This window comes from Streptomyces sp. NPDC107581, assembly GCF_055657175.1.
On the sequence record NZ_JBVKBH010000014.1, the window covers coordinates 1 to 56,526 of the forward strand.

General features: G+C 71.3%; 48 protein-coding genes and 2 pseudogenes (1 of these 50 only partly in view). 17 read left to right on the forward strand and 33 right to left on the reverse strand.

Features of this window, described 5'->3' with window-relative positions:
* Positions 1-285 precede the first annotated feature (285 nt).
* Genes ACZ7P3_RS30440 through ACZ7P3_RS30460 form a run of 5 tightly spaced genes read right to left on the reverse strand, consistent with a single transcriptional unit; the run spans position 286 to position 5,254 of the window.
* Complete coding sequence (locus ACZ7P3_RS30440; protein ID WP_472086504.1) at positions 286-1,515, reverse strand: hypothetical protein; 1,230 nt, start codon at positions 1,513-1,515, stop codon at positions 286-288.
* 49 nt (positions 1,516-1,564) lie between these two features.
* Positions 1,565-1,831: a hypothetical protein gene (locus ACZ7P3_RS30445; protein WP_469602157.1), complete on the reverse strand. Its 267-nt coding sequence runs from the start codon at positions 1,829-1,831 to the stop codon at positions 1,565-1,567.
* Entirely contained in the window at positions 1,828-4,473 is a 2,646-nt protein-coding gene (locus ACZ7P3_RS30450) for an SUMF1/EgtB/PvdO family nonheme iron enzyme (protein ID WP_472086506.1), read from the reverse strand. Before ACZ7P3_RS30450 ends, ACZ7P3_RS30445 begins: the two co-directional genes overlap by 4 nt.
* Before the next feature lie 5 nt (positions 4,474-4,478).
* Positions 4,479-4,850 (reverse strand): hypothetical protein, encoded by a 372-nt coding sequence (locus ACZ7P3_RS30455; protein ID WP_472086508.1) that lies wholly within the window; start codon positions 4,848-4,850, stop codon positions 4,479-4,481.
* A complete protein-coding gene (locus ACZ7P3_RS30460) occupies positions 4,808-5,254 on the reverse strand; it encodes a class I SAM-dependent methyltransferase (protein ID WP_472086510.1) in 447 nt (148 codons plus the stop codon). Before ACZ7P3_RS30460 ends, ACZ7P3_RS30455 begins: the two co-directional genes overlap by 43 nt.
* 661 nt (positions 5,255-5,915) lie before the next feature.
* Between ACZ7P3_RS30460 and ACZ7P3_RS30465 the strand changes: the two genes are divergently transcribed.
* The 5 genes from ACZ7P3_RS30465 to ACZ7P3_RS30485 all read left to right on the forward strand — a co-directional run bounded on the left by ACZ7P3_RS30465 (position 5,916) and on the right by ACZ7P3_RS30485 (position 14,068).
* Positions 5,916-6,416, forward strand: a complete 501-nt coding sequence (locus ACZ7P3_RS30465; protein ID WP_472086512.1) for a hypothetical protein — start codon at positions 5,916-5,918, stop codon at positions 6,414-6,416.
* 1,739 nt (positions 6,417-8,155) lie between these two features.
* On the forward strand, positions 8,156-9,310 hold the full coding sequence (gene mycP, locus ACZ7P3_RS30470) for a type VII secretion-associated serine protease mycosin (RefSeq protein WP_472086514.1): 1,155 nt from the start codon (positions 8,156-8,158) through the stop codon (positions 9,308-9,310).
* Positions 9,311-10,166: 856 nt separating this feature from the next.
* Complete coding sequence (locus tag ACZ7P3_RS30475) at positions 10,167-10,652, forward strand: hypothetical protein (RefSeq protein ID WP_472086516.1); 486 nt, start codon at positions 10,167-10,169, stop codon at positions 10,650-10,652.
* Between the two features lie 67 nt (positions 10,653-10,719).
* Positions 10,720-12,933, forward strand: a complete 2,214-nt coding sequence (locus ACZ7P3_RS30480) for a hypothetical protein (protein ID WP_472086518.1) — start codon at positions 10,720-10,722, stop codon at positions 12,931-12,933.
* A 37-nt stretch (positions 12,934-12,970) separates the two neighbouring features.
* Positions 12,971-14,068: a hypothetical protein gene (locus tag ACZ7P3_RS30485; protein WP_472086520.1), complete on the forward strand. Its 1,098-nt coding sequence runs from the start codon at positions 12,971-12,973 to the stop codon at positions 14,066-14,068.
* Between the two features lie 691 nt (positions 14,069-14,759).
* Here ACZ7P3_RS30485 and ACZ7P3_RS30490 read toward each other — a convergent pair.
* Positions 14,760-14,981 carry a hypothetical protein gene (locus tag ACZ7P3_RS30490; protein WP_472086522.1) on the reverse strand — a complete coding sequence of 74 codons (222 nt, stop codon included), beginning with the start codon at positions 14,979-14,981 and terminating at the stop codon, positions 14,760-14,762.
* Between the two features lie 995 nt (positions 14,982-15,976).
* On the opposite strand from ACZ7P3_RS30490, the gene ACZ7P3_RS30495 reads away from it, so the two are divergent.
* The 4 genes and pseudogenes from ACZ7P3_RS30495 (at position 15,977) to ACZ7P3_RS30510 (ending at position 18,330) form a co-directional block, all read left to right on the forward strand.
* Positions 15,977-16,246: a helix-turn-helix transcriptional regulator gene (locus tag ACZ7P3_RS30495; RefSeq protein WP_472086524.1), complete on the forward strand. Its 270-nt coding sequence runs from the start codon at positions 15,977-15,979 to the stop codon at positions 16,244-16,246.
* 109 nt (positions 16,247-16,355) lie between these two features.
* Positions 16,356-17,690 carry a tyrosine-type recombinase/integrase gene (locus ACZ7P3_RS30500; protein ID WP_472086526.1) on the forward strand — a complete coding sequence of 445 codons (1,335 nt, stop codon included), beginning with the start codon at positions 16,356-16,358 and terminating at the stop codon, positions 17,688-17,690.
* A 32-nt stretch (positions 17,691-17,722) separates the two neighbouring features.
* Positions 17,723-17,842, forward strand: a pseudogene (locus tag ACZ7P3_RS30505) (3-hydroxyacyl-CoA dehydrogenase family protein); the annotation flags it as partial.
* Between the two features lie 230 nt (positions 17,843-18,072).
* Positions 18,073-18,330, forward strand: a complete 258-nt coding sequence (locus ACZ7P3_RS30510) for a hypothetical protein (RefSeq protein ID WP_472086528.1) — start codon at positions 18,073-18,075, stop codon at positions 18,328-18,330.
* Here ACZ7P3_RS30510 and ACZ7P3_RS30515 read toward each other — a convergent pair.
* From ACZ7P3_RS30515 to infC, 10 genes are all read right to left on the reverse strand, one after another.
* Positions 18,327-18,863, reverse strand: coding sequence for an NUDIX hydrolase (locus ACZ7P3_RS30515; protein ID WP_472086530.1), 537 nt, complete (start codon positions 18,861-18,863; stop codon positions 18,327-18,329). The genes ACZ7P3_RS30510 and ACZ7P3_RS30515 overlap by 4 nt on opposite strands.
* 65 nt (positions 18,864-18,928) lie before the next feature.
* Positions 18,929-20,269, reverse strand: coding sequence for a transcriptional regulator (locus ACZ7P3_RS30520; RefSeq protein ID WP_472086531.1), 1,341 nt, complete (start codon positions 20,267-20,269; stop codon positions 18,929-18,931).
* 209 nt (positions 20,270-20,478) lie between these two features.
* Positions 20,479-21,570, reverse strand: coding sequence for a PP2C family protein-serine/threonine phosphatase (locus ACZ7P3_RS30525; RefSeq protein ID WP_472086533.1), 1,092 nt, complete (start codon positions 21,568-21,570; stop codon positions 20,479-20,481).
* A 276-nt stretch (positions 21,571-21,846) separates the two neighbouring features.
* Positions 21,847-24,369, reverse strand: coding sequence for a phenylalanine--tRNA ligase subunit beta (gene pheT / locus ACZ7P3_RS30530; protein WP_472086535.1), 2,523 nt, complete (start codon positions 24,367-24,369; stop codon positions 21,847-21,849).
* Positions 24,369-25,490, reverse strand: a complete 1,122-nt coding sequence (gene pheS, locus ACZ7P3_RS30535; RefSeq protein WP_472086537.1) for a phenylalanine--tRNA ligase subunit alpha — start codon at positions 25,488-25,490, stop codon at positions 24,369-24,371. The genes pheT and pheS overlap by 1 nt, the downstream gene beginning before the upstream one ends.
* Positions 25,491-25,657: 167 nt before the next feature.
* Positions 25,658-26,803 (reverse strand): sensor histidine kinase, encoded by a 1,146-nt coding sequence (locus ACZ7P3_RS30540; protein ID WP_472086539.1) that lies wholly within the window; start codon positions 26,801-26,803, stop codon positions 25,658-25,660.
* A gap of 50 nt (positions 26,804-26,853) precedes the next feature.
* The gene (locus ACZ7P3_RS30545) at positions 26,854-27,714 is read right to left on the reverse strand and encodes a TrmH family RNA methyltransferase (RefSeq protein ID WP_472086541.1); all 861 of its coding nucleotides are present in this window, start codon (positions 27,712-27,714) and stop codon (positions 26,854-26,856) included.
* Positions 27,715-28,055: 341 nt separating this feature from the next.
* A complete protein-coding gene (rplT, locus tag ACZ7P3_RS30550; RefSeq protein ID WP_020938960.1) occupies positions 28,056-28,439 on the reverse strand; it encodes a 50S ribosomal protein L20 in 384 nt (127 codons plus the stop codon).
* A 103-nt stretch (positions 28,440-28,542) separates the two neighbouring features.
* Positions 28,543-28,737 carry a 50S ribosomal protein L35 gene (gene rpmI, locus ACZ7P3_RS30555; protein WP_003977225.1) on the reverse strand — a complete coding sequence of 65 codons (195 nt, stop codon included), beginning with the start codon at positions 28,735-28,737 and terminating at the stop codon, positions 28,543-28,545.
* 111 nt (positions 28,738-28,848) lie between these two features.
* Positions 28,849-29,529: a translation initiation factor IF-3 gene (infC, locus tag ACZ7P3_RS30560; protein ID WP_472086543.1), complete on the reverse strand. Its 681-nt coding sequence runs from the start codon at positions 29,527-29,529 to the stop codon at positions 28,849-28,851.
* Positions 29,530-29,890: 361 nt separating this feature from the next.
* On the opposite strand from infC, the gene ACZ7P3_RS30565 reads away from it, so the two are divergent.
* Positions 29,891-30,247 (forward strand): DUF1844 domain-containing protein, encoded by a 357-nt coding sequence (locus ACZ7P3_RS30565; RefSeq protein WP_472086545.1) that lies wholly within the window; start codon positions 29,891-29,893, stop codon positions 30,245-30,247.
* A gap of 43 nt (positions 30,248-30,290) precedes the next feature.
* Here the strand turns inward: ACZ7P3_RS30565 and ACZ7P3_RS30570 are convergent, their stop codons facing one another.
* The gene (locus ACZ7P3_RS30570) at positions 30,291-31,022 is read right to left on the reverse strand and encodes an SseB family protein (protein WP_472086547.1); all 732 of its coding nucleotides are present in this window, start codon (positions 31,020-31,022) and stop codon (positions 30,291-30,293) included.
* Between the two features lie 179 nt (positions 31,023-31,201).
* On the opposite strand from ACZ7P3_RS30570, the pseudogene ACZ7P3_RS30575 reads away from it, so the two are divergent.
* A pseudogene (locus ACZ7P3_RS30575) lies at positions 31,202-32,172 on the forward strand (serine hydrolase).
* A gap of 6 nt (positions 32,173-32,178) precedes the next feature.
* Here the strand turns inward: ACZ7P3_RS30575 and ACZ7P3_RS30580 are convergent.
* The 7 genes from ACZ7P3_RS30580 to ACZ7P3_RS30610 are packed head-to-tail and all read right to left on the reverse strand — an operon-like array spanning position 32,179 to position 40,285.
* Positions 32,179-33,060, reverse strand: a complete 882-nt coding sequence (locus tag ACZ7P3_RS30580) for a hypothetical protein (RefSeq protein ID WP_472086549.1) — start codon at positions 33,058-33,060, stop codon at positions 32,179-32,181.
* A complete protein-coding gene (locus ACZ7P3_RS30585; protein ID WP_472086551.1) occupies positions 33,054-34,331 on the reverse strand; it encodes a cytochrome P450 in 1,278 nt (425 codons plus the stop codon). The genes ACZ7P3_RS30580 and ACZ7P3_RS30585 overlap by 7 nt, the downstream gene beginning before the upstream one ends.
* Complete coding sequence (locus tag ACZ7P3_RS30590) at positions 34,331-34,753, reverse strand: nuclear transport factor 2 family protein (protein WP_472086553.1); 423 nt, start codon at positions 34,751-34,753, stop codon at positions 34,331-34,333. The genes ACZ7P3_RS30585 and ACZ7P3_RS30590 overlap by 1 nt, the downstream gene beginning before the upstream one ends.
* Positions 34,750-35,835, reverse strand: a complete 1,086-nt coding sequence (locus ACZ7P3_RS30595) for a ketoacyl-ACP synthase III family protein (protein ID WP_472086554.1) — start codon at positions 35,833-35,835, stop codon at positions 34,750-34,752. The genes ACZ7P3_RS30590 and ACZ7P3_RS30595 overlap by 4 nt, the downstream gene beginning before the upstream one ends.
* 2 nt (positions 35,836-35,837) lie before the next feature.
* Positions 35,838-38,750, reverse strand: a complete 2,913-nt coding sequence (locus ACZ7P3_RS30600; protein ID WP_472086555.1) for a PEP/pyruvate-binding domain-containing protein — start codon at positions 38,748-38,750, stop codon at positions 35,838-35,840.
* A 3-nt stretch (positions 38,751-38,753) separates the two neighbouring features.
* Positions 38,754-39,395, reverse strand: a complete 642-nt coding sequence (locus ACZ7P3_RS30605) for a methyltransferase family protein (protein WP_472086556.1) — start codon at positions 39,393-39,395, stop codon at positions 38,754-38,756.
* Positions 39,392-40,285, reverse strand: coding sequence for an AfsA-related hotdog domain-containing protein (locus ACZ7P3_RS30610; RefSeq protein WP_472086557.1), 894 nt, complete (start codon positions 40,283-40,285; stop codon positions 39,392-39,394). The genes ACZ7P3_RS30605 and ACZ7P3_RS30610 overlap by 4 nt, the downstream gene beginning before the upstream one ends.
* Before the next feature lie 389 nt (positions 40,286-40,674).
* On the opposite strand from ACZ7P3_RS30610, the gene ACZ7P3_RS30615 reads away from it, so the two are divergent.
* Positions 40,675-41,571 (forward strand): NAD(P)H-binding protein, encoded by an 897-nt coding sequence (locus ACZ7P3_RS30615; protein ID WP_472086558.1) that lies wholly within the window; start codon positions 40,675-40,677, stop codon positions 41,569-41,571.
* Between the two features lie 30 nt (positions 41,572-41,601).
* On the opposite strand, the gene mycP (ACZ7P3_RS30620) is transcribed toward ACZ7P3_RS30615, so the two are convergent.
* Positions 41,602-42,807 (reverse strand): type VII secretion-associated serine protease mycosin, encoded by a 1,206-nt coding sequence (mycP, locus tag ACZ7P3_RS30620; RefSeq protein WP_472086559.1) that lies wholly within the window; start codon positions 42,805-42,807, stop codon positions 41,602-41,604.
* The gene (locus ACZ7P3_RS30625) at positions 42,804-43,616 is read right to left on the reverse strand and encodes a hypothetical protein (RefSeq protein WP_472086561.1); all 813 of its coding nucleotides are present in this window, start codon (positions 43,614-43,616) and stop codon (positions 42,804-42,806) included. The genes mycP (ACZ7P3_RS30620) and ACZ7P3_RS30625 overlap by 4 nt, the downstream gene beginning before the upstream one ends.
* A 172-nt stretch (positions 43,617-43,788) precedes the next feature.
* Between ACZ7P3_RS30625 and ACZ7P3_RS30630 the strand changes: the two genes are divergently transcribed.
* Positions 43,789-44,232, forward strand: a complete 444-nt coding sequence (locus ACZ7P3_RS30630) for a hypothetical protein (protein ID WP_472086562.1) — start codon at positions 43,789-43,791, stop codon at positions 44,230-44,232.
* 1,219 nt (positions 44,233-45,451) lie between these two features.
* A complete protein-coding gene (locus ACZ7P3_RS30635) occupies positions 45,452-46,654 on the forward strand; it encodes an amino acid deaminase/aldolase (RefSeq protein ID WP_472086564.1) in 1,203 nt (400 codons plus the stop codon).
* Between the two features lie 163 nt (positions 46,655-46,817).
* Here the strand turns inward: ACZ7P3_RS30635 and ACZ7P3_RS30640 are convergent, their stop codons facing one another.
* The 3 genes from ACZ7P3_RS30640 to ACZ7P3_RS30650 are packed head-to-tail and all read right to left on the reverse strand — an operon-like array spanning position 46,818 to position 50,358.
* Positions 46,818-47,600, reverse strand: coding sequence for a 3-oxoacyl-ACP reductase (locus ACZ7P3_RS30640; RefSeq protein ID WP_472086566.1), 783 nt, complete (start codon positions 47,598-47,600; stop codon positions 46,818-46,820).
* Positions 47,597-48,970: an aldehyde dehydrogenase family protein gene (locus tag ACZ7P3_RS30645; RefSeq protein WP_472086567.1), complete on the reverse strand. Its 1,374-nt coding sequence runs from the start codon at positions 48,968-48,970 to the stop codon at positions 47,597-47,599. The genes ACZ7P3_RS30640 and ACZ7P3_RS30645 overlap by 4 nt, the downstream gene beginning before the upstream one ends.
* A gap of 23 nt (positions 48,971-48,993) precedes the next feature.
* Positions 48,994-50,358: a glutamine synthetase family protein gene (locus ACZ7P3_RS30650; protein ID WP_472086568.1), complete on the reverse strand. Its 1,365-nt coding sequence runs from the start codon at positions 50,356-50,358 to the stop codon at positions 48,994-48,996.
* A gap of 95 nt (positions 50,359-50,453) precedes the next feature.
* Here ACZ7P3_RS30650 and ACZ7P3_RS30655 point away from each other — a divergent pair, with 95 nt between their 5' ends.
* Both ACZ7P3_RS30655 and ACZ7P3_RS30660 read left to right on the forward strand, forming a co-directional pair.
* On the forward strand, positions 50,454-51,206 hold the full coding sequence (locus ACZ7P3_RS30655) for a FadR/GntR family transcriptional regulator (RefSeq protein ID WP_472086569.1): 753 nt from the start codon (positions 50,454-50,456) through the stop codon (positions 51,204-51,206).
* A gap of 52 nt (positions 51,207-51,258) precedes the next feature.
* Positions 51,259-51,954 carry a gamma-glutamyl-gamma-aminobutyrate hydrolase family protein gene (locus ACZ7P3_RS30660; RefSeq protein WP_472086571.1) on the forward strand — a complete coding sequence of 232 codons (696 nt, stop codon included), beginning with the start codon at positions 51,259-51,261 and terminating at the stop codon, positions 51,952-51,954.
* 257 nt (positions 51,955-52,211) lie between these two features.
* Here ACZ7P3_RS30660 and ACZ7P3_RS30665 read toward each other — a convergent pair whose 3' ends face one another.
* Positions 52,212-53,141: a LysR family transcriptional regulator gene (locus tag ACZ7P3_RS30665; protein WP_472086573.1), complete on the reverse strand. Its 930-nt coding sequence runs from the start codon at positions 53,139-53,141 to the stop codon at positions 52,212-52,214.
* A 70-nt stretch (positions 53,142-53,211) separates the two neighbouring features.
* Here ACZ7P3_RS30665 and ACZ7P3_RS30670 point away from each other — a divergent pair, with 70 nt between their 5' ends.
* Complete coding sequence (locus tag ACZ7P3_RS30670) at positions 53,212-54,354, forward strand: TDT family transporter (RefSeq protein WP_472086575.1); 1,143 nt, start codon at positions 53,212-53,214, stop codon at positions 54,352-54,354.
* On the opposite strand, the gene ACZ7P3_RS30675 is transcribed toward ACZ7P3_RS30670, so the two are convergent.
* The 3 genes from ACZ7P3_RS30675 to ACZ7P3_RS30685 form a co-directional block, all read right to left on the reverse strand.
* Positions 54,281-55,000, reverse strand: a complete 720-nt coding sequence (locus tag ACZ7P3_RS30675; protein WP_472086577.1) for a helical backbone metal receptor — start codon at positions 54,998-55,000, stop codon at positions 54,281-54,283. The genes ACZ7P3_RS30670 and ACZ7P3_RS30675 overlap by 74 nt on opposite strands.
* Positions 55,001-55,023: 23 nt before the next feature.
* Positions 55,024-55,602, reverse strand: coding sequence for a helix-turn-helix domain-containing protein (locus ACZ7P3_RS30680; protein WP_472086578.1), 579 nt, complete (start codon positions 55,600-55,602; stop codon positions 55,024-55,026).
* Between the two features lie 394 nt (positions 55,603-55,996).
* Positions 55,997-56,526 carry the final stretch of an ABC transporter permease/substrate binding protein gene (locus tag ACZ7P3_RS30685; protein WP_472086580.1) on the reverse strand. Its footprint extends 1,285 nt past the window's final position, so only the last 530 of its 1,815 coding nucleotides appear in the window; its start codon lies beyond the right edge, outside the window; the stop codon is at positions 55,997-55,999.

Consider the following 56,526-nt stretch of genomic DNA (forward strand, 5'->3'; position numbering starts at 1 on the left):
ACTCTTCCGGATAGGGCTTGGGCACAGCGACATCCTTCCCACCCGCCCCTCAGGGCAAGCCAGTTCAGATGTCACCCGATCGTGCAGCAGACCCGCCTGAAGAAGAAGCACGCCGCGGCGCGACAGAGCCGTCCCATAAGCCGTAGGGGGCCGATAGATCACGGAACCCACGTAGACGACGGCTGAGAGGAATGCGCAGAGGCAGGGCGATCACCGGTGCACGCGGTCGCCCGGCCATCAACTGGTCCGTCTACTCAACCAGGTCACCTGGCAGGTTGCAGCTTCCTACGCCCTGTCATCCCTGCCCCGCAGGGATGACAGGACCAGGCGCCCGTACCGTGTGGTGAGGGCCCCGGCTGCGGCGGCGACCGACAGTGTCAGTGCGATGAGCAGGTCTGCCACAGAGTTGTCGCCGAGGACTTGCAGGATGCTGAGGGCCGTGCCGAGTGGCAGGCCGAGAATGGTGAGGACGCCGAGGGCCCCACTGATCTGCTGGCTTTCCTGAGTTTGTACGAGTCTGCTGTGGTCGGCGGCTTCAGCGAGGATTTCATGGAAACGGGCTGGGAGCCGGTGCTGGTTCTGGAAGGCGAGCAGCAGGTCGTTTGCTGCTCCGTGTGCCGTGAGGTGCTGTCGCCAGTAGGTGCTGCGGAAGACAGCGATGTTCCTCTCCAGTGCGGCAACCCGGTGTGCCAGCTGTGAGGAGTTGAACACCTCGGAGAGTTCGTCGGTGAGCTCGTCGATGTGATCGCGCTGGAGCGCGCCGAGCAGCAGGGCGTCGAGATAGACGGTACGGGAGTGCAGTGCGGCGAATTCGAAGAAGTCGCCGGCGCCAGTGTCGGCCCGGTGGCCGAGGAAGGCGGCCCCTTGACGTAGTACGAGGGCACTCCAGTCTGCGGAGATCCTGACAACGTCCTTGAGCTGGTCGCCGGCAGTCTCTGGGGGCAGGGGAAAGTCGTCCGGGGTGGAGCGTGACGCCAGTTGCCACAGCCAGCGATCCGCGCTCGCAGGCAGCGCCCCTTCCAGGCCGGAGCGGAGGGCGGGGGTCTGCTGCGACGCAGGGGTCATGAAGGCGATGGTGTAGGGCCTGGCTATGGCGAAGGGTGCGTCTGGATTGCGGACGTCGGCAATGCCGGCGAGAAGCCCGGCTGGGTCAAGGGGACCTGCGAGCGGATCGTCGATGGGGCTCGGCCGTCGGCCAGCCAGAGAGCGCAGTACGGGCAGCAGCGGTCTTTCGACGCTCAAGTGCAAGAAGGCCAGGGCATGTTCTGGATTGCGAGCTGTGGCCGCGCGGAGAAGTTCCATGCCCAGCAGGTGGAGTCCGTCCTGCTTGACGTCCAGCGGCAGGTGCCAGCGGCGTGGTCGCCCGGGCGCCCCGTAGATCGCGCGGGCGGAGGCAGGGGCGAAGTAGGTGAACCGGGTGCGGGCGTCGGTGCGGCGACTGCCCAGCTCGAAGGGGAACGGACCCTCGGGCCAGTTGGGAACGTGTAACAGCCGCACGGGCAGGATGACGGTCAACTCCTGGCGTGCGCCGTGACATCCTCAAGCAGTGGAACCTCATGGAGGTTCACCGGTAGTACTCGGCTGGGTCGGGCTGGTCGAGGCGAATGACGAATTCGGCCCGGTCGGGGCTTTCGTTGCTGGCGTGAAAGCGGACGCGTTCGCCGGTGCGGATGGTTCGGAATCCTTCGGTCACGATCTGCCGGTAGTCGAAGCTGTAGTACCGCTCGTCCTCGTCGTCCCGGACGATGTAGGAGCCAAGCGCACCGCTTATCCCTCCGCCGCTTGGACGCCTGTCCACAATGGTTCCGTGACGCGGCCCGCCTCCGCTCATGCCGTCATCTCCTCTGCCTGGGATGCGTCGAGGTCTTGCACGCACCGGAAGCCCACTGCGTTGCTCGCACCACGCTTGCGGTAGATGCCCTTGCTGCTGCTCTGCACCGCCCGCATCGGGTTGTCGTAGCTGCCACCGCAGATGACCGCCTCGCCGGGGTCGTCCAAGCTGGTGGATGTCCATTCCCAGCAGTTACCCACCATGTCGACGACGCCGAACGGGGAGCGGTTGCCTGGTCGCTCGTCGACGGGGGTCGCCCCGGCTCGGCGTACAGCGTCACCGGCGAAGTCCCGGTACCACGCCTGGTACGTCACCACAGGTCGACCGACCCACGTGTCGGCGCAGTTGACACGGGTACCGTCGGGGGCGTCGCCCCAGGGGAACAGGCGCCCATCGGTGCCGCGCGCAGCGGCCTCCCACTCCAGGGAGGTCGGCAGACGTTTACCTTCGAACGCGGCGAAGGCGTATGCGCTCCACCAGCTGACGCAGATGGCCGGGTGGGCGTCGTAGCGCGGGTTTTCGTAGTAGTCGGGCTGCCGCAGTCGGTCGGTCCAAGGGCGGTGTGTGACACCCGCCGGCTGGTCGGGGTGGTCCCACTGCGAGGTGCCGTCCACGTCGAGGGCATTGAGGAAGCGGCGGTAGCGCGCGACGGTCACGGCGTAGCGGTCGAAGCGAACGGGATGCTCGACTCGGCGAATCAGCAGCCGTTCGGGCGGCCCGACCAAGTAAGTCCCCGCAGGCAGCATGCAGTCGTCAGTCCCTGGGCTGCTGGGCATGCCGGCGAGGAACGCGCGCACCTGTTCGGTGAGGAAGGCGCCGCCCGGAAGGCCGGCTGCAAGGTCCCGGTTCGCCGGCTCGGTCAGAAACCTGGCGGCCAGGAGTTCCTGGTAGGCCGTGTGCACGAACGCGACGTGATCCGGGCCGGCGGGCCGTAGCAGCGGAGCGAGGACACATGCGTCGAGATCGAGGCGTCCGTCCTTGAAGGCATTGGCCCCCAGCTTCCGGTGTATGTCGAGGACGGAGAACACGGCGCGGTCGGTGAGGAAGGCATGTCCGAACGCGGTGGGTAACCGCTCTTCCAGGTCGGGTTGACCACGCCCGGCCAACGTCCGCGTGATGTGAGCGCCAAGGATGTCCGCGAGCGGCTTCCCCGCCGGCAGGTTCAGCAACGTGGTGAGGCGCTTCTCAAGAGGGGTTGCGTCAGGTTCCGCCAGGCGCACGACATGGAAGTGGGGCACGCGGGAAGGGTCGAGGCCGTTCGCGTACATCTGCTCGACCAGTTGCTCGGAGCGTCCCGCGCCGCTGTCCAGCAGCTGACGTACCTGTGGCGAGTCCGCGAGGAAGGATACCCGGGAACTCATGACCACCGCCGATTCGGCGGACAGGACGGCCGCGAGATCGGTGAACAGGCGTAGAAAGCCGGCAGAGCTCGGTTCGTCGACGCCTTCGTCGACGGCGTCCAGCACGCACAGCGCGGTCCCGGAACGGATGAGGTAGAGGAAGAGGTCGTAAGCGCGCGAGCGGTCCGACATCATGGCCGGTGCGAGGAGGCGGGCCGCGTACTCGGAGAACGGCTCGTCCTTCGGTTTGAGACCGAGGTCGAAGTAGAAGCGGAAGCGACGGACCTCCGGGTTGGCAGCCAGCGAGCGCAGAAGCGTGCTCTTGCCGCTCCCCGGACGACCGGTGACCAGCACGTTCGCACTGCCGCACGCCAGGCGGGTCAGGAGCTTCGCCGCATCACCGGACTGCTCCATGCTCGACTCGCCGGTGCGCGGATCGATGGTCAGCGCTGCCGCGGCAACAGCAGACCGCGGCTCCCCCTGGTTGTCAGCGGAGGTGAGATGGGCGAGGTGCGTATCGAGATTCACGAGCGTGTCGACGAAGCCGTCGTAACGCACGATCCGGAAGTCCAGACCCAGCATCCGGTGGAGGGCGCCGGGCTCCGCACCGCCGTCGTCGTCCAGGACGACGAACCGCGTGAGCTTGGGCAATCGGGTACGCAGCAGTTCCCCGTCGCTGGAGGAAAGGACGGTACTCAGGTCGTCGGCGTCCCGGGAGAGCATGAGCTCCACGTACTCCAGGCGCATCCCCGACTCACGGCAGAACAGCTGGTACACGGTGTCGGGGCTGAGGACGGACCGCTTGGCCTGCCGGTAGCCGAGGGTGACGTACAGCCCGGCGAGGAACTCGCAGCGGCGGGCCACCTCGGGCGCCATGTCGGGCTCGCCGCCGAGGAGCGCCGCGCTCCCGGTGTCGGTGAACCAGAACAGCACGTCCACGAGCCTGCGAACCGCCAGCAGCCCGTCCTCGTCGCTGATGTCGTACCCGTCGTGCGTAGACCGGTTGCGGAGCCGTCGAATGTCGTCGAGCGCATCCAGAACGGTGCTGCTGCGAATGTACGGACGGCAGCGCTTGACCAGGTCGTTCAGCGCCTTCGTCGAAGGATCGCCCTCGACGTCGTGGTGGCGCCACAGCTCCTTGAGCAGCTTTTCGGTCAGTTTCCCGACCAGGGCGACCGCGTTCTCGGGATAGCCGTCGTTGAGGGACCGTAACGGCCGCTCCAGATCGAGCCCCAGTCGATCGGCGATCCGGGAGTGGTCGTCGAGTTCACTCCGCAGGCGTCGCAGCCGTTCGTCGACCATGGTGCTCACATGAACTCCCCAGGTCGCCGGCCGAGGACGAACGCGAACCGGTCGGGAAACGCCAGCACGGGCTCTGGGTGGGCGACGCGCATCTCTTCGATGCCCTTCTCGATCTCGCTGTCGCTGAAGCTGGAGAGCAGGGACATGTAGCGGGAGCGCACCATGCCGAGGTACTTGTCCCGGTCGATGCGCAGCTCATGCTCGACGTGGCTGAGACTGGCTTCCAGCCCAGCAGTGCGCAGATGTCCCTCGATGATGGCCGGGTCCGGCTGCAACTCCTCGAAGCGCACAAGTGCCGCCTTGAACAGCGGATACTGGATGGTGGCCGGGAGCATCACCACCAGCAGCCGGCCTCCGGGCGCCAGCCGGTCGGCCAACCGCGGAGCGTGTGTTCCGGATCGGCCACGTGGTGGACCGACTCTTTCAGCCACATTGCGTCGAGTTGGTCGTACGGCAGACGAGTACGTCGTTCGGCAATGTCCTCGGCGGAAGCAACGATCGGCGTCAGGCCAGTCGGAGGCGGCGTGCCGAGCTGACTGAGCATCGCCGCGGAAGGATCGACGCACAGAATGGAGTGGTGAGGCTGGACATGGTTGGCCACCTCTCTGGCGAACAGGCCCGTCCCGGAGCCGACGTCGGCGATCCGGTCCGTCGGGGCGAGCCGCAGCGCCTTGGTGATCTGGCCGGACATCCAGGGGATGTAGTGCGGACCGTAGACCCAGTGCTCGTCGTACTCGGCTGCCAGCTCCTCGTAGTGCCCTCGCACATCGCGCCGCTCCACGATCCCCCTCGGTGCCCCACGTGTGTCGCCGGTTGTACCGCACAAGGCACAGGGCAGGCTATCGCGAGTGCTGACGCCGCTACAGTCCGTAACTGGCCGAGCGGTGCAGTGCCGATCACGTCATCTGTGACGTTCGCGACCAACTGCGGTGAGGAGCCGTGGCCCATCTACTTTTTCACGGCTTCGCTGGCGTGCCGCAGCCGTGGCGCTGGGCTGATTGTGCCGCGAAGGCGACGAAAGCCTGGCGCTCGGAGACGCGGGCTCTGGAGTGGGAGGCGAGCGGCTCGAGTGTGTACAGCGCCGTGCCGGTGGGGCATGGGGCGGTCGTGCAGGACTTGCCATCGTTGGTGCCGTTGGCTCTGACGTAGTCGTACGGATCGCGCTGGGGTTGTGGCGCGGAGCGTTGGTGTAGGGGCCGTAATAGGCAGCGAGACGGAAGCTCGGTTTGCCCCGGCGGGGCCACCGACACGCGCTGGTATTGACCCTGATTCCGAGCCACACTGACCGATTTCGATCGCCTTTGATACGGGACGAGCCGGGAGTGTCACTGATCGTAGCTAGAGTTGTTGGTGAGGCCTTGGCCTTTTGACCACAGGGGGAGGACGTTGTGCTGCCGAGTGACGCGGGGGCGGGTGGGCAACCGGCATCGTGGGTGTCCCGCATGTTCGACGGGATGCAGGACGCTGTCGCCGACCTGGCCACTGAACTGTCGTCGTTCACGAAGTTCCAGAAGCGGGTCGATGACCTGATCCGCGATCTGAAGGGCTCGGCGGCGGGACAGGGCAAGGTCGGGCAGGAACAACTCGTACGCCACCAACTCGGTGGCGGGGGCACGGGGTGGGCGGAGGCGGCCGGCCTGTTCACCAAGTACGAGGCCGTGATCAGCGATCTGGAGACCCTGTCGAAGCTGCTCTCCGATTCGATGGAGGGTATGGGCATCGCGGTGCTGGCCTCGCACAAGGGCTACCAGAACATCGACCTGGACATCCGCGACCGCATGGCCGCGATCAGCACGGAGACGACGAAACATTACGGCGGGAGCTACGACCCCTCGGTCCCGCCGAAGACACACACGAGCGGCCAAGGCGGTGGCAGCGAGACCAAGGGAAGTCGGCCGCCGACGCAGACAAGCGGCGGCAGTGACGCGGGAGGCACCATCTGATGCGGCGCGGTGAGGGCACACCCTTCGAGGACATGAGCCACGAGCAGATGCTCGCCTGGCTGGACCAGGCGAACGCCGGCACGGTGCAGTCCGCGGCCGACCGGCTGACCGCGGCAGCCGAAGAGATCCACAAGATCGCCGAAGAGCTCAAAATCCGCCCGCAGTGGGTGGAGTGGAAGGGCGCGGGCGCTGACGCTTTCCGTACTTGGGCGGGCGACCTGGCCAACTCCACTCTCCGGCTCGGCGACTTCAGCAACGGCGCGGCGAAGTGGCTGCGGGAGGCATCCGCGGCTATCGGAACCGTACAGGCATCGATCCCCCGCGACACCCACAGCGCGCAGGCGAACCTGGACGCGGCAACGGCCGCGCACAACGACCCGGACGCCGCCACCGTCAGCGCCAAGTCCAAGGCCGAGTTGGAGGCACTGGCCGCGAGCAAGGAGAGGGTGCGTCTGGAAGCTGCGGCGCAGATGCGGAAGCTGGGCCAGTCGTACTCGCATTCGGCCACGCAGATGGATGCGCTGGAGAGGCCCAAGTTTCCGCCGCCGCCGAAGGTGCTTCAGCCGAATGAGGGGAAGTTCGTCGACGGAAACGAACGTGTGCGAAGCGGCAGCAGCAGCGCCGGGACGTCCGCATCTCAGGGACCGGCCGGGCTGACGGCCACGACGGGAACACACCGGCCGGTGCGCGAAGCGGCGCAAGATGGCGGAGCCGCCACAGCCAGCGTTTCCGAGGTGCGAAACCAGACCGGCCGAGGGGCGGTACACCAATCGTTACCTGAGGTCCCAGCCCACATAGGCACGAAGATCGACGAAACGGTGGTCTCGCCACCGGCACCGACTACGGCTCCGGCTCCGGCTCCGGCTCCAGGTCCAGTTGACGTGCCGACAGGGGGACGGGCTGGAGGCGGCACGCCGCCGCCTGTGGGCCCTCTTCCGCTGCCCTCAAGCCACGGTTCCGGCCTGCCAGTGAGCCCTGGAGGCACGGGGCGTGCGGTGACGAGTGGCCGTCCGATGCCCATGCCGCGACAGGAGATCGCGGAACCCACACCGACACGTGGACCAGCCACTGGCGGCGCGACCACGCCCAGAGGCCCCGTGGGTCCGGCGCAGCCGGTGACGGGAGGCCGTACCACTGCGATGCCCGGGCGAGCGGTCGCCGGTGAGGCACCCGGGCGTGCGCCGGCCAGCAAGGGCATCATCGGGGGTCGCCCAACCACACCCACTACGGGCCAGCCGGCCGACAGATTGCCGCGGGGTACCGTCGTGGGCGGCGAGACACCCGTGTCCGGCACGACCGGGCGTGGGCCTGCCGGACGGACCATGGGCGCTGGCCCCCGAGGGGCGAACCGCGTCCAGGGGTCAGCCCCGGCCGAACGGCGAGGCGGGTTCCCGCCTGCCGACAAGGGCATCGTAGGGGGTCGCCCACAACAGCAGACGCGTTCGGCCGACCGGCCGTTCAAGCGAACCGCGACCCAGTCGGGAGGTACTGAAGCGTCAGCGAACGGCTCCAGGCCGTCAGCCTCGCGCCGGAACAGCGAGCAGAGTCAATCGACCCGCAAGCGCGCCGAGCCACGGAAGAACGGGTGCCCGGAAGACCCCCGACCAGAGCCTCCCGCCACCGACTGACACTCTCCGATACAGCAGCCCAGAACCACGAGAATCACGAGATCCAAGAGGAAGCGGATGCCTGCCGACACGTTGAGGAACGGCTGTCTTGGGAGCGTTGTCTCCGGAGCCGTGGGCTTGCTGCTGGTGGCCGTGACCGCCGCACCAGCCCACGCAGAGACCATTCGCGAACAGCAGTGGTACCTCACGGACATGAAGGCCGACCAGATGTGGCGGACGAGCACGGGCAAAGGCATCACAGTCGCGGTCATCGACTCGGGCGTCGACGGCAGCATTCCTGACCTGAAGGGACAGGTGCTTCCCGGCCTGGACGAGGCACCGGGGTCCCCCGTGGACAAACAGGCGAGTCACTTCGGCCACGGGACTACGATGGGCCTCCTCATCGCGGGCACAGGCGAGGCGAACGGCGGTGACGGAACCTTCGGTCTCGCACCGGGCGCCAAGATCCTGCCTGTCCGCATACCGGACAACACCGTTGAGTTCAGCAAAGAAGTGAGCCGAGGAATCCGGTACGCCGTCGACTCCGGCGCCAAGGTCATCAACATTTCCATGGCCGCGCCCATGGGCTCTGACGAACTCACGACTGCCGTGAAGTACGCCCTGAACAAGGGAGCACTCATCTTCGCCGGATCCGGTAATGACGGCACCTCGGAAATCGAATACCCCGCCGGGACTCCAGGCGTGGTGGCGGTGGGCGCCGTGGGCCGTGATCTCCGCAAGACGAAGGAATCCCAGTACGGCGCACAGATCGACATGGCCGCCCCCGGCGACGAGATGTACCACGCCTGTCCGAACGGCAAGGACCTCTGCCGCTCCCACGGAACCAGCGACGCCACCGCCCTCGCCTCCGCCAGCGCCGCCCTCATCTGGTCCAAGCACCCGACCTGGACCAACAACCAGGTCCTCCGCGTCATGCTCAACACCGCCGGCGCCCCCACGAACGGCGCCAAGCGCAACGACTCCATCGGCTACGGCATCGTGCGGCCGCGCATCGCCCTGCAGAACCCCGGTGATCCCGGGCCGGCCAGCATCTACCCGCTTCCGGACTTCTCGGCCGTAGCTTCTTCCGCGTCACCCTCTGCGGCCACTGCCGATTCCAAGGACTCCGCCTCGCAGGGGACGGACGGCAAAGCGGCAGCCGAAGCTTCCTCCGACAAGGGCGGTAGCGACACCCTGCGGGTCGCACTGGGGGTCGGGGCTGTTGTACTCATTGGTGGAGTCGTCGCGGCTGTCGTCACGAGAAAGCGTCGGCGTGCAGCCGCATAGTGGGCTCATCGGTGTCACCACTGACCGGCGTCAGCCCACACCACGACACTCTGCCGCAGCGATTATCGTACGATGCGTCACTGTGGCGATACAGAATCCGTACCCGTGGAGACCACCGTACGGCGGCCCGCCGCCTCCGCCGCCGAACATCCCGGCGAAGGACCTGCGGCCCCGGCGCATCTGGTACCTCGTGGCCGCGGTGCTGGGTCTCGTACTGGTCGGTGTCGGTACCGCTTTCCTCGTAACGACGGTGAACAGCACTGTGCACTCTGTCGACACGGCCCGGAGCTTCTCCAGCGGTGACTCACGGACGTTCAGCTTCGTCGAGGGGAAGACCAAGGCGATCTACGTCTCGCAGTCCGGGCGGGGCAGGGTCAACTGCCGGATCCCGTCGATGCGGTCCGGGTCGATGACCCAGCCGAACAGCAGCTTCAGCATCACCGTCGGGTCCCGCAGCTGGGAGCGTGTCTTGGAGGTGAAGCCCGGCAGCAGCGGCGACTACACGCTCACCTGCACTTCAGAGTTGCCGGCCGAGTTCGCACTGGGAGACCAGCCCCGGGTGGGAGCCACGATCGGCAGCATCGCCGCGGGGATCGGCTGTTTCCTTGCCGCGTTTGCCGCGGCGGCGACCATCGTCGTCGTCACCGCTGTCCGACGCAGCCGTCACCGCCGTCGGCTTGCCGCTGCATGGGTCTCTCCGCAGCAGTGGGGCCCACTGCCCTCCGGTCCCGTCCCAGGGCCCCCGCCTGGCCCATTGTCTTAGTTGGTTAATGCGATGGGCTCGTCACAGATCAGTACCCGTCGCCCTGGAGGCAATGGGCGGATCGCTATCCTGGCAGGAGCACGCCAAGAACATGTGGACGGGGGCAAAGACTTCGTGGCTGGCACAGCAGGAGATCGGCACATAACCGGAAACGCGGCTGCCCAGCCGGTCGGCATGCGGCTGAACCAACTGGCCGATCCAGGAGGAGGGGGCGGTTCCTTCGGCGGTCAGTCAGGTCTGACGTCGTCGCCTGCTGAGAAGCAGGCCGCGGCGAATGCGATCGAGCAGCACATCGAGCCGGACACCCGCACGGCGGGGGCCTGGGCGGACCACGAAACGGGCGCCGTGGTCAAGGCGTTCGGGGCGAAGGACGGGCACGGTTGGCTGACGTCCGGAGCCGTTCAGGAGGCGCACAAGACGTGGGGCGAGCAGGTCCAGGACCTCATGAACCTGTTGTCGGCGGACAAGGGGTCACTGCGGGCCGCCAACACCACATTGCAGGGCACGGATATCGATGTCGCCGCAGGAGTGCGCAGGCCGTCGGCGCTCGACCAGTACTCACAGCCGCCGCAGAACTGACCTCTTCCTGATTCGACTCGTACGCCATCGCACTCAACGGGGACCCATGCCGACGTACCACGAGATCATGACGACCGACCTGTCCACGCTCACAACGGCCGCCGACCGCTGGGACGGGATGGCGAAGGAGTTCCACAAGCAGGAGACGGCGTACGGGAAGGATGTGCATGGCATCACCCTCGGTCCGTCGTGGACGGGGTTCAGCGGGGATGCCGCCCAGAAGCGCCTCGGCATCACTCTCAATGAGTTCAAGAAAGCCCAGGTCGAGGCCAAGGCGATCGCCTCACTCCTCCGCGATGCGCACACCCAGTTCGTGGATCTCCGCAAGAAGCTGGAGTCGGCCCGGGACGACGCCGTCGCCAAGGGGATGAGGGTGTCAGACCAGGGCCTGGTCTCGTACGACACCGGGAAGCTCAGCCGGGGGGACCGGCAGGCGCTCGCCCACGACCCCGACTATCAGGACAGCATCCGCAAGGACGTCGCCTCCTGGCAGGCCCGCATCGACCATTGCGTGAAGGACGTGGATGATGCCGACAAGGACGTCGAGGTCGCCTTCCAGGCCGTCGTGATCGACTCTGACCTCTTCGACGGCACGATGAACGGCTTCAACGGCAAGGCGCAGGGCGACATCGAGAAGTACGAGGCGGACGAGGCCAGCGATATCGCGCAGCGTATCGACTCAGGCAAGGCCTCCGCGGCCGACTACAAGGAACTGCAGCGGCTTCTCCAAGACCACTCCGGCGACAAGGCCTTCAGCCAGACCCTCCTGGACGATCTGGGCGCCAAGGGCACGCTGCAGCTCTCCAGCAGCCTCGACGGTCTCGCCTACCACGACGACAAGCAGCACAGCGGGCAGTACCTGGACATCCAGAAGGGGCTCGCCGCGACGCTGGCGACCGCGACCCAGGACCCGAACTCGGCGTTCTACAAGAACTTCCGCGCGGACATGCAGAAGGCCGGAACCGAACAGTTCAAGGTCGACGGCCTCAGTCCCATCCCGGACGAGAAGGTCCGCGGCTACCAGAGCCTCGTGACTCTGATGCAGCAGGGCAACGGCTACAACGGGAAGTTCCTGGAGGACACCGCCGACGACATCCGGCATGCGGAGGAGTCGTACATACCCAAGGGGGACAACCCGAGCGAGTCCATCTGGGCCCTGCGGGACAAGTTCAGCGGCAAGGACCGGGGCTGGTTCGCCAACGACCCACTCGACGGCGTACTCGGCATCATGTCCCACGATCCGAAGACCAGCACCGACTATCTGGACCCGGCCCACAACGACAACCTGCAGTACCTGCTCCACGGGCGGAACTGGAACACCGTCGTGGATCACTTCGCGACCCCGCCCGGCGGCACGACGGTCGGCATTCCCGTCATGGCGGAGGACGGTGACGTCCGCAAGGGCTTCGGTGCGGCTCTGGAGGCCGCGGCGACCGGCCAGGCGCCCGGTGGATACCACCCGATCGGCCAGCACAGCGAGCCGCAGGCTCGCATCCTGCAGCAGACGATCAACACGCTGTACACCGACAAGCACGCCCAGGACCTGCCGACGAACCTCGTCAAGCCGCTGGCTCACATCATGACGTCGTACACGGCCGACACCCACGAAACCTACGCGGAGTCGTCGTCGAAGTACGACATCGATTGGAAGAGCCCGGGGTCCGTCTGGAGCGACAAGGACGGCGCGCACATGGCCGTCGGGCACCAGCGACTCGCCGCCGTCATGCGCGGCATCGCCAACGACCCGGAGGCGTTCGGCCACCTCTACGGAGCCGAGCAGCAGTACTCGCACCATACCCTGGACACGATCCCCCAAGACGCCGGCGACAAGACGATCCGGGACCGCATCGTGGAGTCGTCCCGCGCCCTGGGTTCGTACGACGGCATCCGGTCGGACATCATCTACGACGAGCGATTCAAGAAGACGCAGTGGGCCGCCGACTTCAACCACGGCCTCGGCACATCCCTCAGCACGGCGCTGATGTTCAACCCCGACAAGGACCTCAGCCCCGTGGGAGACCTCAGCCAGAGGACCCTCGACGTGTGGGCGTACGAGTCGAACAAGGAGCACGTGGCCGAGGCGAACCTCGCCGCGACCGAGGACAACGCCAAGACCTACGACGCCGGCCAGCATGACGTCGAGAAACTGGTCAGGTCGTGGGCGGACAGCCGTGGTCACGCCGTCGACAGCGACTGGACGAAGTACTACGTCCACGCGGGCCAGGACGACTACGCCCACGGGCGTGACCGCACCCTGAGCACACTCCGCGCCGACCGCTGACCTGCGTACAACGGCGGCCTTCGACAGAATGAGCACGATGCAGACGAAATCCGAGTTCCGACGTATACACGCCGGGTGGTACGCAGGGGCGTTCCTGCTGGTCCTGGCGCTGGTGGGAGCCGTGCTCTACGGCGCCGGGACCTTCAGCTCCGCGGGTGACGACAGCTCACTGGACCGGGCCTGCGACGGCGTCCTGGCCCAGGGCGGGCTCAGCGCGGCACTGGACTCGTCGCACCTGAGTGCCGACGGCGAGGGCGATAGTGACTACCTGGCCGCCTGCCGCATCCACGACTCATCCGGTCCGCAGGGCAATTCCCTGGAGCTGAAGCTGCGCTGGAGCACTTCGAAAGTTCCTTCCTCCACCCTCACCTGGTACAACGCGGACTACAACGGAATGAAGGAACAGGCGTCCCCGCTCGGCCACGGCTGGTCCGGTCTTCTCAGGTACGAGGGCGGCACCTACCAGGTCATGGTCGCGCTCGACTGCGTGAACGAGAAGAGCAAAGCCCTGGTCGCCTACGGTGATCTGCTCGGCACGTCGAACAACACGACCCTGACCGGTCTGGGCCGGGTGACCACCGAGACCGCCGAGAAGGCGGCCGAGAAGCACGGCTGCCAGGTGAAGGCCGGCAAGCCGCTCACCGGCCTGTCCACAGCACGTCTCGGCACGCCTGACACGGCGAAGCCGCTGCAGCAGGCACAGGGCTCGTGCGTGGCACTGCGCGGCACGGCATCGGCGCAGAGCGACACCCCGCAGATCATGGAGTACCCGGCGGACCCAGATGCACCGCAGACCAACTGCTACCTGGTCACGAAGGCGAACAAGCCGGGCTACGGTCTCTACGCCTACTACGGTGCCGCCGCCAGGGACTTCCTGACCAGCGAGGGCGATCAACTCAAGGAAGGCTACGGCCCTACCCACAGCGACCGCGACTACGCGTGGGCCACCGCGACATGCCCGCAGTCCACGCAGCAGGCGGTGTTCGTGCTGTACCACCTGTACGACAGGGACACCGACACCTACCCGGTCCCGCACTACTCCGCCTCGTTCGCCCGCTCCGCCCTGCAGGCCTTCGCCGACCACGAAGCCAAGCAGCACGGCTGCAGCGACGTACGGATGGTGACCCAGTCGTGAAGCAACGGCGGCCGCGGTGGCTACATGCTCACCTGCACCTCGGCGTTGCCGTCCGCCGAGTTCGCGCCGGGGGACAAGCCTCGGGTGCGGCAAGAAGCTGCAGCCGTTCATCGACGAGCTCGCAGCAGGACCAGTTCACGCAGGAGCGACGATGGGTCCAGCTGTGCGAGTGAGACCGTGCGACCGTCCAGGAAGACGACCTGGCCGTTGTTTTGCGCGCACAGCGGGTTGCCCGTGACCTCGCGCCCACCGCTCTCGCTCCGCACCCGGATCGCCCTCGGATGTCGGGCCCCAGCTCACCGACCGCCTTGATCACGTCGCCCCCATCCGTCCCGGCTACCGCTCGAACTCCAGGAAACAGCGGCCGCCGATCCGAGTCCACCAGCCGGGGGCCTCGTGGGAGGGGTGCCAGGGCAGGGGCACGGATAGGGCGCCGTTGATCCCGCAGCGCACGACGACGGCGCGTCCGCGCGCGCCGAGGCGGCAGGCCGGGTTCTCGCCCCGGTGAGCCAACTCCCGGTCAGGGCGGCATGCGCGCCGACTACCCGATCCACGCGACTACGGAGGGGCACTTCAACCGCCGGGCACCTCATCGCACATGGCCGTGCCGGAGAAGGCTCTGGTACAGGTCCACGTCGAAGAGGGAACTTCATCCCGCCCTACGGCCAGGGCTGATTCAAAGTCCGGGTGATCATGCTGCGGTGCAGGTCAGGCGAGGCCGAGCAGCTCCAACGGGCGGGTGAAAGCCGCGTAGCCCGGCGGCGATGCTGTGGTGCCCGGCGTTCCGCAGCGTGTTGATGGCCAGGTTCCGCAGCGTCGCCATGTTCTCCGGTCCGGGCCCGGTATGGATCTTCGACGCGTCCTCGGCGAACGTCACATCCCGCACGTGGTGCAAGGTCTTGAACAACTGCACACGGGGTCAAAACTCACCGACCCCGAAGGGGACCAGGTTCAGAGACCGCCGACGAGGGCAGAGCCATAAAGCAGACGAGCCGGGCCATACGCCGGGTTCTGTTCTGCATGCGACACGGGACGTCAGGGCGAAGTCGTGTGCCGGTGGATGCACACAGGTTTGAAGAAGGCTCTGGCTCCCCAGCGGACGCACTAACTAACCGGTGTTCAAGCAGTCCACGACGTTGCAGCCGAGCCCGGTTACGGCTGCAGCCACCGTCGTATAGGCCCCTCTCATCGCGAAGCCAAGGGCCCAGCTTCGGCTGGGTCATCGGGTCGGCGGCGCTCGACACCTCCCAGTCCTCGGCGCAGCCGATGATGTGGCCTCCGACAGACGCGGTGGCGGTCAGCACGTCGTCCTCGCTTTGCCGCTCCGGAGAGCACGTGGCGAGCTTCATCTCGACAGCCGTCGTACGCCGAGCATGCCTTTCCCGCAGCCGTCGTGGACATACGCCGCCGAGACCGGTTCGCCGGAGTGATCCACCCGTATCAGTACGCCCGCCTGATCTAGTCGGATGAAATATTCGGCAGCTGCAGCCCGAGAGCTACCTCCCCGGCCTCCACCTCCGCGCCTCAATGATCTGGATCAACGACCTCTTTCAGGCAACTGGTTGATCGCAACATCACGCCGGCCACAGCTGGCGTTTGACGGAAGCGCCGCGGCTATCAGCCCCCCGTTGTTTCACCCGTCGCTAACGCTCACGGCAGTTCGCCTACGGCAGACGGCCATGACTTGAGACCTGCGCGAACACCATGTCAACGTACGGGTGCTGGCAAAACCGCAGCTCAGCGAGAGGAGGATCCAGCGCCATGGACTGCTAAGCCCGAAATCGACAGTCGCACCTCAGCACCCCTGATGCAGCCCAAAACACGCACTACCACAATTTCCCGGTTTCACCAATGCCGGACTTCTCCGGATCGTGAGTGCATCAACTCTTCTCACACTGGAGACCAGACATGCACAACCAGATCGCATCCACGCATGAAGCCGCGTTCTTGAACCTGAACAAGGCGGCAGAATACCTTGGCGTTTCACCGAACACCCTGTATGTCTGGCGTCACCGGCGGCAGGGTCCGCCCAGCTTCCGCATGGGCCACCGCGTCATGTACAGGATCTCAGCGCTGAATGAGTGGGTCATAGCGCAGGAGCAGGCGGATTCACGTTCCAACGCTGCTCTCAATCCTCTCACCCAGAAGCCGATGAAGCGCACGGTACGCACTCCTTGAAGGCTGTGCACGAGCCCTAAGACGGTGCGTCGAATTTCGGAGTCCCGGCGCCCAGCTTTCCACCATGCCATACGACCATACCCAACTGAGTTCATAGGAGAACGTTCCCTTGGCGGGGTACATAGAAGACCGCTGGCTCAAGAAGAAGCCCAACAAGGACACCGGTAAGCGGGAGCGCACTGCCCTGTGGGGCCAGGGCAAGCGCTATCGGGTGAAGGGCATCCCGGGCGTCCGGGACCGCTCGTTCGACACGAGCGAAGACGCGAAGCAGTGGCTCGCCAAGGCGCAGACCGACACCACACGTGGCGAATTCGTCGACCCCCGCGACGGGGCGATTCCTCTCGCCCAGTACATCGAGAAGCACTGGTGGCCAGGCCGATCGGACGAACCGTCGACCGCCGCCCCCATGCGCAGCAAGATCTGGAACCACATCATCCCGTTCCTGGGTACAACCGCGCTCCGGGACATCGACGCTGCCGTGCTGCGCGCCTGGAAGGCCCAACTGCTGGCACGGGTAGAGGCGTCCACGGCCCATGTGATCTGGATCCACCTTTCCACGATCCTCGAAGCCGCCGTCGACGACGGCCGCCTGGTCAAGAACCCCTGCAAGGCCCGCCGGACTGTCAAGGCGCCCAAACCCGCGAAGAGGAAGGCCAAGGCATGGGCCAGGCCCACCGTGGAGGCCGTCCGGGCGGGCCTCCAGGAGCGATACCGCATCGCGGTGGACCTCGGTGTCGGCCTCGGCCTGCGCCAAGGCGAGGCATTCGGCCTCGGCGAGGAGGATGTGGACTTCGATGCCGGTGTCGTACACGTCCGCCGCCAGCTGCGGTGGGACTCCAAGGGAAGGCCGTACTTCTGCCTGCCCAAGGGCGGCAAAACGCGAGACGTTCCCCTCTCCCCCAACCTCGCCAAGCGTGTCCGGGACCACCTGCGCCGCTTTCCTTCGGTCGCCTGCACGCTCCCGTGGCGCAACCCTGAGCCGCCGACGACCGAGTTGGAAGCGCGACAGCGCAAACCGATCACTGTCCGGCTGGTCCTGATCACCTCGCAGGGCAATCGAATCAACTACTCGATGTGGAACAGGCTGAGCTGGCGGCCCGCACTCGCAACGGCCGGTGTCCTGAAGAAGGTCGGCCAGAAGGTCAGGACGCACGGAGGCCGCAGCCGTCGGTACCCCATCTACGAACTCTCCAGGGAGGACATGTTCCACGTCCTCCGGCACACGTACGCCAGTACCCAGCTTGAGGCCGGCGAGTCGATCGTGAGCGTGTCGGTGTGGCTCGGGCATGCTTCGCCGCAGACCACACTGACGCACTACGTTCACTTCATGCCCGGGGCGGGCAAGCGGGGCCTCGCCGCCATGGACGAGTGGTTCGGTCAAGATCCACAACCGAATGTCCCTGAAAAGTCCCTGGGCGCCCCGCAGGCCCGCAACAGGCCATGAAACCGCAGGTGAGGGCAGTATTCGCACGCACTGACAACGTGTACGCCGAGTACAAGGAGCCGCTGTACGCCGCTCCCCCGCTGCTCCAGCGCATGGTCGAGGCGGGCCGGCTCGGCCGGAAGTCCGGCTCGGGCTTCTACACCTACGGCTGAACCCACGGCTGGATCCATGACTGGATCCACGGATAACTACGGAGAGCGACACTCCGCGGGCCCGGCACCGAACTCGGTGCCGGGCCCATCTGTTTCACACACCGTGTGCGCGCCGGGCACGCATATGCCCTTCGCGCACTCTCCCCACGCGCCCACCAGGCGAGTTCACTCTTGATGCGCATGCAAGGGATGCGGAACCACCACGTTCGACTACGGAAAGGAGTGGACCCGTGACCGCCGACCCGGAGCATCCCGTGGTCCATGGAGAACTCGCAGAGTTACGGCGCCGCCTCGACGTGGCGTACGCCCGAGTCGAGGGAGGACTCAACCTGCTCAGCCACCGCACCAAGGAGACCGCCAAGGAAGTGGACGAGCTGCACAGCCGCATGAGCTCGCTGGAACACGCACGCTGGCCACTGCCCTCGGTCGCCGCGCTCACGGCTCTGGGTGCGCTCGTCGTGACCGTCTGGCAGGCGCTGGCCCACTAGCCGTCGGTGAGCCTCAGATGGTGCAGCAGGAGTAACGCGGCCGCCATGTTGGCGGCCGGGACCTCCCCTCGGGCGATCAGGTCGGGGACGACTTTGAGCGGGACCCATTCGCGGCGGTCCGACTCGAAGTCGTCCACGGGATGTCCGACGTACTCACCCCGGTCGGACCAGTAGATGTGGTGCCGGGCGTCGGTGAGGCCGTTGGACGGCTCCACGCTCATCAGGTGGTGCAGGGGTCCCGGCCGCCAGCCGGTCTCCTCCTCCAGTTCCCTGGCGGCCGCACGCGCGATGTCCTCGCCGTCCTCCACCACACCCGCGGCCAGTTCCCAGCCCCAGCTGTCGGTGATGAACCGGTGGCGCCACAGGAGCAGGACTTCGTTGGCCTCGTTGACCACCGTGGCGACGGCGACCGGCCGCAGCCGGATCAGGAAGTGGTCGAGGTGCCGGCCGTCCGGCAGCTCGACATCTGCGAGGTTGACGCTGAACCAGCGGTTCTCATACACAGTTTGTTCGTTCTGTTTCGTCCACTGCACGGTTCTGCCACCTTCCGACGAGTAAGTGGCAATATCGCAGCAGGGACTGTGTACCTACAGTGCGCCTACAGCGGTACGCGCAGTGCGCCGTCGATGAGTTCGGCGGCTTCGGCGGTTCCGGCCGAGCCGCAGCGCACCAGATGCTCGCGCACCGCACGCAGCCTGTCGCGCAACCGCTGGGACTCCATCCCGCGGGCCTGCTCGGCCATCTGCACGGCGGTGGCCACCGCGTTGTCGGCGTTGCCCTGACGCAGCTCGATCGTGCTGAGCATGGCGAGCCGGTGCACCCGGCCCCGGTCGTGGGCGGGGTTGTCGACCGCGGCCGCCGCGTGCTCCCGGGCGGCGACGAGTTCACCGAGGCTGAGCAGCGCCTCGGCCACCTGGACGTTGACGAGGCCGGGCTGGACGTAGCCGGTCTCGTCGGGCTCGTACCCGCGCCGGATGCGGTCGGCGGCCGTCTCGGCCCGGCGGATGCAGGAGAGCGCGCTGCTGCCGTCGCCGAGGTGGGCGTACGCCTTGGCCTGCATCGCGTACAGGTCGGAGGCGAGAGCCGGGGTGATGTGCTTGCCGGCCGCCCGCAGCGCGGCCTCGGCGAAGGCGACGGCCTGGCGGTACTCCTTCATGAACAGCGCCTGGTTGACGAGGAGCGCGATGACGTAGGCGCCGAGTCCCCGGTCGCCGCTGGCCTTTGCCAGCCTGAGCGCCTGGTGGAAGTAGCGCTGGGCGAGGCCGTGCGCGTCGGAGTCGTACGCGCAGATGCCCGCGATCGCCACCAACCCGCCGGTCGCCCGGTGCAGTTGGCGGCCGGTCGCGTCGGTGTAGCTGCCGCGCAGCAACGGTGCCGCCTCGGCGTTCAGGAAGCCGACGATCCGGGCGCGGGTCGCGACGCCGCCGGCCTTGCGGTACATCTGCTCGTAGTGGGTGCGGGCGGCGCGCAGCGTCTCGATGTCGGCCGTGGTGACCCGGTGCCGGCCGCCCCGGGAGACGTCCACGTCCTCGGGCGGGTTCTCCCACTCCCACACCGGCATGACGGCAGGGGTGCCGGTGACGGCGGGAGCGCCGAGCACATGCGGCCGCTGCTGTTCGTCGGAGCGCCACAGGGCGGTGGCCCGCTCCACGAAGCCGGAGAGCGAACCGGTGTGCGGGGTGCTGGGCTCGCCCGGCACCCCGAGGCCGATGTCGTCCAGGGTGACGGGCCGGTGCAGCCGTCCCGCGAGCACCTCGCAGATCAGATCGGGCACTTGACCGCGTGGCCGCTGGCCCTTCAACCACCGCGCCACGGCGGTGTGTTCGTAGCGCAGCGCCAGGCCCCGTCTGCGGCCCGCCTGGTTGACGTGGGCGGCGAGACCGGCGTGCGAGATCCCCGCCTCGTCCAGGATCGCATCGAGCAGAGTGTTGGGCTGCATGGGATCGCCCCCCGAGTTGCCTGGTGCCGTCAGCGTAGTGGGTCCGCTTTCACACGGGGTGTGAACGGAGTGCTCGCATCCGCAGCGTGTGCACACTGTCGCGGAGAGTGTTCTGCCGGTTGACTGAAAGTCCTCGAAAGAGGCCGGCCGGGCCGCCGGCTCCCCCTCAGAAAGCGGCGGCCCGGCCGGACACGGCCACGGGGATGTCGCTAGCGGTGCGTCGTCGGCTGCGGGTCGGTGGGGGCCCCTCGCGCCCGCGCGACGGAGTCGCACGGGCCACCGTCCCGTGCCCCGGAGAGTCCGGCGCTTCTCCGGTTGTTCCGCAGGACCAGTACCGCCACGTCGTCCGACGGCCTGCCCGCCGTGTGCCGCAGCAGGGACCCGAAGACCGCCCGGAGGACCGTCTGGGCCGTCACCGGCTGATCGTGCACGGCCTCGCGCAGCGCCGCGGAGAGGGAGAAGAACCGGCCGCGGGCGTCTCTGGCGTCCTCCGCCCCGTCCGTGAAGAGGACCAGGGACTCGCCGGGCAGGAGACAGCCGTACAGCTGGGCCTCCAGCTCCGCCGGCAGCGGGAAGGGCCCCAGGGGCGGGAGCGGATCGGCCCGGGTGAGCGGCTCCACCCGGGTGCCGCTGAGCAGGTACGGCCAGGGATGACCGCAGTTGAGGGCGCGCAGTTCGCCCTGCCCGCTGATTTCCAGGAGCAGAAGGGTGACGAACTCCTCGGCCACCGGGTTGTCCGGGTCCTGGGCGCCGGTCGAGGGGTGTTCGGCACGGGACCGCTCGCGCAGGTGCCGGGCCAGGGCACGCTCCAGCCTCCGCAGGACGGAGCCCAGTTCGGGCTCGTCGTGGGCCGCCTCACGGAAGCTGCCGAGCACCGCGGCGACGGTGGAGAGGGCGCCGATGCCGTGGCCGCGTACGTCGCCCATCACCACCCGGACCCCGTGTTCGGTGGCGACGGCCTCGTACAGGTCACCCCCGATCACCGCGCCGCGGTCGGCGGACAGCTGGGCCGCGGCGATGTTCAGGCCGTCCAGGCGCGCCGGCAGGGGCCGCAGCACCACACTCTGGGCGGCGCCGGCGACCCGGCGGGCCTGCCGCAGTTCGCGCAGCAGGGCGCGGCGGACGTGGAATATCAGTCCGGTGCCGACGGCGAAGAAGACGGCGCTGGTGACGATGCGTGCACCGAGCCCGTCCTGCTGGGCGAGCGGGCAGCCGAACTTGTAGGTGACCGCCACGGCTCCCCAGACCGTGGGGAGTACGGCTCCCCGCGCGGTGGGTGCCCGTGCCTTGATGCGGATCATGCCTCTGGTCCCCCATGTGGGCCCTGACAGAGCAGACGGACCGACCCCGAAAGGCCGGTCCGATTCTGTCGACAGGCATGGTCCAGAAGGGCCAGATCCCCTCCGGTTCCCACCCGAATGAGTGACTCCCCGTCAGGTCGGCCCGCATTTATGCAGCCAGGAGCGCCGCAACCGGCTCGGGCGCGCGGGACCGTGTCCCCGCGCGGCTCCGCCGCACGGACGCGGCCGGCCACGGACAACCCGTGGCCGGCCGGCCCTCAGGACCCTCTGCGGCGGTCAGCCCCGGAGCACGGCCCCGGTGCGCTCGCCCGCCAGGGCGACGGCGGCATCCCGCGCGGCGGACGCCTCGTCCACGGTCAGCGTGCGGTCACCCGCACGGAACCGCAGCGCGTACGCCAGCGACTTCCTGCCCTCGCCCAGCTGCTCGGCGTTCTCGTACACGTCGAACAGCCGGATGGACTCGAGCAGCTCGCCCGCACCCTCGCGCAGGGCCGCCTCGACCTCGGCCGCGGGAACGGGCCTGTCGACCACGAGGGCGACGTCCTGCGTGGCGACCGGGAAGGAGGAGATGCCCGGCGCCTGCGGGACGCCGTCGCCCACCGCCTCCAGGGCGTCCAGGTCCAGCTCCATCGCGCAGGTGCGCTCGGGCAGACCCAGTGCCTTCAGGACACGCGGGTGCAGTTCTCCCGCATGGCCCACGACCTTCTCCGTGCCGTCGGCGACGATCACCAGCTCGGCGCAGCGGCCGGGGTGCCAGGGACCGTACTGCCCCTTGCGCACCACCAGCTCGGCACCGGCCTCGCGCGCGACGGCACGCGCCGCCTCGACCGCGTCGGCCCATCCGGCCGGACGGCCGCCGCCCCACCAGCCGGCCTGCTCGCGGGCGCCCGCGAGAACGACGGCCACGTGCCGCGGCTGCTGCGGCAGCACCGCGTCCAGCCCGGCCAGTTCCTCGTCGGTGGGGCGCCGGTCGACGGACAGGTGGACGCCGACGCGCCGCTCCTCGGCCGGCTGGAAGACCAGACCCGTCTCGAACAGGGCCAGGTCGTGCGAGCCCCGCCCGTCGTTGCGCCGCAGTGCACCCAGCAGGCCCGGCAGCAGCGTCGTACGGAGCGCGGGCTCCTCGTCGTTGAGCGGGTTGACCAGCTTCACCACACGGCGGGCCGGGTCGCCCGCGTCCAGACCGAGCTGGTCGAAGACCTGCTCGCTGACGAACGGGTAGTTCGGCGCCTCGACGTAGCCCGCGCCGGCCAGTGCCCGGCCGGCCCGGCGGTGCAGCCGCTGGCGGTGGGTCAGGCCGCGGCCCGAGGGGAGCTTGGGCAGCGTGGAGGGCAGGTTCTCGTAACCCTCCAGGCGGATGACCTCTTCGGCCAGGTCGTTGGCGTCGGTCAGGTCGGGCCGCCAGGACGGGACGGTGACGATCAGCTCGTCCTGCCCGTAGACGTCGCAGCCGACCTCCTGGAGGCGGCGTACGACGGTCTCGCGGCCGTAGTCGACGCCCGCGACCTTGTCCGGGTGGTTCGCCGGGACGGTGATCGTGTGCGGCGCGGAGGGGGCGATGATCTCGGTGACGCCGGCCTCGGCGGTACCGCCCGCGAGCAGCACGAGCAGGTCCACGGTCCGCTGCGCCGCGGCCGCGGCGGCCTGCGGGTCGACGCCCCGCTCGAAGCGGCGCGACGCCTCCGAGGACAGCTTGTGGCGCCGGGCCGTACGGGCGATCGAGACGGCGTCGAAGTGGGCCGCCTCGATGACCACGTCGGACGTGGCGTTCGCCCCGTTCTCGCCGGCGTCGTCGTCGGCGATCTCCGTGTTGGCGCCGCCCATGACACCCGCGAGGCCGATCGGGCCGCGCTCGTCGGTGATGACGAGGTCCTCGGCGTGCAGCTTGCGCTCGACACCGTCGAGGGTGACGAGCTTCTCGCCCTCCGCGGCGCGGCGCACGCCGATCGTGCCCTGGACCAGGCTGCGGTCGTAGGCGTGCAGCGGCTGGCCCAGCTCCATCATCACGTAGTTCGTGACGTCGACGGCGAGCGAGATCGGACGCATGCCGACCTTCTGCAGCCGGCGCTGGAGCCAGATCGGGGAGCGTGCCTCGGGGCTCAGACCGGTGACGGTGCGGGCCGTGAAGCGGTCGCAGCCCATCGGCTCGGTCACCTGGACCGGGTAGCCGAAGGCGTTCGGGGCCGGTACGTCGATCAGGGCCGGGTCGCGCAGCGGCAGGCCGTGGGCGATGGCGGTCTCGCGGGCGACACCGCGGATGGACAGGCAGTCGCCGCGGTTGGCGGTGACGGCGATGTCCAGGACCTCGTCGACCAGCTCCAGCAGCTCGATGGCGTCCTTGCCGACCTCGGTCTCCGGCGGCAGCACGATGATGCCGTGGTTGCCGTCGTCCCCCATGCCCAGCTCGTCGCTGGAGCAGATCATGCCGTGGGAGGTCCTGCCGTAGGTCTTGCGCGCGGCGATCGAGAAGCCGCCGGGCAGCTCGGCGCCGGGCAGGACCACGACGACCTTGTCGCCGACGGAGAAGTTGCGGGCGCCGCAGACGATCTCCTGGGGCTCGCCCGTGCCGTTGGCGGTGCCGACGTCGACGGTGCAGAAGCGGATGGGCTTCTTGAAGCCCTCCAGCTCCTCGATGGTCAGGACCTGGCCGACGACCAGCGGGCCCTTGAGGTCGGCGCCGAGCTGCTCGACGGTCTCGACCTCCAGGCCCGCCGAAATGAGCTTGGCCTGGACGTCACGGCCGGTTTCGGTCGCCGGCAGGTCGACGTACTCCCGCAGCCAAGAAAGCGGGACCCGCATCAGATCTCCATCCCGAACGGCCGGGTGAACCGGACGTCACCCTCGACCATGTCTCGCATGTCTTCGACGTTGTGGCGGAACATCAGCATCCGCTCGATGCCGAACCCGAAGGCGAATCCGCTGTACTTCTCCGGGTCCACGCCGCAGGCGGCCAGCACCTTGGGGTTGACCATGCCGCAGCCGCCCAGCTCGATCCAGCCCTCGCTGGAGCAGGTGCGGCAGGGGCGGTCGGGATTGCCGACGGACTCGCCCTTGCAGACGTAGCAGAGCATGTCCATCTCGGCGGACGGCTCGGTGAAGGGGAAGAAGTTCGGGCGCAGCCGGGTCTTCATGCCCTCGCCGAACAGCGACTGGACCATGTGGTCCAGCGTGCCCTTGAGGTCGGACATGGTCAGGCCCTCGTCCACGGCCAGCAGCTCGACCTGGTGGAAGACCGGTGTGTGCGTCGCGTCCAGCTCGTCGGTGCGGTACACACGGCCCGGGCAGATCACGTAGACCGGCAGGTCGCGGTTGAGCAGCGAGCGGATCTGGACGGGCGAGGTGTGGGTGCGCAGCACGACGCCGGAGTCGGCGGTGCCGGCCGGGCCTTCGATGAAGAAGGTGTCGGCCTCGCCGCGGGCGGGGTGGTCCGGGCCGATGTTGAGGGCGTCGAAGTTGAACCACTCGGCCTCGACCTCGGGGCCCTCGGCGACCTCGTAGCCCATGGCCACGAAGACGTCCTCGATGCGCTCCGAGAGCGTGGTCAGCGGGTGCCGGGCGCCGGCCGGGACGCGGTCGTGAGGCAGCGTGACGTCGACGTCCTCCTCGACCAGGACGCGGGCGTCACGCTCGGCCTCCAGCTCGCCCTGGCGGGCGGCGAGGGCCTTGTTCACGGCGCCTCGGGCCATGCCGACGCGCTTGCCGGCCTCGGCCTTGGCGTGCGGGGGCAGGGCGCCGATCTCGCGGTTGGCGAGGGCCAGCGGGGAGGCCGGGCCGGTGTGGGCGACCTTGGCCTCGTGGAGCGCGTCGAGGGAGCCCGCGGCGGCGAAGGCGGCGAGCGCCTCGTCCCGCATGCGCTCGATCTCTTCCGGTTTCAACGCCTCGACCTCGACAGGGTCGTACGACTTATTGGGTGCCGACATCTCTTCCCGTGCTTCCGATTGTCCCCCAGCTGACGCTGGGAGGTGCCCCCAGGCGGATGGTCCCCGTCACCGACTCGCACCGACGCGAGAGGGCCGCGTGCAGGACACAAAGGTGCCAAAGGCCGAGTCTAACGGGGTGAAGGAACGCGCATGCGCCCGCGGGCGCCTCAGGCCAGATAGGCCGGGGCCCCCACGGGCAACGTAAATCGGAACTCGGCGCCGCCGACGGGGGCGCGTCCGACCGTGATGGTGCCGCCGTGGGCCTCGACGATGCCCTTGACGATGTACAGCCCAAGGCCCGTGCCGCCGCGCTTGCTGCCCCGCCAGAAGCGGGTGAAGACGCGGTTCATGGATTCCTCCGGGATGCCGGGCCCTTCGTCGCTCACCGTGACCGACGTGCCGGTTTCCTCGCCTTCGCGCGGGGACGCCGAGGGCGTGATGTCAATGGTGACGGTTCCTTCGCCGTGGCGCACGGCATTTTCGATCAGGTTGCTCAGCACCTGGTCGACCTTGTCGGGGTCGGCCCACAGGTCGGGCAGCGGCTGCTCGGTGCGCAGCAGGAAGCGGTCGGCCGGCTGTCCCGCGGCGACGTAGGCCTGGATGTGCCGGCCGACGGCCGCGCCGATGTCCACGGGCTGGCGGCGCACCTCGAGGCGCCCGGAGTCGATGCGCGAGATGTCGAGCAGCTCGGCGATGAGCCGGGTGACGCGGTCGGCGTCGGCGTCGACGGTCTCCAGCATCAGCCGTTTCTGGTCGTCCGTGAAGCGCTCCCACTTGGCGAGGAGCGTGGCGGTGAAGCCCTTGACGGAGGTGAGCGGCGAACGCAGCTCGTGGGCGACGGTGGCGATCAGTTCGGCGTGGCTGCGCTCGGTGCGGCGGCGGGCCTCAGTGTCGCGCAGGGAGACGATGACGCGGTGGACGGGCCCGAGGGGCTCGGTGCGCACGTACCGCGCGGAGACCATCACCTCCCGCCCACCGGGGAGCAGCAGATTGCGCTCGGGCTGCCGGACCCGGATGGCGAGGCCGCCGTAGGGGTCGGTGAGCTGCCACCAGCGCCTGCCCTCCAGGTCCTCCAGCGGCAGCGCCTTCTCCAGGTACTGCCCGAGGGCGTCGGCGCGGCTCCGGGCGGTGATGCGTGCGGCGGCGGCGTTGAAGCAGATGACCCGGCCGTGCTCGTCGGCGACGACGAGACCGTCGGGCAGCTGGTCGGGGTCCATGCCGGGGGCGGTCCCGGTGCAGTCTCCGTGCCGGGGCGCGGGCGTGCGGTACGCGTCCCGCCCGTCCGGCGCAGTGCCCGTGCCGAACACACTCATCCCTGTACCCCACCTCTCAGCCGGCGCAGGGCCCCGAGCCGGCCACCCTACTAGCTCCCGGTGACGGAGCGGCACCCTTCGTGGGCGCGCTGTGCACGAGCCGATGCATACAGACATACGGCGGCGGCCGTGGCGAGGTTCAGGCTCTCGGCCTTCCCGTGGATGGGGACGCGCACGACGGCGTCCGCAAGGGCGCGGGTCTCCTCCGGGAGCCCCCAGGCCTCGTTCCCGAACACCCAGGCGGTCGGTCCGCCCATCGTCCCCTTGTCGAGTTCCTCGTCGAGGTCGTGGTCACCGGCCCCGTCCGCGGCGAGGATGCGCACACCCGCGTCCTGCAGCCCCTGCACGGCCCGTTCGACGGGCACGCCGACGGCGACGGGCAGATGGAACAGGGAGCCCACGGAGGCGCGTACGGCCTTGGGGTTGTACAGGTCGACGGAGGCGTCGGTGAGGACGACGGCCTCGGCGCCGGCGGCGTCGGCGCAGCGCAGCACGGTGCCGGCGTTGCCCGGGTCGCGGACGTGGGCGAGCACCGCGACGAGCTTCGGGCGGGCGGCGAGAACGTCCTCGAACGGGGTGTCGAGGAACCGGCAGACCCCGACCAGCCCCTGCGGGGTGACCGTGGTCGAGATGTCGGCGATGACCTCTTCGGAGGCGAGGTGGACGCGGGCGTCCGCGGCCCGTGCCGCCCCGATGATGTCGGCGTACCGCTCCGCGGCCTCCACGGTGGCGAACAGCTCGACGAGGGTCGCCTGCCCGCCGGTCCGATGCCCGGCGGCCTCCCGCACGGCCTGCGGCCCCTCGGCGAGGAACAGCCGGTCCTTGCCCCGGAAGTTCCGCTTGGCGAGCCGCCGCGCGGCGCTCACTCGGGCGGACCGGGGGGAGATCAGCTCGGGGCTGACGGGGGACATCCTCTTCACCTTCGCGAGAATCTCGACATGCAGCGTCTCTTGGGCTGCGGCAACAGTGTCACGCACGGGCCGACGGGGCGCCCGCCGCACCCTGACCGGGCCCGGGGATCCGCGCTCCGACGGCGCCCGGGGATCCGCGCCGTGACGGAGCCCGGGGATCCGCGCCCGTACGGGCCTGCCCGGGGAACCGCGCGCCGAAGGGGCGCGGGGAACTGCGCGACCGGCCCCCACCGGCCCGCGGCCGAACGACCGGCGGAGGGTGTGGGGGGTCAACAGCAGGACCCGCAAGCCATACAGCCTGCGGGTCCTTCAGTCACGTCGGCTCACTGCCGGCGCGGGCGTCACGCAGCCTTGGGCGCGTTGACGTCCGACGGCAGCGCCTTCTGCGCGACCTCGACGAGCGCCGCGAAGGCGTTCGCGTCGTTCACGGCCAGCTCGGCCAGGATCTTCCGGTCGACCTCGACGTTCGCGGCCTTCAGACCCTGGATGAAGCGGTTGTAGGTGATGCCGTTCGCGCGGGCAGCGGCGTTGATGCGCTGGATCCACAGCTGACGGAAGTCGCCCTTGCGCTTCTTGCGGTCGTTGTAGTTGTAGACCAGCGAGTGGGTGACCTGCTCCTTGGCCTTGCGGTACAGGCGCGAACGCTGACCGCGGTAGCCGGAGGCCGCCTCGAGGATCGCCCGGCGCTTCTTGTGGGCGTTGACTGCCCGCTTGACGCGTGCCACTTGTTAACTCCTTGTAGCGGGGTCGTGGGGGGTACTCACACGACCCGGAAACGACTGGGTCCCGGTCCTGGCGTACGGCGCTCGGATGTCGAGCGCCGGAACGTCACTTGCCGAGAAGCTTCTTGATCTTCGCGGCGTCGCCCGGGGCCATCTCGGCGTTGCCGGTGAGGCGACGCGTCACACGGGACGACTTGTGCTCAAGCAGGTGGCGCTTGCCGGCGCGCTCACGGAGCACCTTGCCGGAGCCGGTGATCTTGAAGCGCTTGCTGGCACCGCTGTGCGACTTGTTCTTCGGCATAGCGCCGTATCTCCTCGTCGGGTGGCGCTCCGGTGCCCGGTCACGAAAACCGGGCACGGTGGAGCGTCGCTCTTGTATCAGTTACATCCGTGGGGACTGACGTCCCTCGGATCACGCCTCGGCGGGCTCCTCGGCGGACGCCTCGGCCTCGGCGGACACCTCGGCCTCGGCAGCGTTCTGCGACCGACCGGGGTTCGCCTTCGCGTCCGCCTTACGGGCTTCCTGCGCCTGGCGGGCCTCGGCCATGGCCTCAGTCTTCTTCTTGTGCGGACCGAGAACCATGATCATGTTCCGGCCGTCCTGCTTCGGGTTCGACTCGATGAAACCGAGGTCCTGGACGTCCTCCGCGAGACGCTGCAGCAGTCGGTAGCCCAGCTCGGGCCGGGACTGCTCGCGACCACGGAACATGATCGTGATCTTGACCTTGTCGCCCTGCTTGAGGAACCGAACGACGTGACCCTTCTTGGTGTCATAGTCGTGCGGGTCGATCTTCGGCCGGAGCTTCATCTCCTTGATGACCGTGTGCGCCTGGTTCTTGCGCGCCTCACGGGCCTTCATGGCCGACTCGTACTTGAACTTCCCGTAGTCCATGAGCTTGCACACGGGCGGACGGGCGTTCGCCGCGACCTCGACCAGGTCCAGGTCGTACTCCTGCGCAAGCTCCAGTGCCTTGGCCAGGGGGACAATGCCCACCTGCTCGCCACTGGGACCGACAAGTCGCACCTCGGGAACGCGAATCCGGTCGTTGATGCGGGGCTCGGCGCTGATGGATCCTCCTCGGTAGCACCACACGGCGGTCTGGCGGACAGCCGCGTACGTCTCTTTTCGTGAGACCTAACCGCGCCGAAGCACAAAAAATGCCCCGGACGATCACAGGCGGGGCTCCCAATGCAACCGGAGCACCGCCGCGATGATCGCGGGGCGCGATTCGGGCGGCTCCATCGTCCGTACGGAACGATGGTGGCCGCCTGACCGGGTGACCCGCCGTCCCGGAGGACGGTCAGGTGGGAGATCGGAGCCTCCACTTGTGGGCCGATCACACTGGGTGTCCGGCCGGTCGTGAACAAGGTTAGCAGGATCGCTTGACAACGGCTAATCGAGGCCGGACGGGGCTGATGAAGGAGCCGGTCCGCCCTCGCCTATCGTGTGGGGCATGAGTGAGACCCCTCCTGAGAACACCGACTTCGACGCGATGACCCGGGACATCGCCGAGGTTCCCGCCGTCGAGGTGATCGTGACGGTCGCCGTCAACCTGATGAGCGCCGCCGCCGTGAAGCTCGGGCTGAGCGAGGAGGGCGACAAGTACAAGGACCTGGACGAGGCCCGCAAGCTGGTGACGGCGCTCGCCGGACTGCTGGACGCGAGCGCGACCGAGGTCAGCTCGTTCCACGCGGCGCCGCTGCGCGACGGCCTGAAGTCGCTCCAGCTGGCGTTCCGCGAGGCGTCGATCGTGCCGGACGAGCCGGGCCAGGGCCCGGGCGAGAAGTACACCGGGCCGGTCTACGGCTAGGTCCGGATCCACGGCGGTGGTCCGGCTCCGGCCGGAGCCGTACTCAACCCCGCACGAACAAGGGCTCGCCGGGAGGCGTGGTCCCGGCCGGCAGCAGTGCCAGGTCGAGGCCCCGCACCAGGCGGGCCCTCAGCGTGTCGTCGGCGGCCAGCCGCCCGGCGACCGCGCGGGCGGCCTCGGCGGGCGCGGCGGCCGGGTCGAGGACGAGGGCGAGGGTCCCGTCGGCCTGTCCGGGTCCGAGGTGGGCGCGCAGCACGGCGGGCTCGGCGGCCACCGCGGCGCGTACGGCCCCGATCACGGCCGGGTCGGTGAGCGGGTCGGTGCTCGTACGGCCCTCGGCGAGGGCGAGCAGCGCCGGGCCGCTCAGTTCGAAGGGCACCGGTCCGGCCAGGTCCAGCACGACGGTGTCCGCCTTCTCGTGCGCGGCGGCCTGCAGGGCCTGGTGCAGGGGTACGGCGACCGGGCGGGCCGCCGGGTCCCAGCGGGCCAGGGAGTCGGTGGAGGTGAAGGCGGGCAGCGCGGTGCGGCCGCCGGCCTTCAGGGTGGGTACGGCCATGTCGCTGGTCTTCTCGCGGCGCAGCCCGTTCTCGTCCTCCTCCACCTCGCCGAGGACGGCCACCACGGGCACCAGGAGCCGGGCGCCCTTCAGCGCCTCCAGGACCGGACCCACGGCCGTGCGGTCCCCGGCCCAGGCGGCGAGCGCGGCGCTCAGCCGGGGGTCGGCGGAGCCGTCGTCGTCGGAGAAGCCGGGGTCGGGAATGTTCTTGTTCGCCACGGTCACCGACCCTATAGGCACGGTCACCGTCCCGGTCGGGGGGATGCGAGCGGCTCCGTGCGCGGGCGGGGAGGCCGGAGAGGGGGAGACACGGCCTTCACGGGAATCTCAGCATTCCCTGACGCGGATCTCAGGTCCGTCCCACGGGATGCACAGTCCCCGCCCCGAGCATCCCGGGCATGGAGTCCTCCGGAGCCGGCCGTCGCCGTGCCCGCCGCTCGCGGCGCCGCCCCCTTCTGCACACCGTGCTCGCCGTGGCCGCCGTGGGCGGGGTCACGGCGGGCGGGACGGTGTACGTGAAGGCGCGGGCGCACTCCGGCGCCGTATCGTCGGCGGCACAGCCGTCGGCCGCCTCCTCGGCCGCGGCGGGTGAGGAGGCATCGGTGGAACCCGCGACGTCGCCCTCGGCCGGCGACCGCCAGGCGCTGTTCCCGAAGGCGATGGCATCGGTGACGGTGCCCCCGGGAGCGCAGGTGTCGGCGGCGTGCTGGACCTGGGCTCCGGGGAGAGTGCCGGGTACGGCGAGGCCGCCTTCGACACGGCCAGCATCGTCAAGGTCGACATCCTGGCCGTGCTGCTGCTCCAGGCGCAGGACGCGGGGCGGCGGCTGACGGCGGCGGAGCGGGCGTACGCCACGAAGATGATCGAGAACAGCGACAACACTTCGGCGTCGGCGCTGTGGCAGGCGATCGGCCGGGCCGCGGGTCTGGACGCGGCGAACGCACGCTTCGGCCTGACGGCGACCTCGGGCGGCGACGGTGAGCTGTGGGGGCTGACGCAGACCACGGCCGCGGATCAACTGGTACTGCTCCAGCAGGTGTTCGGGGAACGGTCGCTGCTGAGTCCGGCGTCCCGGACGTACGTCCAGGAGCTGATGAAGGGGGTCGAGGCCGATCAGCGGTGGGGGGTGTCGGCGGCGGCCGCCGGTTCCTCGCCGGCGTTGAAGAACGGCTGGCTGGCGCGTAGTACGACGGGGCTGTGGGACGTGAACAGCATCGGCCGGGTGACGGTCGAGGGCACGGACTACCTGGTCGCGGTGGTGTCGAACGGCAGCGTGAGCCAGGCCGCGGGCATCTCGCTGGTCGAGGCCGCGGCGAGGGCGGCGGTGTCGGCCTTCACCCGGGATCCCACCGCCTCCGCCGGGGGTTAGGGCGGGTCAGCCGTGGGCCAGGCTCAGCGCCAGGTAGCAGGCGAAGGTGGACAGGACGTAGTACGCGGGGGACGCGGCCGGCCAGCGTGGGCTTCGGCGGCGGAAGAACCGCCAGCCGGCCCGGGCCGGGAGCAGCAGCGGCAGCAGGGCGAGCGGCACCAGCAGCGCCTCCGGGCGGGCCCGGGTGAGCAGCAGGAGTACGGCGAGTACCGGAGCGGCCAGCGCCACGGTCACCGTGCCGCCGAGGCCGAGGGCGGTGACGTAGCTGCGTTCGCCGGGCCGGAGCCGTCGGGTGATCTTCTTGGCGAACTCCAGGTGGGCGGTGACCAGCACGGTGATCAGGACCGCCAGCGCTCCCCCGCCGCCCGCGTGCGCGGAGGTGTCGCCCAGGTAGCGGGTGTAGAGGTAGAGGTGCAGGAGGAGTTGGGCGGGGAAGCTGATCAGCAGGCTGAGCAGCAGCCGGTCGCCCGGTGGCCAGCCGAGGGCGCGGTCGACGGCCAGCACGAGTGCGCAGTAGGCCAGTTGTGCCCCGAGGACCGCGAGGGCGGCCGGTCTGCCCGCGTTGAGGGCGAGGACGAGGGCTGCGCCGGCGGCACAGAGGACGAGCAGGTCGCGCTCGCGCACGGCGCCGGCGGCCAGGGGGCGCTTGGGGTTGAAGGCGCGGTCGTAGGCCAGGTCGCGGATGTCGTCCACGGCCCGCATCAGCAGCAGGGTGACGGTGAGCGTGACGGCCGCGGTGAGGGTGCCGAGGCCGGGGCGCCAGGCCGGGTGCGCGGGCTGCAGGACCGCGTACAGGCCGGTGACGCCGTACGCCCACAGGAACGCGAGCGCCACGGACGGCAGCGGCGGATAGCTGCCCGCCACGAAGCGGGCCCAGCGGCTCAGCACGGCTCCGCCTCGGCCACGGAGCCCGTGCGGACCGGCAGTTCCCACACGCCCCGCATGAACATCCGGTCCCGCCAGCGCAGTTCGGCCGTGTCGACGGCCGGCCGCAGATCGTCCAGGCGGTGGAGTACGGCGCTGAGCCCCTCCTGGAGTTCCACGCGCGCGTGGGCGGCGCCGAGGCACAGGTGGCGGCCGTGGCCGAAGCCGATGTGCGGATTGGGCGAGCGGTCGGGGCGGAAGACGTCGGCGTCGGGGAAGACGGCCGGGTCGCGGTTGGCCGCGTCGGTGAGCGGGATGACGACCTGGCCGGCGTGGAGCACCCGGCCCGCGAGTTCGACGTCCGAGAGGACCACGTGCGGCTGGCCGCCGGTGCCGGCGAACCACACCCAGCGCACCAGTTCCTCGACGACGACGGGGACGGCGGAGGGATCGCCGCGCAGCCGGTCGGCCAGGCCGGGCGTGCTCAGCACCTGCAGGACGCACAGGGCGAGGTGGGAGGCGGTGGTCTCGCCGCCCGCCATCATCAGCCCGAAGCCGAAGACGGCGATCTCCTCGTCGCCGAGCCGGGTCTCCGGCGGCGCGGTGAGCAGCTGGGTGAGCAGGTCGTCGCCGGGCCGTCCGGCCTCGATCGCCTCGCGGCGCAGCGCCAGCTGCCCGAAGAAGTAGTCGTACATGAAGGAGTGCGCGCGGGCCGTCTCCTCGGGCGGGAAGCGTCCGGCGGACATCATCACCGTGACCTCGGGCAGCAGCCGGTCCAGGTCGGCGACCGGCACACCGAGCATCTCGCAGATCACCCGGTACGGGAACGGCGTGGTGAACTCGGCGATCAGGTCGACGGGGCCCTCGGCGGTACGCAGGCCGTCCAGGAGTTCGGCCGCGATCGCGGCGATGCGGGGCCGGTCCTGCTCGGCCCTGCGGTGGGTGAAGCGGGCCTGGACGCGGCTGCGGCGCCGGGTGTGGGTGGGGTGGTCGCTGGTGACCAGGGCGAGGGCGCTGGACCTGCGGGCGAACAGGGTGCCGCCGGCCCAGGCCTCGCGGCTGAAGCGGTCGTCGGACAGGACGGTCCGCACGTCCTCGTGGCGGGTCACGAGCAGCGCGTCCCGCCCGTTCGCGAGCCGCACCGGCACCAGCGGCTCGTTGCGGAAGCGGGCGAGGTGACCGGGGTCGAGGGAGATGCCCGGCAGGTCCGGGAAGGGGTAGGAGAGCGGTTCCGCGGGCGTCGCGGTCACCGCGCCGCTGTAGGGGCAGCGGGTGGTCGTCGTGGAGCCGCTCATCACAGCCACCCCTCGGCGGGCTCGAGCCGCTGGTCCGGGGCGCCGTGCCAGTACTCGTGGAGGGAGGTGCAGCGGCCGTCCTCGGCGAAGCGGAGGACCAGGCAGCCGGCCGCGTTGCGCGGGGCGCCGGTGGCGGGGTCGTGGAGGACGCACCACCACTCGACGGCGGCCCGCAGGCCGTGGACGAGGGGCTCCCCGAACCACATGCGGGCGTCCTTCTGCCGGGACAGGGTCCGGCGCCAGTGCTCGGCGACGGCCTCGCGGCCGGTGTGCGGGGCGCCGTAGGGGCCCTGGTGGTAGGTGGCGTCGTCGGTGAAGAGGGCGGCTACGGCCTCGGGGTCGCGGGCGCGCCAGCCGGCCTCCAGTGCGGCGATCCACCGGTGCACGGTCGCGGGTGTTTCCCGGGTCTGAGAGAGCGTCATTTCCGTTCCTTGTACGGGGAGGGGGTCCCGGTGGCCCAGGACGGGGTGTCGGTGATCTCGACGACCGCGGCGAACAGCGAGACGCCGAAGCTGTTGTTGAGCATCAGGACCCGGTCGCCGGGGACGACCTGGCGGGTCTCGACGAGGTGGTGCAGGGCGGCGAAGTGGTCGCTGGTGGTCATGTGGCCGAGGCCGCGGCCGAAGTCGAGGACGCCCCGCGCGGGGTCTATGCCGAGGGGTTCCAGGACCGCGCGGACGTACTCGGGGCCGCCGGAGAGGACATGGGTGACCCGGGTGATGTCGCGCGGGTGCAGTCCGGCGTCCTCGATGGCCGCGAGGCCGGTCTCGGTGCGGGCCGCGTCCAGCGCCTTGCGGGCCCCGGTGGCGGCACCGGGCTCGTTGCGGGCGTAGTCGAGCATGCGGGCGACGAGGTCGATGCGCCCGGTGCGGGTGCGGTTCGGGGGGAAGAGGGGGCCGGGCGGCCGGTTCATCTCCTCCAGCTCGGGCAGCGAGGAGGAGACCAGCGACCGTACCCGGGCGAAGCCGGCGCGGGTGGACAGCACGACGGCCGTGGCCGCGTCGCCGAGGATGGAGGGACGTTTCATGCGGGCGCCGGACTGGTAGCGCCAGCGGTCGATGCGTTCGGTGCCGAAGTTCTCGGCGGCGGTCACCAGGACAGCCCTGCGGCCGGGGTCGGCGCTCAGGTAGCCGTGGGCCAGCTCCATGGCGCCCAGGGCGGCGTTGCAGCCCTGCCGGACCTCCATCGCCGGGACCCGGGTGCCGACGGCGTGCCGGAGCACGTACTGGTGGGGGGTCCACAGTTCGGGGCCCTGCTCGTGCAGCGAGGCGTGCAGCACGAGGGCGATGTCGGTCACCGGATGGCCGGAGCGTTCCAGAGCGGTGCGGGCGGCCTCCACCGCCATCTCGGGCGGGGACACGTTCCCGGCGACGGCGGCTCCGGTCCAGCCGCCGCCCTGCCACTCGTCGGCCGGGTAGCGGCCTTCGGCGACGGCGCGTTCGGCCGGGCTGGGCTGTGGCACGTAGCAGCCGAGCCCGTCGATGTGGAGGTTGTGCACGCGCATGGCTAGGCCTCCTTCCGCACGGCGCCGTCGTCACCGTGGCCGTCGCCGTCGCCGTACTTGGCCGCGGGCCCGGCCCCGTCGCCGTACTTGGCCGCGGGCCCGGCCCCGTTGTCGCCCTCGACCCCGCATACGGCCCCGCCGCCGTCGTGGTCACCGTCGATGTCGTGGCTGTCGTCGTCGCCGGTGTCGTCGTCGGGCAGCAGGCGTACCGTCCCCGCGGTGCCGTCCAGCTCGATCCGGGCGCCGTCCGGGATGGCCGTCATGGCGTCGCGGACCGCGACCACGGTGGGAACTCCGAGGAGGCGGCCGCTGATCGCGGTGTGCGAGACGAGGCTGCCGCGTTCGACGACGATCCCCTTGGCGGCCATCATCAGTGCCAGCCAGCCGGGGTCGGTCTCCTTGGCGACCAGGATCCGGCCGACGCACTCCTCGGGCGGAACGCCCGTGTCCCGGACGACCAGGGCCCGGCCGCGCACGGTGCCGCTGCTGGAGGCGATGCCGCGCAGCACGCCGTCCAGGTCGGGTCCGGTGCCGGGCCCGGCGGCGCTGCGGGAGGCGAGCGCGACCGGCACGGGCAGGCCCCCGGGCACCGTGAAGTAGGCGGGCGGGTCGGGCAGTTGAGCACAAGCGGCGGACCGGGCCGCGCGGCGGCGGACCAGGGCGCGCAGGTCGGTCTCGGGCAGGGTGCCGTCGAAGGCGCCCAGCACCTCCTCGGCCTGGAGGTGGACGACGTCGGCGGCGCTGTCCAGCAGGCCGGCCTCGACCAGCCGGCGGGCGAGCCGCCACAGCACCTCGCGGGAGACGCCGTAGAGCTGGCTGCGGCAGAATCGGGTGTCCTCGCGGGCCTTGACGCTGAACCGCAGCGAGGCCAGCACGGCTCCGAGCACGGCCCGCCGGAGCGGGTTGGGGCAGGCCTCGCGCAGGGCGCGCCCGGCGGCGGCGCGGGCCGCGGCCTCGTCGGCCTCGTTGGCGGCGACGGTCAGCCCCTGGGTGACGTAGGGCCGCAGCGCGGTGACGATCTGCCAGGGCTCCTGGCGCGGGGTCGGCACCTCCAGTTTGAGGTCGTGCAGGGCCCGGTCGCCGTAGGTGCGCAGGTGCCGTAGGAAGGCCTCGGCGGTCTGTGTGCCGAAGGCGCCCGAGGTGATCTCCCGCCAGACCTCGCGTTCGGGTCGTTCCAGTACGGCGGTGCGCAGCGCCGGGCGGGCGGCGACGCGTTCGGCCAGCGCGAGGGCCGAACGCGCCGACGCCAGCGTGCGGTTGGGCCGGCCGCCGCCCAGCAGCCGGGGCAGCAGCTTCGCGCCGTCCGGCACCCAACGGTCGAGCAGGGCGTCGGCGCAGGTCAGGGAGACGAGCGCGAAGTAGCTGGCGACCATGGTGACGCCCCAGCGGTGTTCGGCCTCGGTCCACATGGTGCGGTAGCGGGCGATCAGTTCGTCGGCGGTGCAGTCCTCGAAGGAGGGCCACTGCGCCATCAGGCCGTCCCACCAGCGCAGGAACTGCTTCAGGCGGCGCGGCTGGGTGACGTAGGCGCGGGCGAGGCGGGGCGCGGCCCGCAGGAGCTGCCGCCGGGCGCGGCGGCGGGCGGCGGCGTCGGGTCCGGCGTCCTCGGTGAGCTCGGTGAGGCCGAGGGAGCGCTGCCACATGGGGCGGATCAGATCGAACCCGGGGATCTGGCCGTGCAGCGCGAACCAGGCGTCGAGCCGGTAGTAGACGCGCCCGTCGAGGTGTCCGATCATCCGGCTGAGGTGGTGCTGGTTGCGGCGCAGGGAGTGCTCGGGCACGCCGAGCCGCCGGTAGAAGTCGGCGAAGCCGGTGCGGTAGAAGACCCGGGCCTGGGAGTAGGTCAGCGTGGAGGTGACGCCCGGGAAGGACTCGGTGAGGTTGTGGTTGGTCCAGGGCACCGGCGGCGCGCCCGCCGCCTGCCCGGGGGCGGCCCGTACGACCGGCCGGGCCTGGACGAGGTGGACGGCGCCGTCGGCGGTGAGGGTGCCCTCGATGTCCTGGGGGCCGCCGAAGAGGTCTTCGGCGCGGGCGGCGAGCGCGCCGATGGCGCGCACCTCGTCGTCGTCCAGCACCGGCTGCCGGGCGAGCGCGGCGGGGACCGGCAGAAGCACCGGGCCGGCGTCCGGGCGGGCCGGATCGAGGCCCGCCAGCACGGACTTGACGGCGAGTTCGGCGCGTACGGCGCCGGTGGCGCGGTCCATGAAGAAGTGATCGATGTCGGCCTTCTCCTGCACGATGCCCTCGCCGATGCCGTGGGCGGCGGCCACCACCGCCTGGTCGGTGCCGCCGCGCGGATCGCTGGTGAACATCACGAAGGACCGCACGCCCGGCACCATGCGCTGCACGCCGACGGCGACGCGCACGCCGGTGGCGTCGGCGCCGCGCCGCGCCCGGTAGAGCACCGCCTCGGGGTTGTAGGCGGAGGCCCAGCAGGCTGCGACGCGGTCGAGGAGGGCGTCCCGGCGGACGTAGAGGAAGCTGTCGGACAGTCCGGCGAAGGGGTCGTCGGCGCCGTCCTCCCCGCTGCCGTCCGGCTGGGCGGCGACGCAGCCTCGTACGGCCACCAGCCCGTCGGGACCGGCGAGTTCGTCGAAGGCGGCGAGCAGCTGCCGGGCCAGGCCGGCGGGCAGGGCGGTGGCACGGACCCGGTCCCGGGCGGCGCGGGCCCAGGCGGACAGGTCCCCGGTGCTCGCGTGGGCGCCGGGGAAGCCGGCCGGGGCCGGGACGGAGGCGGTGAACGCCTCGGCGGTGAGCGCGAAGAAGGCAGGTACGGGCAGGCCGGCCCGGCGCATGGCGTGCTGTCGGGAGAACTTGTGGCCGACCAGGGCGGGGTCCGCCAGGCCGGCCTCGGTGCCGGCCAGCAGCAGGGCGGTCGCCGTACGGGAGTCCGGCAGGCGTGTGGTCGGGGCCATCGGCTACCACACCCCCGGCAGCAGCCGCGCCCGGCCGCCCGCGTACCCGGCGTATCCCGGGACCGTCCACAGCACGCGTTCCTCGACCCGGATCCGCCAGACGATCACCGCGCCCAGGGCGAGCAGGAACAGCACGCTCAGCGGGTTGGGGAAGAACGCGACGAACGCGGCGTTGGCGAGCAGCATCCCGGTGTAGGCGGGGTGCCGCACCTGCCGGTAGGGGCCGTGGGTGACGATGGAGTGGTCGGAGTAGCGGACCACGTGGTGGGAGTAGAAGCGGCCCAGGGTGCGGATCGCGACCAGGCGCAGCGCGACGGCGGCGGCGAACACCACGACCGGCACGGTCAGCCAGGCCGACCAGTCGTGCCAGGGCAGCGGCCAGAGCACGGCGCAGACCCCGGTGCCGGCCCGGGCGAGCGCGTACGGCAGCAGGGTGCGGTTCTCGGCGGCCGACTGGGAGGGGTGCCGTACGGTGATGCCGGTCTCGGCGAGGATCCACGCCAGGTACAGGCCGGCGAACAGGGCGCCCGCCAGGTGCGGTCCGTCGGTGTCCGCGGTCAGCAGCAGCCCGATGCCAAGGGCGAACAGAGTGCAGGTCAGGGGCAGCAGGGCGCGCAGCGCCAGGACGACGAGGCGCTGGTTCATGCCGCCGCCCCGGCACCGGCCCGGAAGGCACGGTAGGCCTCGGGGGTCAGGCCCTTGCTGACGTAGATCAGGGAGCCGACCCGGGTGTCCTCGCCCGCGATCAGCTCGAACGTGAGCCGGGCCTTGTCGTCGGGCACACGGGTCTGCCGCCAGCGCAGCGCCAGGGGCAGGGTGCGGGGCAGGTCGACGGGCACATCGGCGGTGAGCCGCAGCCAGAGCATCTGCACCTCGGGCGGCCAGCCGCCGACGCGGTGCGAGAGCAGGGTGGCGAACTGCCGGCCGGCTTCGACGACGGACTTCAGGGAACGCCGGCCGGACCGGCGGCCGGACAGCGTGTGCCCGGGGGCGGGCAACAGGACCGGCGCGGTGAACACGCCGTCGGCGAAGCGGGGTTCACCGAGCATGACGTTCTCCGGGCGGGTGCGGTGCACGAGCGAGGCAGGGGCGGGGGCGGTGCCCGGCGCGAGGGGGCCGGTGTCCCGGCCCGGGAGCGGCTCCTGGTCCCGGGACAGGGTGAACCAGCTGTCCGCCACGGCGGCCGGCCCCTGGGTGACGCGCAGGGTGTGGCGGCCGTTCTCGGGCGGGGCGGCGTACAGCACCAGGCCCGGCGAGAGCTCGGGCATCACACGGAAGTTCACCACCCACTTCACCCGGGAGCCCGCCGGGGCGGCGAGGCGGTCGCCGACGGCGTCCGCCATGGCGCACACCAGGAGCATGCCGGGCACGTGGTCCAGCGGGTGGTCGTAGAAGAACGGGTCGCTCTGGTCGACGGTCACATCCGTCACCCAGGAGTCGGCGTCGGTGCCGGAGGCGGTGAGGTGCCCGGCACCGGTGTGCAGCGGGGTCGTCTCCTCCGTCCGGTTCTGCGGGCGGGTCGTCGGCGTCGTCATCGGTCGTCCTCGATTCCTGCCTGTGCTGCTCGGTCTGTGGGGTCCGGCGCACGGCTGGGCCCTGACACGCGGCGGGCGGTCCCCGGTCGGGGGCGGGAACGCGCCGCTTCGACGCCGGTAACACCGCGCGGGGGCGGCACCGGTGGCGGTCGGGCTCGGCAGCCGGCTCCGTTCGAGCGGGAGTCCTCGGCTCGGCGTTCGGGGCAGTCTTGACGAGACGGCTGACATCCGGCTGACCCGTGCCTCCGGCATATGGGCGGCGGGTGACAGCGTTGTCGTCCCGTCAGTTCGGCGTCAGCGGGCCGCGTCACGCTCGGGCTTCTGTACGTATCCGAGGGGCCGGCGCCGGCCGTGTGCGGTCCGGTCCCCGTGGCTGGGGAGGCCTGCGCATGATTCTGGTGACGGGCGCGACCGGGACGGTGGGCGGTGCGGTGGCGCGTGCGCTGGCGGCGGCCGGTGCGGTCCGCGTGCTGTGCCGCGACCCCGCCCGGCTCCCCGCCCTGGGCCCCGGCGCGGAGGTCGCCGTCGGCGCCTACGAGGACCGGGCGTCGCTGCTGCGGGCGCTGGCCGGGGTGGAGGCGGCGTTCCTGGTCACCACCGACCCGGGTGGCCTCAGTGACGCGCGCTTCCTGACGGCGGCCGCGACGGCCGGAGTACGGCACGTGGTGAAGCTGTCCGCGTACGCGGCCGGCGAGACGGACGCCGACGACCTGATCACCCGGTGGCAGCGTGACTGCGAGGACCTGCTGCGGTCCTCCGGGCTCGGCTGGACCCTGCTGCGCCCGCGCGCGTTCATGTCCAACACGCTGGCCTGGGCGGACTCGGTGCGCAGCGAGGACGTGGTGCACGCGCTGCATCCCCGGGCGGCGAACGCGTGCGTCGATCCCCGGGACGTCGCCGAGGTCGCGGTGGCCGCGCTGACCTCACCCGGGCACGAGGGGCGCGTCCACACCCTGACGGGCCCCGAGGCGCTCTCCGCCGAGCAGCAGACGCGGGATCTCGCGGCGGCCCTCGGCCGTCCGCTCCAGTGCCGCGAACTGACCCCGGAGCAGGCCGCGGCCCGCTGGTCGCGCCGCTATCCGCCGCAGGTGGTGCACGCCCTCCTGCGCAGCGCGGAGCGCCAGGCGCGGGGGCGCAAGACGACCGTCGACCCGACGTTCACACGGCTCACCGGCCGCGGCCCGCGCTCCTACGGGCAGTGGGCGCTGGACCACCGGTCCGCGTTCGGCCCGGGTCGCGGGGCGGCACCGTCCCGCGACGAGGCGCTCGCCGGCAGGCGCGGGTGACGCACCTGGAGGGCACGGGAGCCGGTCCGGCTAGAACCCGTCGTACCGCTTCGGCCGCCGGCTCCTGCCGCGCCACAGGACCACCGCCGCGACCAGCAGGACTCCCCCGGCGCTGCCGGCCAGGGGGCCCGCCCAGTCGGAGGCGGAGCCGGTGGCCTCCGGAGCGTCCGGGCCGGAGCCGAAGTACTTGCCGGCGTAGGCCGCCGGGCGCAGCCCCTTGGGCTTGAGCCCCGCCGCCGCCTTCAGGGCCGCCGCCGGGTCGATCATGCCGAAGCCGCGGGAGTCGTCGCGGCCGCCCACCGGGGCGTCACGGGCCGTGTCCTCCAGGAGCTTCTTGATCTGGGCCGGGGTCAGGTCGGGGTGGGCCGCCTTGACCAGGGCGGCCGCGCCCGAGACGAACGCGGAGGCGGCCGAGGTGCCCCAGCCCTCGTAGTACTTGTGGTCGGGGTCGGCGATGACCACGTCCACCCCGGGCGCGCTGACCGCGGCGTACCAGCGGCGGGTGGAGAAGGAGGCGCGGGTGCCGTACTTGTCCACGGCGGTGGCGGCGATGACGCCCGGGTAGGCCGCGGGATAGGAGACGTGGTCACCCTTGTCGCCGCCGTTGCCCGCGGAGGCCACGACGACCACGCCCTTCTTCAGGGCGTACTGCACGGCCTCGTCCTCACTGGGCTCCGGGTGCGCGGAGTCGGAGTCGTCGCCGAGGGAGAGGTTGATGACGTCGGCGCCGTGGTCGGCGGCCCAGCGGATGCCGTCGGCGAGGGCGTTGCCGCGGGTGGTGCGGGCCTTGGCGCGGGCGGCGTCGCCGTCCTCGAGGATGACCCGCACGGGCAGGATCTTCGCCTCGGGGGCGACGCCCATGACGCCGTCGGTGTCGCCGGGTCCGTGGCCGTGTCCGGCGATGATGCCGGCCATGGCGGTGCCGTGCCGGGCCCAGTTGCGGTCGCCGGGCTGGGCGCCGAAGCCGATCATGTCCTGGGCGGGCAGGACGTTTCCGGCCAGGTCCGGGTGGTCGGCCTCGACTCCGGTGTCCAGGACGGCGACGGTGACGCCCCGGCCCTTGGTGGTGCGCCAGGCCTCGTCGAGGTGGAGGGCGGACAGGCCCCACTGCTGGGCGCGGATGCTGTCGGCGTGGGCGGCGGTGGCCGGGAGCAGGACGAGGGAACCGGCGAGCAGCACGCTCGCCGCCGCGCCGGCCGGGCCCACGCGGCGGCTGCCGCCCTTCGTTCGCCTCATGACGGTCTCTCCGAGGCCGAGCTGACGGTCTGGCGCAGTCGCCGTTCGATGCGGTCGGCCAGGCCCTGCGCCTCGTTGCCGAGGCCGGCCTGGGCGGGTGCCGTGGTGGCGGCGGAGCCGGTGGTGTCCGCGGCGGGCTGCGGCGAGTCGACTCTCCGGCCGTCGGCCCAGCCGGAGACGGCGTAGGCGACGACGGGGGCGTCGGTGAGGACGGACAGGGTCCACGTGGCGCGCTGTCCGCTGCCGAAGCCGGCCGCGGCGGTGCCCTTGGCGGCGTACGGCAGGGGCATCAGATCGCTGCGGCGGTCCAGGTGCTCGTTGCGGAAGCGGGCGGCGAGCGCGGACATGCTCGCGGAGTCGCCCTTGGTGAACAGCAGGCCGACGGTGGTGACGTAGGTCTGGGTGGCGTCGGTGTAGGTGGCGCGCAGCAGGCGCCGGCAGCCGACGGGGGCGAGGACCTTGTGCAGCAGCGGGTCGAAGGCGTCGGCGCAGCCGCTGTCGGGGGCGACGGCGATCCGCGTCCAGGAGCGGTCGGCGCCGCCGGGTCCGGCTCCGGTGCCCTGGAGGGTGGGCGGGAAGAGCTGGTCGACGGGGACGCTGTGCCACAGCGTCGCAGCCGCGCTGAACCCGCTCCCGGCCGTGCCGTCCCCGCCGTCTCCGGTGAGCCAGCTCCCGGTCACGGCACCGCCGATGAGGCCGAGCCCGAGGACCAGACAGGCGGCGGCAGCGGCGGTCCGGGGCCGTACCCGCACCCCCAGTGGCCGCAGGCGCACCCGCTCGTCGTATCCCTCGGGCTCCCCGAAGGACATGACGGGCCGGCCACCCGCCCCGGCACCCCAGGAGAAGGCCGGGTCCGGTGCAGCCGGCGCAGGGCCGGCGGGGTGGGCGGGGCCGCTCGGACTCCAGGCGCCGCGGACGTCCCGCGCACCGGGCAGGCTCGACGGCACGGCGGAACCCGGGGCCGGGCGCCCGGAGGCGGGCGTGGCCGCGGAACCCGCGCGCGCCGGCCCGGGCGCCGACGGGATCGGCCGGAGCCGGGTCGTCGTCTCGGACGGCGACTCCGCGGGTGCTTCGGGGCGGTGGGGCCGGGACCCAGTGCGCAGCGCCGCCGAGGGATCCTCGCGGCCGGAAGCGGGGACGGACGCGGAGCCCGGGTACCCGGCGGCAGGCCGCTGCGGAGAGCCCGGGCGCCCGGAGGCGGACGGCGTCACCGGACCGGTACCGCGGCGCTGCGGTCCGGACGCCGACGCGATCGGCCGCAGCGGGGCCGTGGTCTCCGACAAGGATTCCGCCGGGACCTCGGGACGCGGGGACGCCCCCGGGGCGTGCCCCGGACGCGGCGGCACGGGCGCGGCGGCGCCGTCACCCGACAGGGCTGACCTGGCGGCCGCGTGGCCCGACGGGGCCGACCCGGCGGACATCTGACCCTGACCCGGCAGGGCCGACCCGGCTGACGCGTGGCCCGACGGGGCCGACCCGGCGGACATCTGACCCTGGCCCGGCAGGGATGACCCGGCGGACGCGTGGCCCGGCAGGGATGACCCGGCAGCCGTGTGACTCCCGGACATCTGACCCTGACCCGACAGGGCCGACCCGGCTGACGCGTGGCCCGGCAGGGATGACCCGGCAGCCGTGTGACTCGGCAGGGATGACCCGGCGGTGTCGTCGCCCGCCGAGGCTTCGGGGCGGTGGGGCCGGGGCCCGGAGAGGCGGGACGGGTGTGGCGGCACGGGCGTCGCCGTGCCGGCGTCGTGCGGTTCGCGGCCCGTGCTGGGCGGGGTGTCGGGGAAGCGGGCCGAGGCGGGGGGTGGCGGTGGGTTCACCGGGTCCGTGACCTCGGGTACGGCGGAGCGGCGGGAGCCGGGGATGCGGTGGCTGTCCGCCCCGGCCGCCCCTCCCTCGAACTCGGTCTGCGGCTGCGCCTGCCCCGTCGCCGGACCAAAGGCGCCGCGCGCTGCGCGCGGCGCGAACACGGAGGGCTCGTCGTCGAGGTCGCCCATGAAGTCGCCGCCGGCCGACGCCGCGGCCGTGGGCACGGTGTGCTGCGTCCCCGGGTTCCGGCGCACGGCCGGATCCGCAAGGGACCCGTACACGATCGGGATCTCGGCCGCCCCTGTGGACCCGATGGACCCGATGGACCCGGCGGAGCCGGCGGATCGGATGGACCCGGCGGACCCGATGGACCCAGTGGTCCCGGTGCTCCCGGTGCTCCCGGTGGCGGCTCCGTACACGGCCTGTTCCCCTGCCGTGTCCCCGGCGGCCCGTGCGGGCGTGCCCGGTGGCGGGGTCGCGGGGGTGGTGTCCTGGGCGGTGCCGGGAGGCGGTGTCGACGGGCGCGGAGGGACCGGGGCGCGGCGCGCTTCCGTGCTCATGCACCCCCCGTTTCCTCGTGCCCGGGCCGTTTCTCGTACACGGGCCGTCGTGCTTCCCGGCCGCGCCCGGTGGGAGAACTCCGTCCGGGCACGCATACCCGTACGGCTGGACCGGCATCCCGGTTCAGGTGACGCGGCCGGAAGCGTTCCGCCGTACGTGCGCGTCACTCTACGGGTTGTCCGGGAAGGAGAGAGAACCAGTCCGCCAGGCCGGGGCATCTGCCCGGAACGTCCCCCTACCCTGCGGTAATCCTGTCTGGCAGGCTTCCGTCATGACTGCGCGTGCCGCTGATCGGGCCCGTTACGACCGGGCCACCGCCCACCTCGACGCCCCTGTTGCGATCGTGGACCTGGACGCGTTCGACGCCAACGCGGAGGACCTGGTCCGCCGCGCCGCCGGCAAGCCCGTCCGGGTCGCCAGCAAGTCGGTCCGCTGCCGGGCCCTGCTGGAGCGCGTCCTGGCCAAGGACGGCTTCCAGGGCATCATGTCGTTCACCCTGGCCGAGTCGCTGTGGCTCGCACGCTCCGGGTTCGACGACATCCTGCTCGCCTATCCGTCCACCGACCGTGCCGGCTTCGCCGAGCTGGCCGCCGATCCCAAGCTCGCCGGCGCCGTCACCGTGATGATCGACGACGTCGCCCACCTCGACCACATCGACGCGGCCCGCGACGGCGGCCGTGAAGTGGTGCGTGTCTGCCTGGAGTTGGACACCTCGCTGAAGCTGCTGGGCGGCCGGGTCCGGGTGGGGGCGCTGCGTTCACCGCTGTACACACCGGCCCAACTCGCCGAACTGGCCCGGGCCGTGGCCCGGCGGCCGGGGTTCCGGCTGGTGGGGATCATGGCCTACGAGGGGCACGTCGCCGGGGTCGGGGACGCCGTGGCCGGGCGGCCGCTGCGCTCGCGGGCCATCCGGCTGATGCAGGCCGCCGCCCGGCGCGAACTGGCCGAGCGGCGCGGCGCCGTGGTGCGGGCGGTGCGGGCCGTGGCGCCCGGGCTGGAGTTCGTCAACGGCGGTGGCACGGGCAGTGTGCAGCACACCGCCGCCGAGGACGCGGTCACCGAGATCGCGGCCGGTTCGGGGCTGTACGTGCCGCGGCTCTTCGACAACTACACGTCCTTCACCGGCCGGCCGGCCGCCCTGTTCGCCCAGCCCGTCGTACGGCGGCCCGAGGTGGGTGTCGTGACCGTGCTCGGCGGCGGCTATCCGGCCTCCGGCGCGGCCGGTCCCGACCGGCTGCCGGTGCCGTACCTGCCGGAGGGCCTCGGCTACGACCCGCAGGAGGGGCCGGGCGAGGTGCAGACCCCGCTGCTCGGCGCGCCCGCCGACGACCTGCTCATCGGCGACAAGGTGTGGTTCCGGCACGCCAAGGCGGGCGAGCTGTGCGAGCGGTTCGACACGCTGCACCTGATCGAGGGGGATGCGGTGACGGCGACCGTGCCGACGTACCGCGGTGAGGGACAGACTTTCCTCTGAGACCTCCGAGACCTCTGAGGCCCCTATGAGGCCTAGAGGCCTATGAGCACCTTGGAGCACCTGAGGCAGCACCTGAGACCCCTGAGGCACCTGAGACCTCAGGGGCAGCTGCCGGCGCGGGCGGCGGCCGTCATGGTGGCGGCCGCCGCCCGGGTGCGCACCCCTACAGGGGCGTGACGTACGCGCCCGAGATTCCGCCGTCGACCAGGAAGTCGGTGGCGTTGACGAAGGAGGAGTCGTCGCTGGCCAGGAAGGCGACGGCGGCGGCGATCTCCTCGGCCTCGGCGAACCGGCCGACCGGGATGTGCACGAGCCGACGGGCGGCCCGCTCCGGGTCCTTGGCGAACAGCTCCTGCAGCAGCGGGGTGTTGACCGGGCCCGGGCACAGGGCGTTGACGCGGATGCCCTCGCGGGCGAACTGCACGCCCAGTTCGCGGGACATGGCGAGGACGCCGCCCTTGGACGCGGTGTAGGAGATCTGGGACGTGGCCGCGCCCATGCGGGCGACGAAGGACGCGGTGTTGATGATGGAGCCCCTGCCCTGGCGGCGCATGTACGGGATGGCGGCCTTGCAGCACAGGTAGACGGAGGTGAGGTTGACCTCCTGGACCCGCTTCCAGGCCTCCAGGCCGGTCTCCAGGATGGAGTCGTCGTCGGGCGGCGAGATGCCGGCGTTGTTGAAGGCGATGTCGACGCTGCCGTAGGTGTCGTACGCCGTCTCGAACAGCGCCTCGACCTGCTCGGGGTCGGTGACGTCGACCTTGACGAAGAGGCCGCCGACCTCGTCGGCGGCGGCCTTGCCGCGGGCTTCGTCGACGTCGGCGCAGACGACGTGCGCGCCCTCGGAGGCGAGGCGGCGGGCGGCGGCGAGGCCGATGCCGCTGCCTGCTCCGGTGACGACGGCGGTACGGCCGACCAGGCGGCGGCAAACGGTGGTGTCGGTCACTGTGCGGGGCCCTCCGTGCTGATGAAGACGTTCTTGGTTTCGGTGAAGGCGGTCAGGGCGTCCGGGCCGAGTTCACGGCCGAGTCCGGACTGTTTGAAGCCGCCGAACGGGGTCCAGTAGCGGACACTGGAGTGGGAGTTGACGGACAGGTTGCCCGCGCGGACGGCCTGGGAGACGCGCAGGGCGCGCCCGATGTCGCGGGTCCAGATGGAGCCGGACAGACCGTAGGGGGTGTCGTTGGCGAGGCGGATCGCGTCCTGCTCGTCGGTGAAGGGGAGGAGGACGGCGACGGGGCCGAAGATCTCCTCGCGGGCCGCCTCGCTGTCGTGCCGCTCCCCCGTGAGGACGGTGGGCGGGAACCAGAAGCCGGGCCCGCCGGGAGCGCTTCCGCGCAGGGCCGGTGCGCCCTCGGGGACGTACGACCGTACGCGGTCCAGCTGCTGGGCGGAGATCAGCGGGCCCATCTGGGTCTTCTCGTCGGCCGGGTCGCCCACCACGACGGCGGCCAGCGCGTCGGCGAGGAAGTCCCGGGCCTCTTCGAACACCGACTCCTGGACCAGGATGCGGGTGCGGGCGCAGCAGTCCTGGCCGGCGTTGTCCAGGAAGGAGAAGGGGTCGAGCGCGGTCTTGAGGTCGGCGTCGGCGAAGACGACGTTGGGGCTCTTGCCGCCGAGTTCGAGGGTGACCGGCTTGACCAGCCGGGCGCAGCGCTCCATGACCTCGCGGCCGGTGCGGGTGGACCCGGTGAAGACGATCTTGGCGACGTCGGGGTGGTCGACCAGGGCGCGGCCCGCGGTGTGGCCGTAGCCGGGGAGCACCTGGAAGAGGTGCTCGGGCAGGCCCGCCTCCAGGGCGAGTCCGGCCAGGCGCAGGGCCGTGAGAGGGGTGGTCTCGGCGGGCTTGAGGACGACCGCGTTGCCCGCGGCGAGCGCCGGGAAGGAGCCCCAGGCGGCGATCGGCATGGGGAAGTTCCAGGGCGCGATCACGCCGATGACGCCCAGGGGTTCGTGGAAGGTGACGTCCCAGCCGCCGGGGGCGGGGATCTGCCGTCCGAGGAGGCGTTCGGCGCCGCCGGCCGCGTACAGCAGCAGGTCGCGGGCGTTGCCGGCCTCCCAGCGGGCGTTGCCGAGGGTGTGTCCGGCCTCCCGGACCTCCAGGCGGGCCAGTTCCTCGACATGGGCGTCGACGACGTCGGCGAAGCGGCGCAGCAGGCGGGCGCGGTCGGCGGGCGGGAGCGCGGCCCACTTCTCCTGGGCGCGCGAGGCGCGTACGACGGCGGCGTCCACCTCGGCCGCGTCGGCGGCGGGGACGGTGGCGACGACCTCCTCGGTGGCGGGGTTGAGGACCTTCAGCTCGTGCGGGTCGGACACGTGATGACCTTTCACAGGCGTGCTCACAGGCGTTCGAAGGAGCGGCGAAGCTCCCAGTCGGTGACCGCGGCGTCGAAGGCCTCCAGTTCGACGCGTGCCATGTTGCGGTAGTGCGCGACGACCTCGTCGCCGAAGGCGGCCTTGGCGATCGGGCTGTTCTCCCAGAGCTCGGCGGCCTCGCGCAGGGTGGTCGGGACGTGCTCGAAGCCGGCGGTGTAGGCGTTGCCGGGGCAGGGCTCGGGCAGTTCCAGCTTCTGCTCGATGCCGTGGAGGCCGGCCGCGACCAGTCCGGCGACGGCGAGGTAGGGGTTGACGTCGCCGCCGGGGAGGCGGTTCTCGAAGCGCAGGGAGCGGCCGTGGCCGACCACGCGGAGGGCGCAGGTGCGGTTGTCGTGGCCCCAGGCGACGGCGGTGGGGGCGAAGGAGCCCGGCTGGAACCGCTTGTAGGAGTTGATGTTGGGGGCGTAGAGGAGGGAGAAGTCGCGCAGGGCCGCGAGCTGTCCGGCGAGGAAGTGGCGCATGACGTCGGACATCCCGCCGTCGCCGTCGCCCGCCATCGCGTTGCCGCCGTCGGCGTCGGCGAGCGAGAGGTGGATGTGGCAGGAGTTGCCCTCGCGCTCGTTGTACTTGGCCATGAAGGTGATCGAGACGCCCTCCTGGGCGGCGATCTCCTTGGCTCCGGTCTTGTACAGGGCGTGCTGGTCGCAGGTGGTGAGTGCCTCGTCGTAGCGGAAGGCGATCTCGTGCTGGCCGGGGTTGCACTCGCCCTTGGCGGACTCGACGGTGAGGCCGGCGGCCGCCATGTCGTTGCGCAGGCGGCGCAGCAGGGGCTCGATGCGGCCGGTGCCGAGGATGGAGTAGTCGATGTTGTACTGGTTGGCCGGGGTCAGGCCGCGGTAGTTCGCGTCCCAGGCCTGTTCGTAGCTGTCCTTGAAGACGATGAACTCCAGCTCGGTGCCGACCTGGGCGGTGTAGCCGAGCTCGGCGAGCCGCTCCAGCTGGCGGCGCAGGATCTGGCGCGGGGCGGCGACGACCGGGGCACCGTCGTTCCAGGCGAGGTCGGCGACGAGCAGGGCGGTGCCGGGGTGCCAGGGGATGCGGCGCAGGGTGGCGAGGTCGGGCTGCATGGCGAAGTCGCCGTAGCCGCGGTCCCAGGAGGACATCGCGTAGCCGTCGACGGTGTTCATCTCGGTGTCGACGGCGAGCAGGTAGTTGCACCCCTCGGTGCCGTGCTGCAGGACCTCGTCGAGGAAGAATCGGGCGGCGAACCGCTTGCCCTGGAGCCGCCCTTGCATATCGGGGAAGGCCAGGACGACAGTGTCGATCTCACCGCCGGCGACGAGGGCGTGCAGTTCCTCGACGTTCAGCGGGGGTGTGCGGTCTGCCACGGGAGAGCCTCCTTGGGCTGCTTCGCGTTTTACGGCGGGGCCGGGAGCCATAAGGTATTGCCGAGAACCATTGCTTGGGAAGGGGGTACGGCCGGATGTCCCACGAGACGGATGCGCACGAGGTGCCCGCACACGGAATCGACGACCGGCTCGCTCCGGTGCTGCGCCCGGTGCGGGCGGGCAACGGCTTCGAGGAGGCACTGGAGCAGATCCTCCAGGTCGTGCGGCTCGGCCTGGTGCCGGGCGGCGGGCGGCTGCCGGCCGAGCGGGAGCTGGCGGAGCGGCTCGGGATCAGCCGGGTGACCCTGCGCGAGGTGCTGAAGGTGCTCCAGGACCAGGGCCTGGTGGAGGCCCGGCGCGGGCGGTACGGCGGAACGTTCGTGCTGCCGCGCGCGGACGCGGGCGGCGAGGACGAGCTGCGGCGGCGGATCACCGAGGTCGACATCGAGGACGTGCTGCGCTTCCGCGAAGTGCTGGAGGTGGGGGCGGCGGGGCTGTGCGCGGCGCACGGGCTGACCGCCGACCAGGCCGACCGGCTGCGGGAGGCCCTGGACCGCACCCACGAGGCGCCGCTCGCCGACTACCGGCGGCTGGACACGCTGCTGCACCTGACCCTGGCGGAGCTGTGCGGTTCGCCGTCGCTGACCGCGCAGTACGCGGCGGTACGGGCGACCGTCAACGACCTGCTGGACTGCATCCCGCTGCTGGTGCGCAACCTGGAGCACTCGCAGCGGCAGCACATCGCACTGGTGGAGGCGGTGCTGGACGGGGACGCGGACGGCGCCCGGGAGATGATGCGCGAGCACTGTGCGGGCACGGCGGCACTGCTGCGGGGGTTCCTGGCGTGAGCCGGCTCTGCAAAGGTATGCACGATGACCTTTTGAATCCCTGGAGGGCAGCGTGACCGTACGACCGCTGATCGGTGTGAGTACGTACCTGGAGGCCGGTACGCGCTGGGGAGTGTGGGAGCTGGACGCCGTGCTGCTGCCGGCCGGCTATCCGCGGCTGGTGCAGCGGGCCGGAGGGCTCGCCTGTCTGCTGCCGCCGGACGCGCCCGAGCGGGCCGCCGAGGCGGTGGAGCGCCTGGACGGGCTGGTGATCGCGGGCGGGCCGGACGTGGACCCCTCCCGCTACGGCGCCGAGCGCTCACCGCGCACCGGGCCGCCCGCGCCGGAGCGGGACGCGTGGGAACTCGCGCTGATCAAGGCGGCGTTGGCGGCGGACGTGCCGCTGCTGGGGATCTGCCGGGGCATGCAGCTGCTGAACGTGGCCCTCGGCGGCACGCTGATACAGCATCTGGACGGGCACGTGGAGACGGTCGGCGTGTTCGGGAGGCATCGGGTGAAGCCGGAGCCGGGGACGCTGTACGCGGGGATCTCCCCGGAGGAGACGTCCGTACCCACCTATCACCATCAGGCGGTGGAGCGGCTCGGCGCGGGGCTCAGGGCGTCGGCGCATGCGGAGGACGGGACCGTGGAGGCGGTTGAGCTGCCCCGGGGTGAGGGGCGGGCGGGGTGGGTGCTCGGGGTGCAGTGGCATCCGGAGATGGGGTCCGATCTGCGGGTGATGCGGGCCTTGGTCGACGCCGCGTCCTGAGCCGCCGGCCCCACCGGGGGCTCCGCCCCATGGCCCCCCTGTTTCCCACTCCCCCGTCTCACTCGGCCGAGAGGCCCGCCGACACCCCCGTCCGCCGCCCCCTCGCGGACGACCTCGGGCCCGCCGCCCCTCATGAACGACAGAGCCCGCTCCCCCGCCGGTGCCCCCGGCCCGCCACCCCTCGTGACCGACAACGGCCCCCGTGCCGACGTCCCGGCCGGCTGCCCCGCGTGAACCCCCCGCCGACGCCCCGCCCGCTACCCCCTCGTGAGGGACAGCAGTTCGCGGGCCGGGCCCGTGGGGCGGTGTCCTGTCGGCCAGACCGCTCTCAGGTCGCGGCGCAGGGACACGCCCTCCACCGGGATGCTCACCAGGCGCCGCATCGCCAGCTCCTCCCCCACGGCCAGTTCGCTCAGGACCGAGGGGCCCGCGCCGCTGACCGCCGACGCCTTCACCGCCGTCGTGGAGGAGAGTTCGATGAGGGGGCGGGCGAGGCCGCCCAGGGCCGTGTCCAGGACCTGGCGGGTACCGGACCCCCGCTCGCGCAGGATCAGGGGCGTGGCCGCCAGCTCCTGCGCGGTCACGGGGCGCCGGCGGCGGGCCCAGGGGTGGCCGGGGGCCGTGACGACGATCAGGCGGTCGTGGGCGATGACCGTGGAGTCCAGGCCCGCCGGAACCGTGAGCCCCTCCACGAAGCCCAGGTCCGCCTCGTCGGCCAGCAACAGCTCCGCGACCTTCGCCGAGTTGCCCGCCAGCAGCGACACCGCCGTGTCGGGCCGCTCGGCGTGCAGGGCGAGGAGCCAGCCCGGAAGCAGGTACTCGGCGATGGTCATGCTCGCCGCCACCCGCAGCCGCGAGTCCCGCCGGTCGCGCAGGGCCCGCGCGCCCGCGTCGAAGGCGGCCGCCGCCTCCACGACCCGCCGGGCCCAGTCGGTCACCAGGGCGCCCGCGTCCGTGAGCCGGGAGCCGCGCGGCGAGCGGTCGACCAGGGCCACGCCCAGCTGCCGTTCCATGGAGCGGATGCGGCTGCTGGCGGCCGGCTGGGTGATGCCGACCTCCCGCGCGGCCGCCCCCAGGCTGCCCAGCCGTGCGACGGCCAGCAGCAGCTCCAGCGCGCCGAGGTCCGGCACGCGGTGCGCCAGCGAGCCGCCGGGGCGTCCGTCGTCCGTCGCGTACTCCTCACTCATAAGACCAGCTTATGCCCTGATAGATATGAACCCCCTGGTCAGGGGCGATCGACGGCGCGAAGGTGGGGTCATGGTCACCGCAGTACATTCCCTTCCCGCCGCCCGCGCCGTGCGTGTGCGGCACCTCGGTCCCAACTGGTACGCCGCCGTCATGGGGACCTCCGTCGTCGGCACGGCCGGCGCCGCACTTCCCGTACACCTCACCGGGCTGCGCGGGGTCTGCGCGGCCGTCTGGGCGCTGGCCTCGCTGCTGCTGGCGACGCTGCTGACCGCCCGCGCCCGGCATTGGACCCACCACCGCGACCAGGCCCGTGCCCATCTCCTCGACCCCGCCATGGCCCCCTTCTACGGCTGTCTGTCCATGGCCCTGCTCGCGGTCGGCGGCGGCGCCGTGACCGTCGGCCGGGACTGGATCGGCACCGGTCCCGCCGTCGCGCTCGACACGGTGCTGTTCACCGCCGGTACGGGGATCGGGCTCACCGCCGCCGTCGCGGTGCCGTATCTGATGGCGGTGCGGCACCGCGTCGAGCCGTCCCAGGCCACCCCGGTCTGGCTGCTGCCGCTCGTCGCGCCGATGGTGTCGGCCGCGCTCGGCCCGCTGCTCGTGCCGCATCTGCCGCCCGGGCAGCCCCGGGAGACCCTGCTGCTGGCGTGCTTCGCGCTGTTCGGACTGAGCCTGCTGGCCACGCTGCTGATGCTGCCGCTGGTCTTCGCCCGGCTGATCACCGGCGGCCCGCTGCCGCTCGCGCTCACCCCGACCCTGTTCCTGGTCCTGGGCCCGCTCGGGCAGTCGACCACCGCGGTCGGCCTGATCGCCGACGACGCCCCCGGGGTCGTACCGGCGCCGTACGACCGCGGCCTCGACGTGTTCGCCGTGCTCTACGGAGTGCCGGTCATGGGGTTCGCGCTGCTGTGGCTGGCGCTCGCGACCGTGCACGTGGTGCGGGCCCGGCGGCAGGGCATGGGCTTCGCGATGACCTGGTGGGCGTTCACCTTCCCGGTGGGCACCTGTGTCACCGGTGCCGCCGCCCTGGCCCGCCACACCGGGCTCGCCGGGTACGAAGTCCTGGCGGTCGCCCTGTACGCGCTGCTGGTCACCGCCTGGCTCGCGGCCTCGGCGGGGACGGTACGGGGTCTGCTCAGCGGTGAGCTGCTCGCAGGGCCTCGGCCAGCACCCGCGGCGCCTCGGCCAGTGACGGGCCGTACCAGGTGAGGTGCCGTCCGCCGACCAGGGCGCAGGGCAGTCCGGGGAAGGCCTCGGGGCCGTCGTCGGCGGTGAAGCGGTAGGGCTCGTCCGGGAGGACGACGAGGTCCGGACGGGCCGCCCGCAGCTCCTCCAGGGGCATCCGGGGGTAGCGGTCGGGATGGGCGGCGTAGAGGTGGTGCACGCCGAGGCGGGCCAGGACGTCACCCGCGAAGGTGTCGCGGCCCAGGACCATCCAGGGCCTGCGCCAGATCGGTACGACGGCCGTGGTGCGGACCGCCGGTTCCGGCAGCGCGGCCCAGACGGCCTCCGCCTCCTCCAGCCAGCGGGGCCGGGTCCGCGCGCCGCAGGCGGTCAGCACGCGGTCCAGCTCCCGGAAGGCCTGGGGCACCGTCCGCACCTCGGTGACCAGCACCTCCGTGCCCGCCGCGCGCAGGGCGTCCAGATCGGGGGCGCGGTTCTCCTCCTCGTTGGCGATCACCAGGTCGGGGGCGAGGGCGCGGATCCGGTCCGTGTCCGGGTTCTTGGTGCCGCCGATCCGGGTGAGGTCGAGGCCCGCCGGATGGCTGCACCAGTCCGTCGCGCCGACGAGCACACCGGGCAGCGTCGCGGCCACCGCCTCGGTCAGCGACGGGACGAGGGAGACGACCCTCATCACGCGACCTCCCTCGAACCCGCTCAGCGGGACCGGTCCTGGACGGCCTCGATGTGTTCGGCGACCGCCACCACGATCACCCGGGTGTCCGGGACCGTCGCCCGCCAGCGGTGGCGGACCCCGCCGGTCAGATACAGGGTGTCGCCGCGGCCGAGGCGGTAGGCACGGCCCTCGGCCTCGATCTCGACGGCGCCGTCGGCGACGTACATCAGCTCGTCGTTGCGGTGCTGGAACTCGCGGCCGGCGTCGTGGTCGCCGGTGAACTCGGAGGCGTGCAGCTGATGGTGGCCGCGCACCAGGGAGCGGGTGCGCGGGGTGAAGTCGCCCTCGCCCTCGGCGGTGAGGTCCGCGCGTACGACGTCCACGCTGCACGCCGGGTCGGCGGCGGCGAGCAGCTCCACGGCCGTGGTGCGCAGGGCGTCGGCCAGCTTCTCCAGGGAGGTGCGGCTCGGGCGGGCGCGGTCGTTCTCGACCTGGCTGAGGAAGGGCACCGAGAGGCCGCTGCGCTCGGCCACGACGGCGAGGGTGAGCTCCAGCGCACGGCGACGCCGCCGGACGGCCGCGCCCACGCGCACGGGCTGCTGCTCTTTGTGGTCGCCCATCGCTCCGGCTCCCTCCTTCACTCGTCGTTCCGCCGACAGGGTGCCCGCCGCCGGGTACACCTCTGATGAGTTGTCTGCACCCTACGCATGTTCGGCAAACCGTTTCACGCGGCTGTCACATCCCCGACACGCCCGGGGGCCCGTACCCCACGGTTCACGCCAGTCCGGTGGCCGGCCGTGCGGCACGGGTCTCTCCTGGTTCAAGGCCGCAGCGACCGTCCGTGTTCCCGCGGCGGCGGGGTCCATGGCGCTGCGTAGTTGGCCGGATCCTGACCGTAGGCGGAGCGGCCGCCCGGGCAGGCCCCGGACGGCGCGAGGGGCGGGCGGCGCCCCACGCCCGTCGACGGACGTACGGCGGCACCCGCCCCTCCGGCGGCGGTCCGGGCCGGTCAGGTCACCCGGCCGCCTGCTTCTCGGCACCCGCCCGGGCGACCGGCGCCCAGGTGTCGGCCAGCCCCGGGTGCTGCGCGAGCCAGGTGCGGACCGCGTCCTGCTCCTTGCCCTTGCCGGCCTTCTGGATCTGCGCCTCGAGGCCGGTGAGCTGCTTCTCGGTCATCGAGAAGTTCTTCAGCCACTTGCCGACCTCGGGATTGTCGGCGGCGAAGCCCTTGCGGGAGAGGGTGTGCACGCCGTCGCCCTTGCCCCAGGCGCCCCGGGGGTCCTTGAGCTTCTTCAGGTCGTAGTCGCTGTACGCCCAGTGCGGCGACCAGAGGGTGACGACGACCGGCTGCTTCCTGGCGTAGGCGCGCTTCAGCTCGGCGAGCATCGCGGGCGTGGAGCCGTCGACGACGTCGTACGTGCCCTGCAGGCCGTACTCCCCAAGGACCTTGTCCTTGAGCAGGCCCATCATGCCCGCGCTGGGCTCGATGCCGACGATCTTCCCGTCGAACTCGGAGGCATGGGACTTGAGGTCCGCCAGGGAGT

What these genes read in the sequence shown, in the direction of transcription:
- pheS (WP_472086537.1), bottom strand. Translation starts at nt 25,490, where the DNA reads ATGTCGGCACCCAATAAGTCGTACGACCCTGTCGAGGTCGAGGCGTTG.
- ACZ7P3_RS30590 (WP_472086553.1), bottom strand. Translation starts at nt 34,753, where the DNA reads ATGACGCTCTCTCAGACCCGGGAAACACCCGCGACCGTGCACCGGTGG.
- ACZ7P3_RS30670 (WP_472086575.1), top strand. Translation starts at nt 53,212, where the DNA reads ATGGTCACCGCAGTACATTCCCTTCCCGCCGCCCGCGCCGTGCGTGTG.
- pheT (WP_472086535.1), bottom strand. Translation starts at nt 24,369, where the DNA reads ATGCGGGTCCCGCTTTCTTGGCTGCGGGAGTACGTCGACCTGCCGGCG.
- rpmI (WP_003977225.1), bottom strand. Translation starts at nt 28,737, where the DNA reads ATGCCGAAGAACAAGTCGCACAGCGGTGCCAGCAAGCGCTTCAAGATC.
- mycP (WP_472086559.1), bottom strand. Translation starts at nt 42,807, where the DNA reads ATGAGGCGAACGAAGGGCGGCAGCCGCCGCGTGGGCCCGGCCGGCGCG.
- ACZ7P3_RS30635 (WP_472086564.1), top strand. Translation starts at nt 45,452, where the DNA reads ATGACTGCGCGTGCCGCTGATCGGGCCCGTTACGACCGGGCCACCGCC.
- ACZ7P3_RS30600 (WP_472086555.1), bottom strand. Translation starts at nt 38,750, where the DNA reads ATGGCCCCGACCACACGCCTGCCGGACTCCCGTACGGCGACCGCCCTG.
- ACZ7P3_RS30615 (WP_472086558.1), top strand. Translation starts at nt 40,675, where the DNA reads ATGATTCTGGTGACGGGCGCGACCGGGACGGTGGGCGGTGCGGTGGCG.
- ACZ7P3_RS30465 (WP_472086512.1), top strand. Translation starts at nt 5,916, where the DNA reads ATGTTCGACGGGATGCAGGACGCTGTCGCCGACCTGGCCACTGAACTG.
- ACZ7P3_RS30445 (WP_469602157.1), bottom strand. Translation starts at nt 1,831, where the DNA reads ATGAGCGGAGGCGGGCCGCGTCACGGAACCATTGTGGACAGGCGTCCA.
- ACZ7P3_RS30520 (WP_472086531.1), bottom strand. Translation starts at nt 20,269, where the DNA reads ATGCAGCCCAACACTCTGCTCGATGCGATCCTGGACGAGGCGGGGATC.
- ACZ7P3_RS30450 (WP_472086506.1), bottom strand. Translation starts at nt 4,473, where the DNA reads ATGGTCGACGAACGGCTGCGACGCCTGCGGAGTGAACTCGACGACCAC.
- ACZ7P3_RS30495 (WP_472086524.1), top strand. Translation starts at nt 15,977, where the DNA reads ATGCACAACCAGATCGCATCCACGCATGAAGCCGCGTTCTTGAACCTG.
- ACZ7P3_RS30525 (WP_472086533.1), bottom strand. Translation starts at nt 21,570, where the DNA reads ATGATCCGCATCAAGGCACGGGCACCCACCGCGCGGGGAGCCGTACTC.
- ACZ7P3_RS30480 (WP_472086518.1), top strand. Translation starts at nt 10,720, where the DNA reads ATGACGACCGACCTGTCCACGCTCACAACGGCCGCCGACCGCTGGGAC.
- ACZ7P3_RS30610 (WP_472086557.1), bottom strand. Translation starts at nt 40,285, where the DNA reads ATGACGACGCCGACGACCCGCCCGCAGAACCGGACGGAGGAGACGACC.
- ACZ7P3_RS30680 (WP_472086578.1), bottom strand. Translation starts at nt 55,602, where the DNA reads ATGGGCGACCACAAAGAGCAGCAGCCCGTGCGCGTGGGCGCGGCCGTC.
- ACZ7P3_RS30595 (WP_472086554.1), bottom strand. Translation starts at nt 35,835, where the DNA reads ATGCGCGTGCACAACCTCCACATCGACGGGCTCGGCTGCTACGTGCCA.
- ACZ7P3_RS30585 (WP_472086551.1), bottom strand. Translation starts at nt 34,331, where the DNA reads ATGAGCGGCTCCACGACGACCACCCGCTGCCCCTACAGCGGCGCGGTG.
- ACZ7P3_RS30545 (WP_472086541.1), bottom strand. Translation starts at nt 27,714, where the DNA reads ATGTCCCCCGTCAGCCCCGAGCTGATCTCCCCCCGGTCCGCCCGAGTG.
- ACZ7P3_RS30565 (WP_472086545.1), top strand. Translation starts at nt 29,891, where the DNA reads ATGAGTGAGACCCCTCCTGAGAACACCGACTTCGACGCGATGACCCGG.
- ACZ7P3_RS30625 (WP_472086561.1), bottom strand. Translation starts at nt 43,616, where the DNA reads ATGTCCTTCGGGGAGCCCGAGGGATACGACGAGCGGGTGCGCCTGCGG.
- ACZ7P3_RS30655 (WP_472086569.1), top strand. Translation starts at nt 50,454, where the DNA reads ATGTCCCACGAGACGGATGCGCACGAGGTGCCCGCACACGGAATCGAC.
- ACZ7P3_RS30675 (WP_472086577.1), bottom strand. Translation starts at nt 55,000, where the DNA reads ATGAGGGTCGTCTCCCTCGTCCCGTCGCTGACCGAGGCGGTGGCCGCG.
- ACZ7P3_RS30485 (WP_472086520.1), top strand. Translation starts at nt 12,971, where the DNA reads ATGCAGACGAAATCCGAGTTCCGACGTATACACGCCGGGTGGTACGCA.
- ACZ7P3_RS30540 (WP_472086539.1), bottom strand. Translation starts at nt 26,803, where the DNA reads ATGAGTGTGTTCGGCACGGGCACTGCGCCGGACGGGCGGGACGCGTAC.
- ACZ7P3_RS30605 (WP_472086556.1), bottom strand. Translation starts at nt 39,395, where the DNA reads ATGAACCAGCGCCTCGTCGTCCTGGCGCTGCGCGCCCTGCTGCCCCTG.
- ACZ7P3_RS30665 (WP_472086573.1), bottom strand. Translation starts at nt 53,141, where the DNA reads ATGAGTGAGGAGTACGCGACGGACGACGGACGCCCCGGCGGCTCGCTG.